General features: G+C 33.9%; 48 protein-coding genes and 1 tRNA gene (1 of these 49 running past the window's edge). 23 read left to right on the plus strand and 26 right to left on the minus strand.

The window, feature by feature from the left end; genetic code table 11:
- The 7 genes from CL818_RS08310 to CL818_RS08340 form a co-directional block, all read left to right on the plus strand.
- A protein-coding gene (locus CL818_RS08310) for a homogentisate 1,2-dioxygenase (protein ID WP_013186286.1) crosses the window boundary here: on the plus strand, positions 1–121 show its final stretch. 1,040 nt of this gene lie to the left of the window's left edge; the window shows 121 of its 1,161 coding nt (coding positions 1,041–1,161); the start codon falls outside the window, past its left edge; the stop codon is at positions 119–121.
- A gap of 20 nt (positions 122–141) precedes the next feature.
- Positions 142–1,278 (plus strand): 4-hydroxyphenylpyruvate dioxygenase, encoded by a 1,137-nt coding sequence (hppD, locus tag CL818_RS08315; protein ID WP_041240868.1) that lies wholly within the window; start codon positions 142–144, stop codon positions 1,276–1,278.
- A gap of 289 nt (positions 1,279–1,567) precedes the next feature.
- Entirely contained in the window at positions 1,568–2,338 is a 771-nt protein-coding gene (locus tag CL818_RS08320) for a DUF3108 domain-containing protein (protein WP_041241090.1), read from the plus strand.
- Between the two features lie 5 nt (positions 2,339–2,343).
- Complete coding sequence (locus CL818_RS08325) at positions 2,344–3,315, plus strand: tryptophan 2,3-dioxygenase family protein (RefSeq protein ID WP_219359844.1); 972 nt, start codon at positions 2,344–2,346, stop codon at positions 3,313–3,315.
- The gene (locus CL818_RS08330) at positions 3,312–4,565 is read left to right on the plus strand and encodes a peptidoglycan DD-metalloendopeptidase family protein (RefSeq protein WP_219359843.1); all 1,254 of its coding nucleotides are present in this window, start codon (positions 3,312–3,314) and stop codon (positions 4,563–4,565) included. The genes CL818_RS08325 and CL818_RS08330 overlap by 4 nt, the downstream gene beginning before the upstream one ends.
- Positions 4,566–4,578: 13 nt before the next feature.
- Entirely contained in the window at positions 4,579–5,022 is a 444-nt protein-coding gene (locus tag CL818_RS08335; RefSeq protein ID WP_013186291.1) for a hypothetical protein, read from the plus strand.
- A gap of 11 nt (positions 5,023–5,033) precedes the next feature.
- Positions 5,034–6,407, plus strand: a complete 1,374-nt coding sequence (locus CL818_RS08340; RefSeq protein WP_272972939.1) for a TlpA family protein disulfide reductase — start codon at positions 5,034–5,036, stop codon at positions 6,405–6,407.
- A 75-nt stretch (positions 6,408–6,482) separates the two neighbouring features.
- Here the strand turns inward: CL818_RS08340 and CL818_RS08345 are convergent, their stop codons facing one another.
- Positions 6,483–7,562: an endonuclease/exonuclease/phosphatase family protein gene (locus CL818_RS08345; protein WP_013186293.1), complete on the minus strand. Its 1,080-nt coding sequence runs from the start codon at positions 7,560–7,562 to the stop codon at positions 6,483–6,485.
- A gap of 120 nt (positions 7,563–7,682) precedes the next feature.
- Between CL818_RS08345 and CL818_RS08350 the strand changes: the two genes are divergently transcribed.
- Positions 7,683–10,589, plus strand: coding sequence for a carboxypeptidase-like regulatory domain-containing protein (locus CL818_RS08350; RefSeq protein WP_174258540.1), 2,907 nt, complete (start codon positions 7,683–7,685; stop codon positions 10,587–10,589).
- A 34-nt stretch (positions 10,590–10,623) separates the two neighbouring features.
- On the plus strand, positions 10,624–12,051 hold the full coding sequence (locus CL818_RS08355; protein WP_148232768.1) for a DUF5689 domain-containing protein: 1,428 nt from the start codon (positions 10,624–10,626) through the stop codon (positions 12,049–12,051).
- Positions 12,052–12,097: 46 nt separating this feature from the next.
- On the opposite strand, the gene CL818_RS08360 is transcribed toward CL818_RS08355, so the two are convergent.
- From CL818_RS08360 to mutY, 6 genes are all read right to left on the minus strand, one after another.
- Positions 12,098–12,982 (minus strand): DMT family transporter, encoded by an 885-nt coding sequence (locus tag CL818_RS08360; RefSeq protein ID WP_272972938.1) that lies wholly within the window; start codon positions 12,980–12,982, stop codon positions 12,098–12,100.
- Between the two features lie 70 nt (positions 12,983–13,052).
- On the minus strand, positions 13,053–13,208 hold the full coding sequence (locus CL818_RS08365; protein WP_013186297.1) for a YqaE/Pmp3 family membrane protein: 156 nt from the start codon (positions 13,206–13,208) through the stop codon (positions 13,053–13,055).
- An 86-nt stretch (positions 13,209–13,294) separates the two neighbouring features.
- Positions 13,295–13,855, minus strand: coding sequence for a gliding motility lipoprotein GldD (gene gldD / locus CL818_RS08370; RefSeq protein ID WP_219359842.1), 561 nt, complete (start codon positions 13,853–13,855; stop codon positions 13,295–13,297).
- On the minus strand, positions 13,852–15,186 hold the full coding sequence (locus CL818_RS08375; RefSeq protein WP_272972937.1) for a gliding motility-associated protein GldE: 1,335 nt from the start codon (positions 15,184–15,186) through the stop codon (positions 13,852–13,854). The genes gldD and CL818_RS08375 overlap by 4 nt, the downstream gene beginning before the upstream one ends.
- Positions 15,187–15,212: 26 nt before the next feature.
- The gene (locus tag CL818_RS08380) at positions 15,213–15,698 is read right to left on the minus strand and encodes a single-stranded DNA-binding protein (RefSeq protein ID WP_013186300.1); all 486 of its coding nucleotides are present in this window, start codon (positions 15,696–15,698) and stop codon (positions 15,213–15,215) included.
- Between the two features lie 72 nt (positions 15,699–15,770).
- Positions 15,771–16,826, minus strand: a complete 1,056-nt coding sequence (gene mutY / locus CL818_RS08385) for an A/G-specific adenine glycosylase (protein WP_286972661.1) — start codon at positions 16,824–16,826, stop codon at positions 15,771–15,773.
- Positions 16,827–16,902: 76 nt separating this feature from the next.
- Between mutY and CL818_RS08390 the strand changes: the two genes are divergently transcribed.
- The 3 genes from CL818_RS08390 (at position 16,903) to CL818_RS08400 (ending at position 19,684) form a co-directional block, all read left to right on the plus strand.
- A complete protein-coding gene (locus CL818_RS08390; RefSeq protein WP_474375491.1) occupies positions 16,903–17,244 on the plus strand; it encodes an HU family DNA-binding protein in 342 nt (113 codons plus the stop codon).
- A 307-nt stretch (positions 17,245–17,551) separates the two neighbouring features.
- Complete coding sequence (locus CL818_RS08395) at positions 17,552–19,102, plus strand: Rne/Rng family ribonuclease (RefSeq protein ID WP_286972662.1); 1,551 nt, start codon at positions 17,552–17,554, stop codon at positions 19,100–19,102.
- Positions 19,103–19,204: 102 nt separating this feature from the next.
- The gene (locus CL818_RS08400; RefSeq protein ID WP_013186304.1) at positions 19,205–19,684 is read left to right on the plus strand and encodes a regulatory protein RecX; all 480 of its coding nucleotides are present in this window, start codon (positions 19,205–19,207) and stop codon (positions 19,682–19,684) included.
- On the opposite strand, the gene CL818_RS08405 is transcribed toward CL818_RS08400, so the two are convergent.
- The 5 genes from CL818_RS08405 to CL818_RS08425 form a co-directional block, all read right to left on the minus strand.
- Positions 19,681–20,565 carry a cupin-like domain-containing protein gene (locus CL818_RS08405; RefSeq protein WP_219359839.1) on the minus strand — a complete coding sequence of 295 codons (885 nt, stop codon included), beginning with the start codon at positions 20,563–20,565 and terminating at the stop codon, positions 19,681–19,683. The two genes, CL818_RS08400 and CL818_RS08405, sit on opposite strands and share 4 nt — an antisense overlap.
- 111 nt (positions 20,566–20,676) lie before the next feature.
- Entirely contained in the window at positions 20,677–21,765 is a 1,089-nt protein-coding gene (bioB, locus tag CL818_RS08410) for a biotin synthase BioB (protein ID WP_272972935.1), read from the minus strand.
- 128 nt (positions 21,766–21,893) lie between these two features.
- The gene (locus tag CL818_RS08415; RefSeq protein ID WP_272972934.1) at positions 21,894–23,957 is read right to left on the minus strand and encodes a M16 family metallopeptidase; all 2,064 of its coding nucleotides are present in this window, start codon (positions 23,955–23,957) and stop codon (positions 21,894–21,896) included.
- Positions 23,958–23,977: 20 nt separating this feature from the next.
- Positions 23,978–25,300, minus strand: coding sequence for a M16 family metallopeptidase (locus CL818_RS08420; RefSeq protein ID WP_272972933.1), 1,323 nt, complete (start codon positions 25,298–25,300; stop codon positions 23,978–23,980).
- 124 nt (positions 25,301–25,424) lie between these two features.
- Positions 25,425–27,341 (minus strand): M16 family metallopeptidase, encoded by a 1,917-nt coding sequence (locus CL818_RS08425; RefSeq protein ID WP_272972932.1) that lies wholly within the window; start codon positions 27,339–27,341, stop codon positions 25,425–25,427.
- A 121-nt stretch (positions 27,342–27,462) separates the two neighbouring features.
- On the opposite strand from CL818_RS08425, the gene CL818_RS08430 reads away from it, so the two are divergent.
- The 7 genes from CL818_RS08430 to CL818_RS08460 all read left to right on the plus strand — a co-directional run bounded on the left by CL818_RS08430 (position 27,463) and on the right by CL818_RS08460 (position 33,584).
- A complete protein-coding gene (locus tag CL818_RS08430; protein WP_272972931.1) occupies positions 27,463–27,939 on the plus strand; it encodes a DUF4199 domain-containing protein in 477 nt (158 codons plus the stop codon).
- A 96-nt stretch (positions 27,940–28,035) separates the two neighbouring features.
- Positions 28,036–28,710, plus strand: coding sequence for a 50S ribosomal protein L21 (rplU, locus tag CL818_RS08435; protein WP_013186311.1), 675 nt, complete (start codon positions 28,036–28,038; stop codon positions 28,708–28,710).
- A 48-nt stretch (positions 28,711–28,758) separates the two neighbouring features.
- Complete coding sequence (gene rpmA, locus CL818_RS08440; protein ID WP_013186312.1) at positions 28,759–29,019, plus strand: 50S ribosomal protein L27; 261 nt, start codon at positions 28,759–28,761, stop codon at positions 29,017–29,019.
- Positions 29,020–29,162: 143 nt separating this feature from the next.
- Positions 29,163–30,605, plus strand: a complete 1,443-nt coding sequence (gene asnS, locus CL818_RS08445; protein ID WP_272972930.1) for an asparagine--tRNA ligase — start codon at positions 29,163–29,165, stop codon at positions 30,603–30,605.
- A gap of 2 nt (positions 30,606–30,607) precedes the next feature.
- Positions 30,608–31,459 (plus strand): RluA family pseudouridine synthase, encoded by an 852-nt coding sequence (locus CL818_RS08450; protein WP_272972929.1) that lies wholly within the window; start codon positions 30,608–30,610, stop codon positions 31,457–31,459.
- A 65-nt stretch (positions 31,460–31,524) separates the two neighbouring features.
- Positions 31,525–32,979, plus strand: a complete 1,455-nt coding sequence (gene rpoN / locus CL818_RS08455; protein ID WP_272972928.1) for an RNA polymerase factor sigma-54 — start codon at positions 31,525–31,527, stop codon at positions 32,977–32,979.
- Positions 32,979–33,584, plus strand: coding sequence for a hypothetical protein (locus CL818_RS08460; protein ID WP_272972927.1), 606 nt, complete (start codon positions 32,979–32,981; stop codon positions 33,582–33,584). The genes rpoN and CL818_RS08460 overlap by 1 nt, the downstream gene beginning before the upstream one ends.
- Here CL818_RS08460 and CL818_RS08465 read toward each other — a convergent pair whose 3' ends face one another.
- The 8 genes from CL818_RS08465 to CL818_RS08500 all read right to left on the minus strand — a co-directional run bounded on the left by CL818_RS08465 (position 33,585) and on the right by CL818_RS08500 (position 38,846).
- The gene (locus tag CL818_RS08465) at positions 33,585–34,313 is read right to left on the minus strand and encodes a porin family protein (RefSeq protein WP_272972926.1); all 729 of its coding nucleotides are present in this window, start codon (positions 34,311–34,313) and stop codon (positions 33,585–33,587) included.
- Positions 34,314–34,405: 92 nt separating this feature from the next.
- On the minus strand, positions 34,406–34,888 hold the full coding sequence (locus CL818_RS08470; protein WP_272972925.1) for an ExbD/TolR family protein: 483 nt from the start codon (positions 34,886–34,888) through the stop codon (positions 34,406–34,408).
- A gap of 20 nt (positions 34,889–34,908) precedes the next feature.
- Positions 34,909–35,523: an ExbD/TolR family protein gene (locus CL818_RS08475; protein WP_013186319.1), complete on the minus strand. Its 615-nt coding sequence runs from the start codon at positions 35,521–35,523 to the stop codon at positions 34,909–34,911.
- A gap of 2 nt (positions 35,524–35,525) precedes the next feature.
- On the minus strand, positions 35,526–35,933 hold the full coding sequence (locus tag CL818_RS08480; RefSeq protein ID WP_041240871.1) for a hypothetical protein: 408 nt from the start codon (positions 35,931–35,933) through the stop codon (positions 35,526–35,528).
- A 25-nt stretch (positions 35,934–35,958) separates the two neighbouring features.
- Positions 35,959–36,738 carry a MotA/TolQ/ExbB proton channel family protein gene (locus CL818_RS08485; RefSeq protein ID WP_041240873.1) on the minus strand — a complete coding sequence of 260 codons (780 nt, stop codon included), beginning with the start codon at positions 36,736–36,738 and terminating at the stop codon, positions 35,959–35,961.
- A gap of 142 nt (positions 36,739–36,880) precedes the next feature.
- Positions 36,881–36,968: transfer RNA gene (locus CL818_RS08490), tRNA-Ser, on the minus strand.
- An 85-nt stretch (positions 36,969–37,053) separates the two neighbouring features.
- Positions 37,054–38,082, minus strand: a complete 1,029-nt coding sequence (locus CL818_RS08495; RefSeq protein WP_013186322.1) for an asparaginase — start codon at positions 38,080–38,082, stop codon at positions 37,054–37,056.
- A complete protein-coding gene (locus tag CL818_RS08500) occupies positions 38,079–38,846 on the minus strand; it encodes a TatD family hydrolase (protein ID WP_272972924.1) in 768 nt (255 codons plus the stop codon). Before CL818_RS08500 ends, CL818_RS08495 begins: the two co-directional genes overlap by 4 nt.
- Before the next feature lie 71 nt (positions 38,847–38,917).
- Between CL818_RS08500 and CL818_RS08505 the strand changes: the two genes are divergently transcribed.
- Entirely contained in the window at positions 38,918–39,352 is a 435-nt protein-coding gene (locus tag CL818_RS08505) for a retropepsin-like aspartic protease (protein WP_272972923.1), read from the plus strand.
- A gap of 7 nt (positions 39,353–39,359) precedes the next feature.
- On the opposite strand, the gene CL818_RS08510 is transcribed toward CL818_RS08505, so the two are convergent.
- The 3 genes from CL818_RS08510 to CL818_RS08520 are packed head-to-tail and all read right to left on the minus strand — an operon-like array spanning position 39,360 to position 40,979.
- The gene (locus tag CL818_RS08510) at positions 39,360–39,863 is read right to left on the minus strand and encodes a YciI family protein (protein ID WP_272972922.1); all 504 of its coding nucleotides are present in this window, start codon (positions 39,861–39,863) and stop codon (positions 39,360–39,362) included.
- Positions 39,856–40,332, minus strand: a complete 477-nt coding sequence (locus tag CL818_RS08515; RefSeq protein ID WP_272972921.1) for a CYTH domain-containing protein — start codon at positions 40,330–40,332, stop codon at positions 39,856–39,858. The genes CL818_RS08510 and CL818_RS08515 overlap by 8 nt, the downstream gene beginning before the upstream one ends.
- Positions 40,332–40,979 (minus strand): NAD(P)H-binding protein, encoded by a 648-nt coding sequence (locus tag CL818_RS08520; protein WP_272972920.1) that lies wholly within the window; start codon positions 40,977–40,979, stop codon positions 40,332–40,334. The genes CL818_RS08515 and CL818_RS08520 overlap by 1 nt, the downstream gene beginning before the upstream one ends.
- 145 nt (positions 40,980–41,124) lie before the next feature.
- Here CL818_RS08520 and dinB point away from each other — a divergent pair, with 145 nt between their 5' ends.
- A complete protein-coding gene (gene dinB / locus CL818_RS08525; protein WP_272972919.1) occupies positions 41,125–42,231 on the plus strand; it encodes a DNA polymerase IV in 1,107 nt (368 codons plus the stop codon).
- On the opposite strand, the gene CL818_RS08530 is transcribed toward dinB, so the two are convergent.
- Positions 42,228–42,818 (minus strand): carboxymuconolactone decarboxylase family protein, encoded by a 591-nt coding sequence (locus tag CL818_RS08530; RefSeq protein ID WP_013186329.1) that lies wholly within the window; start codon positions 42,816–42,818, stop codon positions 42,228–42,230. The genes dinB and CL818_RS08530 overlap by 4 nt on opposite strands.
- Before the next feature lie 39 nt (positions 42,819–42,857).
- Positions 42,858–43,160, minus strand: a complete 303-nt coding sequence (locus tag CL818_RS08535) for a hypothetical protein (RefSeq protein ID WP_013186330.1) — start codon at positions 43,158–43,160, stop codon at positions 42,858–42,860.
- 66 nt (positions 43,161–43,226) lie between these two features.
- Here CL818_RS08535 and recJ point away from each other — a divergent pair, with 66 nt between their 5' ends.
- Together recJ and CL818_RS08545 are read left to right on the plus strand one after the other, a co-directional pair.
- Positions 43,227–44,933, plus strand: a complete 1,707-nt coding sequence (gene recJ / locus CL818_RS08540; RefSeq protein ID WP_272972918.1) for a single-stranded-DNA-specific exonuclease RecJ — start codon at positions 43,227–43,229, stop codon at positions 44,931–44,933.
- A complete protein-coding gene (locus CL818_RS08545) occupies positions 44,933–45,928 on the plus strand; it encodes a DNA adenine methylase (RefSeq protein ID WP_272972917.1) in 996 nt (331 codons plus the stop codon). Before recJ ends, CL818_RS08545 begins: the two co-directional genes overlap by 1 nt.
- Positions 45,929–45,957: 29 nt before the next feature.
- On the opposite strand, the gene CL818_RS08550 is transcribed toward CL818_RS08545, so the two are convergent.
- The coding region (locus CL818_RS08550; RefSeq protein WP_286972677.1) for a UDP-2,3-diacylglucosamine diphosphatase at positions 45,958–46,606 on the minus strand (649 nt) is incomplete at its 5' end.

A 46,606-nucleotide genomic window follows, 5' to 3' on the forward strand; every position in this document is an offset into this window, starting at 1 on the left:
AGGGCAGACAGAAACTGAAGAGCTTGCTGTTATGGTAGATACTTTTAAACCATTAATGGTAACTGAAGAAGGTGCTAAAATAGCAGATAAATCTTACCATCAATCTTGGTTAGAACACTAAAAAATACAAAAGACTTTATAATGATAGATAATAAAACACCAGAACTAGAAAAAGTAATAGAAGGCGCAGAAGATTTTCTACCCTTATTAGGAACAGATTTTGTTGAGCTTTACGTAGGTAATGCAAAACAAGCAGCATATTATTACCAGACTGCTTGGGGTTTTGAGCCAATAGCATATTCTGGACTTGAAACTGGTCGCAAAGACAGCGTTTCTTATGTTTTACAGCAAGGAAAAATAAGACTTGTACTTACATCTTCACTACAACCTGGCGGTACTATTAATGATCATATAAGTGATCACGGCGACGGTGTAAAAGTTGTTGCACTTTGGGTAGACGATGCCACAAAAAGCCACGAAGAAACTACTAAACGTGGAGCACAATCATATATGGAACCTTACACCGTAGAAGATGAATACGGGAAAGTTGTTCTTTCTGGAATACACACTTATGGAGAGACTGTTCACGTATTTGTAGAGCGTAAAAATTACGAAGGTGTCTTTTTACCAGGTTACAAACCTTACAAACCAAACTACAGCACTAATAATGTAGGCCTAAAGTATATAGACCATATGGTTGGTAATGTAGGCTGGAATGAAATGAACAAATGGTGTGAGTTTTACGCAAAAGTAATGGGCTTTGCACAAATGGTTTCGTTTGATGATAAAGATATTTCTACCGATTATACAGCCTTAATGAGTAAGGTAATGAGTAATGGAAACGGTAGGATTAAATTTCCAATTAATGAGCCTGCTGAAGGAAAGAAGAAGTCTCAAATTGAAGAGTATATAGATTTTTACAATGGCGCAGGCGTACAACATATTGCATTAGCAACAGATAATATTATTGAAACTGTTACAAACTTGAGAGATCAAGGTGTAGAGTTCTTATACGTACCAGAAACTTATTATGACACCGTTTTAGATCGTGTTGGTGAAATTGACGAAGATCTTGCACCATTAAAAGATTTAGGAATATTAATAGATAGAGATGATGAAGGCTATTTATTGCAAATCTTCACTAAACCTGTTCTAGACAGACCAACAATGTTTTTTGAAATCATACAGCGAAAAGGAGCACAATCTTTTGGAAAAGGAAACTTTAAAGCGCTGTTTGAAGCGATAGAACGCGAGCAAGATCTTAGAGGAACTTTATAAATTTTTTAAGAAATTTTATGAAAATATGATTTATAGTTTTATATTTGACTGCTAATCATAAATAGATTATGTTAATGGTTAAAAAGTATTTGCTCAATATCTATTAAGTTTATACTTTTGCCGAGCTTTTTTCGGAGTGGTTACTGAAAGGAGTGAATTTCATAATTTAAGATTTAGTTGGTTAATACAATTAAAAACTCCATCGGTAACGGTGGAGTTTTTTTCTTTTTTTACCTTTGGAACAGTAATTGTAAATCATCTTAAAAAGATCACTAAATCTTATAACCACATGAAGACTTTAATAGCATTTACATTACTCCTAACTACAACTGTATCAATTGCTCAGCAAAAAGCTTTCGATACTAATGAGTGGCTTCAATTTAGGATACATTATGGTTGGTTTAATGCTAGTGAGGCAACTTTAGAGGTTAAAGAAGACACCTATAAAGGAACACCTGTTCACCATATTGTAGGCAAGGGAAAATCTACCGGATTATTGCATTTATTTTTTGAAGTAGACGATAATTATGAAACATACGTAGACAAAACCAATGGCCAACCTTATAAATTTATTAGAAAAATAAATGAAGGAGGTCACACTAAGGATATTGAAATTAATTTTGACCACTCCAAAAACACTGCTTTAGTACACAACAAAAAGTACAACACTAAAAAAACATTCACCACAAAAGAAAAGGTGCATGACATGCTTTCTGCATTTTATTATCTTCGCAATAATTTAGACCCTACAACCCTAACATCTGGCGAGGAGCAAACCCTAAATCTATTTTTCGACGAAGAAAATTTTAAGTTTAAACTTAAGTTTTTGGAACGCGAAACTATTAAGACCAAATTTGGAAAAATAAAATGTCTTAAATTTAGGCCCTACGTACAAGCAGGTCGTGTTTTTAAAGAGGAAGAAAGCTTAACATTTTGGGTTAGTGACGACCCTAATATGCTACCTATTAAAATAGAGGCAGACTTAGCTGTAGGTTCTTTAGAAGCAGACTTAAGTGCTTTTAAAGGTTTGAAACATCCGTTCCAGATTGTCGTTAATTAAAACATATGAGTAACATAGACCCTGAAATTGCCAAAAAAATAATTCAATTAGAAAAAAAGTTCAAGAACTCTGGGCAAGACATGGGTTCCTATTTAGATGGTTTGTTGCACGAACGCTATCTTACCTATTGGGATTACATACATTTAGATACACTTCTTAGCCTACAAATACCTAAAACACATTTTCCAGACGAAGAAATATTTATAGGCTATCACCAAATTACTGAACTCTACTTTAAGCTAATCATCCATGAGCAAAAGCAAATCATAGATGACAAAGGCCAAAAGGCAGAGTTTTTTATTGAAAAAATTACACGAATAAATAGATATTTCAGAATTCTAATAGATTCTTTTGATGTTATGATTCGTGGTATGGAACGAGAGCAGTTTCTAAAGTTTAGAATGTCTTTATTACCTGCAAGCGGATTTCAATCTGCACAATTTAGAATGATCGAGGTTTATGCAACTCCACTAAATAACCTAGTACACCCTTCACTTAGAAAAGATTTAGAAACTTCTAAAGATATTGAGAACCTATACGAACAATTGTATTGGAAACGTGGAGCAACAGATTTAAAAACAAAAGAGAAAACTTTAACACTTAAACAATTTGAATACCGTTATACACCTCGTTTTATAAGAATTGCCAACGAAGTAAAAGGTCAAACTATTTTTCATAAATATGAAGAGCTTCCAGAGTCTGAAAAACAAAATAAAAAACTTATTGAAGCGTTAAAAAACTTAGACCTAAACGCAAATGTAAACTGGAATCTTATGCATATGGGTGCTGCCTATAGGTATTTAGACAAAGAAGGTAGCGCCATACAAGCTACAGGAGGCACTAATTGGAAGCAGTTTTTGCCACCTAGCTTTCAAAAGATTGTATTCTTCCCGTCACTCTGGACAGAAGAAGAGCTAGACAACTGGGGACAAGAATGGGTAGAACATTTATTTAACACAGAAAAAATTAAGCATTGAAACACCTCTTATCACTTATCGCATTAATTTTAATTTTAAGCTCTTGCGGAAACGAGCCTAAACCTGAAACAGAACCATTGGCCATTGCTCCAAAACCAATTGTTAAGGAATATGGCTTTAATACAGAAGAGTATGAATTTGTAAGAGATACCGTAAAATCTGGTGACACTTTTGGTACTATATTAGACGCTCATGGCGTTCCTGCCCAAACAGTGTTTAACATTACAAACTCTGTAAAAGAAACATTTAATCCAGCTCGAATAGGTATAGGAAGACCTTATGCTATATTAAAATCTAAAGACACCTCCCAAACAGCACAAGCTTTTATATATGAAAATGACAAGGTAGATTATACCGTTGTTAATTTTTCAGATAGTATTGGCGCGTATAAGGGTCAAAAAAAATTAACGGTAGTAGAAAAAGAAGCTACAGGCATCATAAACAGTTCGCTATCAAAAACTATGGAAGATAGCGGCCTAAGTGTTGTTCTTGCTTACAAAATGGCAGATGTCTATGCTTGGACTATAGATTTCTTAAGATTACAAGAAGGCGATAGATTTAAAGTTATTTATGAAGAAAAGTATATAAATGACACTATATATGCCGAATTAGGAAGCGTTAAAGCTGTTTATTTTGAGCATAGAGGCGAACCGTTTTATGCGTTTAATTTTAAACATGACTCAATTATTGGTCAGCGCGAATATTATGATGAAGAGGCCAATAACCTAAGACGTGCTTTCCTAAAAGCACCTGTGCAGTTTAGTAGGATTTCTTCAAGATTCAATTTAAAAAGGCGAATTAAATATTACGGGTATAAACTAAGGCCTCATAGAGGTACAGATTATGCAGCAAGTGTTGGCACTCCTATTTTAGCTACAGCAGATGGCGTAGTAACCAAATCTGAATATAGAGGCGGAAATGGAAACTATGTAAAATTAAGGCACAACTCTACATATGAAACCCAGTATTTACACATGAAAAAACGTAAAGTTAACGTTGGTCAATATGTAAAACAAGGAGATGTTATAGGTTGGGTAGGTATGACCGGAAATACTGGCGGACCTCATGTTTGTTACCGTTTCTGGAAAAATGGCGTACAAGTAGATCCTTTAAAACAAGACTTACCTAGTGCAGAGCCCTTAGAGGAAGCATTAAGAACAGAATATTTTATGCATATAGACGACTTAAAACGCCGTTTAGATGCATTAGAATTTAAAGAAGAGAACACAAACATCATAGCAAAACTATAACCAACCAGAACTTATGGAAATCATTAAATTTATTCACTCCTATTGGGCGTATCTAGTCGTAATTGTGGTAACTGTTGCCACTATAAATGCAGTAATAGGTTACGTTACAAAACGAGAATTTGTACCACGAGATTTTAGACTCGCATTATTTGCTTTAATTGTAACGCATATTCAGTTTTTAATTGGCTTTGTTTTATTCTTTGTTAGTGATAAAGTAAGGTGGTTTGATAGTGATACAGAGGTTTCAACAATTATGAAAAACTCAGATCTAAGATTGTACAATCTCGAACATCCATTAGTAATGATACTTACTGTTGTTTTTATTACAGTTGGTTATTCTAAACATAAGAAAAAGCTTACCAGCACACCAAAACTTAAGATGTTAGCTATATTCTATACGTTAGCACTTATTCTATTACTTTCTCGAATTCCTTGGAGTTCTTGGTTAACATTTTAATTAATCCATTTATGAAGTATTTCATCTTAAGTTTAGTAGCAATTGTAATTGTATCCTGTGCTACAGAAAATAAACAACATACAATAGTAAGTGGTACACTAACAAACAACTCTAAAGATATCGTTGCCGTTAATGGTCATGGAGAAGCTTACGAACTAAAGGTTGATAAAGAAGGTAATTTTAAGGATACCTTAAACATTTCAGCAAATGGTTACTATTACTTTTTTGCAGGAAGAGAGCGCACAACAATATACCTTGAAAAAGGAAAAACCTTAAATGTAACTGTAAATACAGATGAGTTTGATGAAACTATAAATTATAGCGGAGATCTTGCAAATGAAAATAATTATCTGGCTGCTAAATATCTTTATAATGAAGCCAATAGAGACATGCAATCTCTTTACGCTAAAGAAGAAGCTCAATTTAAGAATGCACTATCAAGCTCCAGCAAAAGTTATGACAGCATCTTAAGTGCAAACAATGTTACAAACACTGCATTTCTTGAGTTAGAAAAAGACGATATAAGATACGCAGAAGCAGGTAATATTTTAAATTATGAAACCTATCATAAATACGCGACTAAAAATGATTCATTTAAAGTTTCTGAAGGGTTTTATAGCTCACTAAAAGATTTAAATTACAAGGATACTCTTGCATATAAAAACTCTGAAGTTTACAGAGGATTAGTGGCTACTCATTTAAACACCATTATTTCTAAAAAACAAGAAGAAGATAGCACAGCAAACTACAGTGTTACTTTTGTTGAAACAGTTAATGATGAATATGCTAATGGTACAATTAAAGACAATGTACTTACCAATTATCTAAGCGGTTATGGCTTAAGACCAGATGAGCATTTAGAGAAAATTTATTCAACGTATATTAGCACAAATCCTACTAAAGAAAACCTAGAAAAGGTTAACAAGCGCTATAATGTTTTAAAGGATATTACTCCTGGTAAAATTTCACCAGAGTTTAGTTTTGAAAATATAGATGGCTCAACTACAAGTTTAAAAGACTTAAGCGGTAATTATGTTTATATAGATGTTTGGGCAACTTGGTGCGGACCTTGTATCGCAGAAATACCATCATTAAAGCAAGTTGAAAAAGACTATCATGGGCAACCAGTTAAGTTTGTTAGTATCTCAATAGATAATGAAAAGGACAAACAAAAATGGAAGGCAATGATTGAAGAAAAGGACTTACAAGGCATACAATTATTTGCAGATAACAATTGGGAATCTAAGTTTGTTCAGGATTATGGTATTCAAGGTATCCCAAGATTTATTTTGATAGATAAGAAAGGTCATATTGTATCTGCAGATGCACCTAGACCTTCTAATCCAGAATTAAGAACAAAGCTTGATACATTGCTAAAATCTTAATCTGTTAATTAATTATATTATTAAAAAAGCCCTTTTGAAATACATCAAAAGGGCTTTTTTATTTGAGTTTATTCTTTAGTTTACTTCTTTAATCAAGTAAACATAAACCGGAAAGTGGTCACTAAATCCGTTTGTAAAACCACCATCGCTCCAACTTCTAAAAGGATATCCTTTGTAACGTCCTCTTGGATTAGCTAAGTAGTTTTTATTATAAATTCCCACTTTGTAAAACCTGTAAGAAGAAAAATCTTCATCTAATAATGGCTTAGACATAATCATTTGGTCAAATAAATTCCAACCATCTCTATAGGCTAAAGTACCAATACCTTGCTTAAACAAATCCATCATAGGATTATAAAGATCTTTAGTTTCTAAATTTTCTTTTTCGTCTTTAGCACCAAGAACTTTAGTCACACTTGTATTTGTAGGGTCATCATTTAAATCTCCCATAGTGATAATCTTAGCATAAGGGTTTACCGCTTGTAAAGAATCAATAATACTCTTGTTTAAAGCTGCAGCCTTTTCTCTTTTGTATCTACTACGTGCCTCACCACCACTTCTCGATGGCCAGTGATTTACAATAAAATTCATTTCATCTCCATCTAATAAACCGGTTACTAATAACTGGTCTCTAGTATATACACGTTTTTCAGGATCATTATTATCGTAAATTAACAACTCATGATTTGTAGCGCTCTGTAGCTTAAATAAGTCTTTTTGGTATAAAAGAGCAACATCAATACCACGTCTGTCTGGAGAATCATAATGAGCTATACCATAATTTTTTTCGACTAATCCTGGCTGATTCACTAGATCTTCTAAAACTTTTCTGTTCTCCATTTCACATAAACCCACTATTGCTGGAGAGTTTTTAGCAACATCTGCACCTATTTCAGAAATTACCTTAGCCATATTAGCTAACTTACTTTGGTAAGCTTGCTCCCTATCGTTTTGCATTTCCATTATAGGACTAGCCTCATCATTCTTTTCTGTATCGTCCTCTGTATCAAATAAGTTCTCTAAATTGTAAAAAGCAACCGTTAAAACATTGTATTTTTTTTCAGTTGAAACTTTGCTTTCAGTAGTTGCAACTTTAGAGCTACCGCAACTAAATGCAAGACAAGCAATTAGGAAGATTGTAATTTTAGTTTTCATAGTTTATATTATATTAATGTAAAGCCTTGTTCAAAATAAGCGTCAAAAGTAAGAATTAAGCAAGAATAATGTACATTTGCCGTCCCTTAATAATAATTTCTTAATCTAAAACATGTATTAATGAGGCACTTACTACGTAAAACCCACATTGTATTTGTATTTATGTTTACACTTAGCCTTACGGCGTTTGCTCAGCAAACTGTTGTACAAGGTAAAGCTGTAGATGGCGTTACAAATGAAAATGTACCAGATGTTACAGTTACAATTGAAAACTCTAACATCGAAACTCAAACTGATGGTTTAGGAGAATTTTCTTTTGATGCTAGCCGAGTAATTGGAGAACAAGTCATTGTTCTTTACAAGCAAGGTTACACAACAAAGCGTTTTCCTATTACTATTAATGAAGGCGAAACCCTTAATTTAGATGTCCTTTCTATGGATATTGATATTAATGAGGAACAACTTCAAATCGGAACCATTTCATTATCTGACAACGAGCTTGATCAAGATAACGAAAACACTGCATTTAACATCTCTGGATTATTACAAGCCTCTAGAGACATATTTTTAAATGCTGCTGCTTATGATTTTAGTGCAACATTTTTTAGACCTCGTGGTTTAGATAACCAGTTTGGTGAAGTTCTTATTAATGGTCTTAATATGAACAAGCAATTTAGCGGTCGTCCACAATGGGGAAATTGGGGTGGCTTAAATGATGTTCAACGTAACCAGGAATTCTCAATGGGCTTATCTGCTAACGAGTATTCTTTTGGTGGTCCTGCAGGAACTACAAATATTATAATGAGAGCTTCTAAGTATCGTGAAGGTGGTCGTGTATCTTATGCAACTGCTAACCGTAGTTATACGGGTCGTGTTATGGGTAGCTATAGCTCTGGTTTACAATCTAACGGTTGGGCTTATACTGTTTTAGCATCTAGACGTTTTGGTGATGAAGGTTACATAGATGGTACTTTTTATGACGCTAACTCTGTGTTCTTAGCTGTTGAAAAGAAAATAAATGACAATCATAGCTTAAACCTTGCTGCTTGGTATACACCAAACAGAAGAGGTCGTTCTACAGCTATTACAGAAGAAGTGCACAACCTTAAAGGTCGTGAGTACAACCCACTTTGGGGTTACCAAGACGGTGAAATAAGAAACACAAGAGTAAGAAACATACAAGAGCCTATTATAATGCTTAACCATTATTGGGATCTTTCTGAAAATACAACCCTTAACACAAACGTAAGCTACCAGTTTGGTGAAATAGCAAACTCACGTGTAGAAAATGGAGGTACTACTTTAGTAACAACACCAGACGGGCAATCTACTTACCTTGGTGGTGCAAGAAACCCAGATCCTTCTTACTACCAAAACTTACCAAGTTACCAATTAAGGTTTCCAAATCCATCACCAGCAGATTTCCAAAATGCTTATTTAGCACAACAGGAATTTATTAACGATGGTCAATTTGATTTCAATGCATTATATGAAGCTAACAGGTTATCTGCTGCAACTGGAGGTAATTCAATTTATGCAATACAAGAAGATGTAATTGATGATACACAAATACAGGCTAACACAATCTTAAGTTCTACACTTACAGACAATATCACTTTAAATGCAGGTCTTAACTACAGAAACTTAAACAGTGCTAACTACGCAAGAATATCAGACCTTTTAGGAGGAACAGGCTATTTAGATATAGATAACTTTACAGAGATTACAGCAAACGAGAATACAAACTCAACAGATGCTGCTCAGAGTGATTTAAACAACCCTAACCGAATTGTTGGCGAAGGAGATCGTTACAAGTACAACTACGAGATAGATGCTAATGTTGTTGGTGGTTTTGCACAAGCACAATTTAAATACAACAAAGTAGACTTTTTCGTATCTACTAAATTATCTCAGACATCTTACCAGAGAAATGGTTTATACCGTAACGGTAACTTTGCAGACACCTCTTTTGGTGAAAGTGAAAAGCTAGATTTCTCTAACTACGGTGCAAAAGCTGGTTTAACCTATAAAATTACAGGTCGTCATTTAATTGATGCTAATGGTGGTTATATTACAAATGCACCTACAATTAGAAGCGCATTTAGTAATGCAAGACAAAACAATAATACTGTTACAGGATTAGAGTCTGAAAAAATTACTTCTGCAGACCTTAGCTACATTTATAGAAGCCCAATGATTAAAGCTAGATTAACTGGTTTTTACACTGGTTTTGAAGACGGTACAGATATTGCATTTTACTTTACAGAAGATGTAAACAACGGTGAAGGTGCATTTGTTCAAGAAGTTTTAACAAACATAGAGCGTCGTAATATAGGTGCAGAACTTGGTATTGAAGCACAAGTAACTCCAACTATTAAACTAAAAGCTGCAGCATCTTTTGGACAGTATACATTTAACAACAACCCAGATGTGTATTATACAAGTGACGACTTTAACAGAGTAAATACAGATGATGATCCATCTAATGACAACCCTAACATTAACAGTGTAGGCGAGTTGAGATTTGGAGATGGTACTGCTAAACTAAAAGATTATCACGTTGCTAGTGGTCCAGAGCAAGCGTACCAAATAGGTTTTGAATACCGTGATCCTAACTTCTGGTGGTTTGGTGTTACAACCAACTATTTTGATAATGCGTATATAGATGTAAGTACTATTACGAGATCTGATGCATTTACAACAGATATAGATGGACAACCATTTAACGATTATGATCCTACAGAAGCAAGAGCTTTATTACAGCAAGAAGACTTTGGAGATTATATCTTAGTTAATGCAGTAGGTGGTAAATCTTGGAAAATAGACGACTACTTTGTAGGCTTCTTTATTACTATAAATAACATTTTTGACGAAGAGTATAAAACTGGAGGTTTTGAGCAATCTAGAACATCTAACTTCAGAAGTTTACAAGAAGATGTTAATAGAGAAAACGGTCGTGTGTTTGGACCACGTTATTTCTACGGAAACGGCACAACTTACTATGCTAACGTCTACGTAAGATTTTAATAATAAACTTTAGAACAACACTATAAATACAATAATGATGAAAACGAATTTTAAATTATTAGCAACATTTCTACTAAGTATAGTAGTTCTTGCATCTTGCGTTCAAGATGACGATTTTGATATTCCTAATACAGCACCACAAGAAGTAAACCTTGATGGTCAAGTAATAGGTATTGGTGCTGTACAAGCAGATTTTGTACAAGCTCAAGACTTTTTCTACAATGAGGATACATTTAATTTCTTCACTTATGATGATGAAAGTGATGATACAGCAACTTATATGGAAGGTTATGTAATCTCTTCTGATGAAGGTGGTAACTTCTTCGAAGAAATAATTCTTCAAGATAAAGCTGAAAATCCAACAGTTGGTATTAAATTATTAATTGATGTAAACCCATTATTTACATCTTATGAGTTTGGTAGAAAAGTGTTTATAAGATTAGATGGTCTTAGTGTTGGTTTAGATAGTGGTGTACTTACATTAGGTGTTCAAGATGGTGACCGTATTGGTAAAATTGCGCCTTCTTTACAAAGCCAAGTTATTGTACGTTCTACAGAAACTGCAGAAATTGTTCCTTTAGTAAAAACAATTAGCGAAATTAAAGCAGACGTAGATGAAGATGACGCATATGCAAACCAATACTTAAACCTTTATTTAAGTGTACCAAGCGTACAGTTTACTCAAGATGATGTAAATAATGGTATAACTTACGCTGGTGAGACTTCAGATGAGTTTGATGGTGAGCGTATTTTGCAAGAATGTAATGAAGCTGGAACAGATGTTACTAACTCTATTATTTTTAGCACAAGTACATTTGCAGACTTTAAAGGCTTAACACTTCCTTCTGGATCTGGATCTATAGATGGTATTTTATCATTAAACTTCTTTGGGGAAGACTACATAATTAATGTAAATTCTCCAGAAACTGTAAACTTAACAGGTGAGCGTTGCGATCCTCCAACACCATTCTTTACTCAAAACTTTGAAGGTGCATCTATCGAAGATCTTGTTGCTAATGAAGGTTGGACAAACCAAAATGTTAGCGGTGGTTCTGTAGATTGGTTCTCTTCTTCTTTTAACGATAACACATATGCTCGTATTTCTGCTTTTAACAGCGGTCAAGCAGAAGCAGATGTATATTTAGTAACACCAGCTATTAACTTAGATGCAACAGAAAATGAAACTTTACGTTTCGATTTAGAAATTGCGTTTGATAATGGTAACATTCTTTCTGTTCTTATCTCTACAGATTTCACTGGAGATGCTTCAACAGCAACTTGGACAGATTTAAATGCTAACATTCCTGACGGACCAGGATCTGGATTTGGAGGCTTCCAATCTATTCCTGCTGTAGATCTTTCAGGTTATGATGGTGATGTTTATATTGCATTCTTCTATGAAGGTACAGACTCAGAAACTACAAGATATCACGTAGACAACATTAGTGTTGCAGGTGAGTAATTCTTAATAGTATATTATTAAAAAGCCCGCAAATTGCGGGCTTTTTTTATACTTTCTTTTTTCCAGAGTTTACTAGAAATACGCCAAATAATATAATTCCCATTCCTACAAACTGCCAAAATCCAAAATCTTCATCATCAAGTACACCCCAAAATAAAGCAACAATAGGTATAAGGTAAGTTACAGATGTAGCAAAAATTGCACTGCTCATTTGTACCAATTTATTAAATAAAACTTTAGCCATACACGTACCAATAATGGCCAGTAAGACTACATAACCTAGTGCATTGTATAGTTTCGGATTTGATGTAACTTCAGAAAAAGGAAAATCTGAGAACATTAGTACTATAAAAGCAGGAATCATAATCCCTATAAAATTACCAACAGTAATTCCTATAGGATGTATATTTTGCATATACTGTTTAATAAGGTTTACATTTATTGAATAGCAAACCGAAGCCACTAATACAAACCCAATAAACCAATAATTTTGATGAGGGTTAACATTAGCACCACTAAATATTAAGACTAAGCAACCTAATAAGCCTATAAATACACCTATTGCTTGTCGCTTAACAAAAGCTACGCCAAATACTAGAACGCCTAATATAAGCGCTAATAGTGGTGTTGTAGAGTTTAAAATAGAAGCAACTGCACTATCTATCTCTGTTTCGGCAAATGCAATTAAAAAAGCCGGTATTAGCGTCCCTAAAAAGCCAGAAAGTATCACCCACTTCCACTCACTTTTCTTAATTGATTTTAAATGTTTAAAACCTATAGCAATAAGCACCATGCCTGCAATTAAAATACGAGTTGCCCCTAATTGCAATGGTGTTAAGCCTAACAATCCTTTTTTTATAAGAATAAAAGAACTGCCCCAAACTAATGAGAGTATTATAAGGTAAACCCATTTTATACGATCTTGATGCATAACCTATATTTAAGTTTGCAAAAGTCGGAATTTAAAAAGGGTTACTATACGATTAATGGGTAATCTGTATTTATTTAGAGTTTACGTAAAATGCGTGAATTACTCCTGGTAACCAACCTAAAGCAGTTAATAGTAAATTAATTAAAAAATCGACACCTAGGCCTTTTTTTAAAGCTACTGCTAATGGTGGTAATAAAATACTTAAAATGATGGTTAGTAAAGACATAATAAATTGTTTTAACCTAAAGATACATAGGTTTATAAAGCCTTTACGCTAAAGAATTATTAATTGTGAAACTGTTAACTAAAGACCTAGTCTTGCCACTCCACAGTTTCCATAAGTTGCTTAATATCATTTTTAAGATATGCAGCAGCAGGATAAATTGAATCGAAATTAGGTGTTGCCCTAAAGTAAATAGCGCCAGTTAAAAAATGATTAATGCTATCTGTAACATAAAATTGCGCTTGGCTAGCAGCATTACCTTCTACCTCATAAAACATACCGTAGGTATTATGAGATGGATTAAGGTATTGATCTCCTTCAATCACATCTGCTTTTTTGGTATGCTGCAATGGTAGCTTTTGGCCATCACGTAATAAAGCGTCAAGATTACCATTTACTTCTTGATAAGTTATAAATAATGTGCCATTAAGTTCTGGATATTCTATATCTACCCAACAAGGATTATTTACGCGAGATGGCTTAACCTTGGCCATTGTGTTTATTTCGAAAGTATAAGCGCAACCAACATCTACTTTTTTATATTCTGCTTTAGAATACTCTAAAGCCAAAAACGCTTTAGGTTTAGGTTGCATTTCTTCTTGGCAGGACCAAAAACATAATAATGATATGATGACGACTAAATACCTCACTCTGGATGAATGCTAAATTTTATTTGTTTTAAACGTTTGTTATCTATTGCTTCAATTGTAAACGTATAATTCTCGAAACTTAGTATCTCACCTTTTTGAGGAAAGCCTCCAGAAATCTCCAAAACAAAACCAGCAAGAGTTTCAGCTTCACCTTTAAAATCTTCAAAACCAGAATTGTTTTCTAGTTTAATGACTTTATAAAAATCTTTTAATGGAGTTTTTCCTTCAAAAATATAATTAAACTCATCTAATTGACTAAATATGAGATTTTCATCATCAAACTCATCACTAATATCGCCCACTATTTCTTCAATAATATCTTCTAACGAGATTAAACCACTAGTACCACCATATTCATCTACCACAATTGCTAAGTGATTTTTTTTGTCTTTAAACTCATTTAGCAAATCATCTAGCTTCTTGTTTTCTGGAACAAAATAGGGTTCTCTTAAAAGTGTAGTCCAATCAAATACTTTTCTATGTAAATAAGGCAATAAATCTTTCACATAAAGTATACCTTGAACGTTATCTATACTTTCTTCAAAAACGGGAATACGACTATATCCTTTTTCAATAACCTCAGGAATAATTTCTTTGTAGCTCTGCTCTACATTTAGGGCAAAAATATCCATTCTCGGTTTCATGACTTGTTTGGTATCTGTATTACCAAAAGAGACAATGCCTTGTAGTATTTTTTGCTCTTCTTTAGTAGTATCTTCCTCACTTGTAAGTTCCAATGCTTGTGATAGCTGATCTACACTTATGTTAGATTTTTGCTTCCCTAAGCGCCTATGTATTCCTAAAGTAATGCCACGCATTGGTAAGCTAATAGGTGAAAATACTTTATCTAAAACCCTTAACGGATAAGCCATTGCAAAAGCAAATTTTACATTGTTCCTATTTGCATAAACCTTAGGCAAAATCTCACCAAAAAGCAATATTAGGAAGGTGACGATTACAACTTCAATAATAAATCTAAAATCTATACTGTAACCAATTATTTGAGTCTCTAAATTTAAATTGCCTAGATAGTATTCTCCTAATGAAGCAAATAATAACACAATAGCAATATTTATAAAGTTATTAGCTACTAAAATTGTTGCTAAAAGCTTCTTGGGTCTATCTAATAAATTTATTACAATTTGTTCTTTGGCAGAGCGTTTAGTTTCGTCTGGCTCAAAATCTGTTGGTGCTAATGAAAATAAAGCTACTTCAGAACCAGATATTAATGCAGAACATAAAAGTAGCACCATTAGCACTATAATGCTAAAAATCTGTGAAAAGTCGAAAGAGACTAATAATAACGGTAAACTCGAGGGATCAGGATCCAAATACTTATAAATTAGTTTAACTTAAATTAAAATGGCAAATCGTCGTCTTCATCTACAGAAGAAGATTGGCTAACTTGAGGTTGACTTGCTTGCTGAGCTGGCTGTGATTGTTGCTGAGTGTTATTAGATTGGTTTTGACTTTGTGATGGTTGTTGTACTGGACCACCTTGTTGGTCTTTTGGCGTTAAGAACGTAAAGTCTGTACATTGTATTTCTGTAGAGTACCTATCCATTCCCTTATCATCTTGCCACTTTCTAGTCTTAATACGACCTTCAATATATACCTTATCTCCTTTTTTAAGGTATTTTTCACAAACCTCTGCACCTTTATTTCTCACTACAATGTTATGCCACTCTGTATTAGAAACGCGCTCACCAGTAGTACGGTTGGTATACTCCTCATTAGTTGCTAAAGGAAAACGGCCAATGCTGCCGCCACCTTCAAAGTAGTGCATCTTAACTTCATCTCCTGTATGCCCTATTAGCATCACCTTATTCAACGTACCAGCCATAATTTAATTTTTTGTAAAAATACAAATATCTACTGATTTTAAGTAGATTGTTAACAAAGTGTTGTGTGTCACTTAAAATGAAAAATCTTCTAAAAATCGCGCTATTAAAACAGGAACGGGATAGTCTTTAAGTTGATGTGTAGGTATACCATCGTTTATAGTACTTACTCTTACAATCCAAAACTTAGTATACAAGTGCTGGTGTGAAAGTTTGTGTACTATTGGAACATCATTAAATAGCGAAACATTGTAGTTTTCATTAATATTATTACTTATTTCTGAAGCCTTAAAAAGAGACAAGAACTCCGTTTCAGAAATGTCTTTTTTAGTTTCGATACACGGAAACTCGTACAATCCTTGCCAAATACCTTTGCCTACTCGTTGTTTTATTTGTGTGTTTTCATTGTCAGACAGTATAACTACATAGTTTAAATATCGTTTTTTAATTGTTGTCTTTTTCAGTTTTACGGGTAAACTTAATACGTTATCATCTTGCACAGCCTTACAACTATCACTAAAAGGACATGTATCACAAAACGGATTCTTAGGTTTGCAATGCCTAGCACCAAACTCCATAATGGCTTGGTTAAATAACGCAGGTTGCTTTTCATCCAGAAGCAACTCTGCCATAGCTTTAAATTCTTTTATACCTTTTGTTGAATTAATAGGAGTTTCTATACCAAAGTATCTTGAAAGCACTCTATAAACGTTACCATCTACAACAGCAACGGGTTCGTTATAACAAATACTAGCTATAGCACTAGCGGTATAATCTCCAACGCCTTTTAGTCTTAAAAGTCCCTTATAATCTTCAGGGAATTTACCATCTCTCTCATTTGCTACATATTTTGCTGTCTCATGTAAATTTCTTGCGCGGGAATAATAGCCTAGGCCTTGCCAATTTTTCAATACCTCTTTTTGAGAAGCTTTAGCCAAATGAAAAACTGTGGGATATGTCTCTGTAAACTTTAAATAATAAGGTAATCCTTGTGCAACTTGGGTTTGTTGCAGCATAATTTCACTCAACCAAATAAAATACGGATCGGTAGTATGCCGCCAAGGCAAGTCTCTTTTGTACTTTAAATACCAATTAATGAGTATTTTGGAAAAATTAAGGTCTTTTTGCATATCTTGGCAAGGTAAAAACTTTATTAGGTTATAATTAAGAGAATTAGGTTTGAAATAATGAGATATTAATGCTTATATTTGCACCCGCAAAAAAAATTATCAAACCCCAATATTAATACATATTATGACAAAAGCAGATATCGTAGCTAAGATTGCAGATCGCATTGGAATGGAAAAAAACGAAGTTCAAGCTACAGTTGAAACCTTTATGGAGGAAGTGAAGACATCTTTAGAAGGTGGTGAGAATGTTTATTTAAGAGGTTTCGGAAGCTTCATCATTAAAGAACGTGCTGAAAAAACTGGAAGAAACATTTCTAAGAATACAACTATTAAAATTCCTGCACATAACATCCCTGCTTTTAAGCCAGCTAAAGTATTTATGGAAGGCGTAAAAGAAAATGTTTCTGTAAAGAAATAAATTTAAAATATTAATTAATCTTAAATAACACAGCGTATGCCAAGTGGTAAGAAAAGAAAAAGACATAAGGTAGCTACTCACAAACGTAAGAAACGTCGTAGAGCTAACCGCCACAAGAAAAAGTAGTCTTATACTACTTTTTCTTGTTTTTACGTTCATTGACATAGATTACAGTTTTACATAAAAAACTAGTAATTGTTAAGAAAGCTATTATACCTAATAGTTACTGTCCTGTGTGACATAAATATAAATAACACCACACAAGTATTGTGCATTTGCACAGTGTGCGTGTATAAATCTAACTAATATGAACAAAGAGTTAATTATTAGAACGAGTTCATCTGGAGTAGATTTTGCCTTATTAAAAGACGGACGATTAATAGAACTTCAACAAGACGAAGATGATAACAAGTTTGCTGTTGGTGATATTTTCACTGCAAAAATACGCAAAACTGTACCTGGCTTAAATGCCGCCTTTGTAAATGTTGGCTATGAAAAAGATGGTTTTTTACACTATCATGACCTTGGCCCACAAGTAGGTTCATTATTAAAATTCGTTAAACAAGTAACAACAGGAAAGCTTAAAGACTTCTCTTTAAAAAACTTTCCTTTGGAAAAAGATATAGATAAAAATGGCACCGTTAACGATGCGTTAAAATCTAATCAATCCATTTTAGTACAAGTTGTAAAAGAACCTATCTCAACTAAAGGCCCAAGAATTAGCAGCGAGCTCTCGCTTGCCGGACGCTATATTGTCTTGGTTCCTTTTTCAAATAGAATTTCTGTTTCTACCAAAATAGGAACTAAAGAAGAAAAAGAACGCCTTAAGAGACTTGTAAAAAGCATTAAGCCGAATAACTTCGGCGTTATAATTCGTACTGTTGCAGAAGGCAAAAAAGTAGCCGACATCCATACAGATCTTCAAAATTTGATGGATCGCTGGACGGCTATGTGCAAAAAAATGTATAGGCCAAACTATCCTACAAAAGTATTAGGCGAAATGAATAAAGCGTCATCCATCCTAAGAGATGTATTTAATGACAGCTTTACGTCTATATGCGTAGATGATGAGACCTTACATACTCAGATAAAAGATTACGTTGGCGAAATAGCGCCAGAAAAAGAGTCTATCGTTAAGTATTACGATAGCAGCAAAGTGCCAATTTTTGAAAAATTCGGTATCGAGCGACAAATTAAAACGTCCTTTGGCAAAACAGTTTCTATGAGTAAAGGTGCTTACCTCATTATAGAATATACTGAAGCCATGCACGTTATCGACGTAAATAGTGGTAACAGAAGCAATAAGAGCAAAAGCCAAGAAGGCACAGCACTTGAGGTAAATATGATTAGCGCAACAGAGGTTGCAAGACAATTACGCCTTAGAGATATGGGAGGCATTATTGTTGTCGACTTTATTGATATGGGAAAAGCTGAAAACAGACGTAAGCTTTTTGACCATCTAAGAGATGAAATGAGTGACGACCGCGCAAAACATAAAATATTACCTCCAAGTAAATTTGGACTCATACAAATAACGCGACAGCGTACAAGACCAGAAACCAACATTAAAACACGCGAGGTAAACCCTAGCAACAACGGAGGCGAAGAAATTGAAGCTCCTATAATTATTGTTGAGAAAATTAAAACGGACTTGCAAAAAGCAATTAAAAAAGGGCATAAAAAAATGAGTATTACTGCTCATCCATTTATTGCCGCTTATTTAACTAGAGGATTTCCTTCTCCACGCGCCAATTGGTTTTTTGACCATAAGCGTTGGGTAAAAGTTTTACCAAGAGATGCTTACACATATCTTGAATATCACTTTCATGATAAAGATGGAAAACTCATGAAGTTATAAAATATTAAAACCCACATCAATTAATTTTGATGTGGGTTTTTTTATACCACACTTTCAATATCATACAATATTAAAAATGCATAATTTGTATCTTGCTTAAACATGAACTCTAAATCCCAAACATCTTACACCGTAAAAGAAGCAGAGCAAGCTTTAAAGCGCTATTGTGCATATAGAGAACGATGCCACAAAGAAGTTGAAGAAAAACTTAAAAAAATGAATATGATTCCTGATGCAAGAGATCATATTATTTATATACTACTACAAGAAAACTATCTTAATGAAGAGCGCTTTGCAAGAAGCTTTGCAAGAGGAAAGTTTAGGATAAAAAAATGGGGAAAGCGTCGAATAATCTCAGAGCTTAAATTTAGGCAAATATCTAAACGAAACATAGAATTTGCATTAACAGAAATTCCTACTGAGGAATATTACACAACATTTAACGAGCTCGCTTTTAAACGCCTAAAACAAATTAAAGAAACACAACCCCAAAAAATTAAAAAGAAGCTGGCAGACTACCTCCTATACCGTGGCTGGGAGTCTAGCTTAGTATTTGAAAAAGTAAATGAGATAGTTAATTAGTGCTTTGTACTTAAGTTATTACGCTTATGCGTTCGTCTTATTGCTTCTCTATTCTTATACTGTATCCAACGTTCTCCAGCTATTTTTCTCATAAGGTTATCAAAGTAACGCATAAATCCTAAGTTGTAAACAGCTTTAGAAAGGTTAGTAACACTTTTAGGAAATGCTCTCAAGCTCATTGAGAATCCTGGTGTTAAATAATGCATATAATGCCAATAACCTTCTGGCATATACAATGTTTCACCATGATTTAATTCACAAACCAATCCTTCAGCCTGTTTTAAAGCTGGCCATTTTGTGAAGTCTGGCTTGCTAAAATCTATATCCTGTCTTGCAACTAACGCATTAGGAACTTTATAAAGATATTTAGTTTCGGACTGCGGAAATAAAATACAACGCTTTTTGCCTTGAAAATGGAAATGAAAAATGTTTGCATAATCTATATCATAATGCATAAACACTTTAGAGTTTTCGCCTCCAAAAAATAAAAAAGGCACACTCTTAACCCATCTTAAACCCATACTAGGATATTTAAAATCCTTTTGCAAAACCGGAACTTGCTTCATTAAATTATAAAGGAAAATGCGGTAATTAGTTGGTTGCTTTTTAAGAAGCTTAATATAATCTTTCATCTTCATTTCTGCGTGAGGCTCATTAAATTTAAGCTTGCTGGAAATAGGCCTATCGTCATATAACGGCACCTTTAAATTTCCTGCAACAGAATCTATATATTCAAAATCCCATTTTTTAAAAGCGGGCCAATCTTCTATTAAACGCTCTATAACAACAGGTTTCTGTGGTTTTAAGTAATGTTCAATAAAATCTTCTTTTGAAATAGATTTTACTCTCGGTATGTCTTCTAAATGAAGGGTATCACTCATAATTTCTGCACATAAATAACGTGCGTCATTTTTAATGAACAAAATTAACGAAATAAAAGGTGCTTATTACACAGCTGTAAAAAACAGTTTTAATTAAGCTATAAGTAAACTTTATACTACTTTAGCCTTACCTTTTGCCTCTTCGTTACGTTCAATTTTATGACCAGGACGAGACCATTTTGGTTTTTCTCCCAATGCTTGGTACTTTGAATCTTGAGACTCCACAGTTTCTGGCTGAGATTTCTTTACAAAAGGCTTTTGAGGATTAAGACCTAATGCTTTAAACATTTCCATGTCTTCATTAACATCTGGATTAGGCGTTGTTAATAGCTTATCTCCTGCAAATATAGAATTGGCACCTGCAAAGAAACACATTGCTTGTCCTTCTCTACTCATTTGTGTTCTTCCAGCAGATAAACGTACTTGCGTTTGTGGCATTACAATACGTGTCGTTGCCACCATACGCACCATATCCCAAATAGGTATTGGCTCTTGATCTTCCAATGGCGTACCATCTACAGCTACTAATGCATTTATAGGTACAGATTCTGGCTGTGGGTTTAACGTTGCTAAAGCTACCAACATTCCTGCACGGTCTTTAGTACTTTCACCCATTCCAATTATACCGCCACTACACACAGTAACATTTGTTTTTCTTACGTTATCTATTGTTTTTAAGCGGTCTTCAAAACCTCTAGTAGAAATTACTTCTTTGTAATATTCTTCAGAAGAATCTAAATTGTGGTTATAGGCATATAAACCAGCTTCTGCCAATCGGTGTGCCTGATTTTCGGTAAGCATTCCTAACGTACAGCAAACTTCCATTTCAAGTTTATTAATGGTACGAACCATTTCTAATACTTGCTCAAACTCTTCGCCGTCTTTTACATTACGCCAAGCTGCTCCCATACATACTCTGGAAGAGCCACTTGCTTTTGCTCTTAATGCTTGTGCTTTTACTTGCTGCACACCCATAAGATCATTTCCTTCTATATCTGTATGATAGCGCGCTGCTTGAGGACAATAGCCACAGTCTTCTGGGCAACCACCTGTTTTAATTGAAAGTAATGTTGATACTTGTACCGTATTAGGGTCGTGGAATTCTCTATGTACAGTTGCTGCTTCATACAGCAAATCCATAAAGGGTTTATTATAAATGTCAAGAATTTCTTCTGTAGTCCAGTTGTGTTTAGTCGTCATAGTACTGTAATTGAAAACCCAAAAATAGTAAATAAGATACTCTTTTGTTTCAATTGTACTTTTTAATGACGCAACAAGGTTGGATTAAAAAGAAATTCTTGCATTTAACTGAATAAATCTATGTTGATTTATTCGAAATCTGAGTCTGCAAACTCTGGATTTACAACTATATTAGATACTTTAAAATCTATAGATTGTGGTCCGAAAGACTGTGAAATAGTCATAGGGAACATAATACCCTCTTTTTCTTGATAGTCTTTATAAAGAGTTGTTACAACCATTGTTTGAGCACCTTGTGATCTTGTTTGGGTAGATTTAACCTTTAGTCCTGATTTTACATCATAATAATCTTCAACATTTTCTGAAGGCATTACAACATAAGCGTCACTACCATCTACCGCTTCTATCCTAACTAACTTTGCTTCACCTAGATTAAGTTCTGGAAAAGGAAGTGCATCTGTTTTACCTTTTGCAATTTGCTCTTCGTCATAAGGTACCTTTTGACCTTGTGCCATAGCATAACCACTTGTTCCATTAAATGCTTGTTTGCTCATTACATTACCCATTACATAAAGTGATTGAGCCATTTTTCCTGCTTTAGACTTCTTAATCTCTAGCTCTAATGGCGTGCCTTGCATTGTAGCTCCAGCTGTCATAGATAATGTATTCACAGCTTCTACCTTAGCTTTTCCTCCAATAGCCTCTAAATAACTATTGTAAACACTTTGAGCTGTTACACCTTCTGGTATTTCCTTATCATAAACAGGTTTATCTACCTTGTTTCCTTCCTTGTCAAAGTAAAAAACAGGTGTTTTCTTACCGTTAAGATTTAAGTTTTCTAAACCTTCTACTACATCTTTACCTTTTCCCGCTACAACAATTCTCATATTATCTACCATTACATATTTATTTGCAGCAGCTTGAACATCTTCCATAGTTACAGCATTAATATTCTTAAGGTAGTTTTTGTAAAAATCTTTTGGAAGATTGTAACGTTCTATGTTTAAAGCAAAATTTGCAATAGTTGCTGGGTTTTCTAATTGTAACACGAAGTTTCCAGCGTATTTATTCTTTGTATTATTAAGGTCTTGTGCAGAAACTGGTTCTGTACGAATACGTCTTAATTCTTTAACCATCTCGACAATTGCAGAGTCTGTCACTTCATTTCTAACACTTGTTGATGCTACAAATCGAGATGCATAAGGATCTGCCCCAATACTAGATCGCGCTCCATACGTATAACCATTAGCTTCACGCAAGTTCATATTTAAATAACTTCCGAAGCTACCACCTAAGATTTGGTTAGCCACCAAAGCGCTAAAATAATCTTCATCATTCATTTGTAAATCTATAGTGTTTTCTAATCTCAATTCACTTTGAACTGCATTAGGCATGTCTATAAAGTTTACCTGTGTGTATTGTGCGTTTACTGGCTTTACTGTGGTTTTAGAAAGCGCTTCAGATTTTTTCCAATCTCCAAAGGCATCTTTAACCAATTTTTTAGCATCTCTAAATTCAATATCACCAACAATTACTAAATATGCCTTAGATGGTACAAAGTAGCGATCGTAGTAAGACTTTACATCTTGAAACGTAATGTTATTAATTGTTTCTTCTGTAGCAAACTCACCATAAGGGTGTTTTTCGCCATATGCTAAGTAAGAACTAACTCTACTTGCTACTGCACCAACAGACTTTTCGTTACTCTTAATACCTTCAATTAACTTTGTTTTTTCTGCTTCAAAATCTGTTTCAGTAATTAGAGGATTTAAGGCTCCATCTGCCATAAGCTCTAATACTCTAGGAAAATATTTTGATAATGAGCTAGCAAAAGCACTTTCTGCTCCTATAGATACATTTGCTCCTAAAAAATCTACTTCTTCAAGATATGCTTCTTTAGCAATAGTTTTAGTACCATTTCCTAATACTGCGCCAGTAAGGCTACCTAGTCCTGCCTTTTCATTTTCTGAATGCGGATCATTATCTAGAATTAAACTTGCTGTTACTCTTGGAAGTTTATTGTTCTCTACCACCAATACTCTAAGTCCATTTTTTAAAGTAAAGCTATCTGGCTGTCCCAAATTAATGGTTGGTGCTGGTCCTGGTTGTGGTTGTTTGCTTCTGTCGATTTGTGCTGTGACACCTAAAGTGACAAAGCAAATCATAAGCATGGAAACTAATTTAGTTTTCATAAAGTTTATATTTTTTAATATTATTTAGACTCTGGTGTTGGTAAGTAATCCAACTCCAAACGCTGATTTTTATTTAAATATTTATTAGCTGCTTCTTTAATCTCTTCTCGAGTTATAGAACGGTAAATTTCTATTTCCTTATTTATAAGATTAATATCTTCATAAAGCATATAGTATCTTGCTAATGAGTTAGCCACACCTTGAATACTAGAGTTTGAACTTACAAAGTTATTCTCAAACTTATTTTGAAGTTTTTGATATTCTCTTTCTGAAATTAATTCATTTTTAAGCTTATTAATTTCCTCGTCCATAGCTGTTGCAAGAGTAGATAGCTCTGTATCTCCTAATGGCAGTGCGCCCATAATATATGTACCGTAATCTTCCTGAGGTCTTGTAAATGCTAACACCTGTAAAGCTGTTTTATCTTGATCTACCATTTTCTTATACATACGAGAACTCTTTCCGTCTGTAAGAATTGAAGAAATCATCTCTAAGATATAAGCATCTCTTTCTTTCATAGATGGTGTTCTGTACACATATAATTTTGCAGGAATTTGAATGTTATCATCATATTCAGTTGCTGTAATAGTTTCTGAAATTGGAGTTTCTTTTATATCTACTCTAGCAACCTCTTCTCCAGAAGGAATTGCTCCAAAATAGTTTTTCACCATAGCTTTAGTTTTAGCTACGTCTATATCTCCTGCAACAACTAATACAGCATTGTTAGGCGCGTAATATTTTTTAAAGAAGTCTTTAAACTCTTGAAGTTCTGCTGCATCTAAATCTTCCATGCTTCCTATTACAGAATTAGCATACGGATGTTTATCAAACACATATTTATTAATACCCGTTGCATAAATAATCTTACCATAAGGCGCATTATCTATACGTGAACGCTTTTCCTCTTTTACAACTTCATTTTGAGTCTCTACCCCAATTTCATTAATTACTGGGTGTAACATACGTTCAGATTCCATCCAAAGCCCTAACTCTAAACTATTGCTAGGAAAAGTTTCATAGTAATATGTTCTGTCTTGAGTTGTGTTGGCATTATTGCTTCCGCCATTTGCAGCTACAATATTAAACCACTCACCACGTGCAATATTTTCTGTGCCCTCAAAAAGTAAATGTTCAAAAAAGTGTGCAAATCCAGTTCTTCCTGGAGCTTCATCTTTTGCACCTACGTGATACATTACGCCAGTGGTTACTACTGGTGCGCTATTATCTTGATGCAGGATAACGTGTAAGCCGTTATCAAGATCAAATTCTGTGAATTCAACCTGTTGTGCCTGGGCAGTAAATACTGCTAAAAATGCACAACCCCAAAAGGTTAGTAATTTCATATTTTGTTTAGTTTAATTAATTAATATGGTTTACAGTTATATATGTAGCCTAATAGTACTACATGTTACATTTTAAATAGAAAAAATATTGAGTGGCCTTAAATTGGTCTAGCCGAATTAAATGTTACTCGAATTCTGAAGGCTTAAAAGTGGGGTTTACTTTAATTTCTGTTACTTCAAAAAAGAGTGTTGCATCTCCAATTTTTTGAGAAATTTCTGAAGGGTATAAAATACCCTCAACATTGCTATAGTTTCGGTAACTCGTAATAATTTTTTCGCCAGAATCTTTATCGAAAACTACACTTTGAGTTTTTAAACCTGTTTTAAAATCATAATATTCTTCAGACACATCACTAAACGCTACTACTAGCACATCTCTCTCATTTAAAGTTTCAATTCTCAGTAGCTTAGAGTATTCTGGCAGCAACTCCAAAAAAGGATGAGATTTATATCTTAAAGCGTTTAATTCTGAACTTCCTATAGATTTTTTTTGACCACCAGACCAAATGTAACTGCTGTCTTCTGTAATTACCAACTTACTCAATGTATTACCTCCAACTAAGACTTGAGACATGTAGTTATTATCTACGCTCTTTTTTATTTCTAAATTTAATCGCGTTTCATTGATAACGGCTTTCGCCTTTATGGTAAGGCTATTTATTTTTATAACCTTTTCTATACCTCCAATTGCATTTAAATAATTTTCAAAAACAGTTTCTATTGTTACACCTTCGGGAAGTTTTCTTTCAAATTTAATATCTTCTACACGCTCTGCTCTTGTATTGTAAAATTTTACAGGGACAGTTTTTCCTTTCAGCTTAATATCTTTAAGACGTTCGTAAAACTTATAACCATCTGCCATAATAACTATACGCATTTGGTTTACTTTAAAATGAAGTACAGATGCCAACCTTACTTTATTTGCATCTACCTCACTAAAATCAACATTTGGATAAGCCTCTTTGAGCTCAGATATTATTTTTTTTAATCTAGAATCATCAATCTGTTGAGTTCTTATAGTTTTAATGATATCTAAAACATCCATGATAACTTCTGGCGTTTGTTTAGAAGCTGTACTAACATTTACTATGGCTCTAGATGCTAATGGCAATATTTCTAAGAAGGCTTGTGTTTCATATGATTCATTACTTAATAACGTGTTAAGTAATTTTAAAGCTACTAAGCTTTCAGGATAATCAACGCTTTCTTTACTTAAATCTGTGGTATTTAAAAATTGAATCCTACTATACTCTATACTATCGTTCTGTATAAAATTAAGCTGAGTATATTGTGGGTTTACGGTTTCTGCTACGGTTGAGTTTAAAGAATTAGACGCGGTCCAATTTGAAAAAGTGTTTAAAAGCAAGTTTTTAAGAAAGTTGATAGATAAATCACCTTTAATATGAAGTGATGCATTTTTAGGAACAGCAAAACGTTGGTAGTGTATTATTACATCTTGTAGTGTAATTGCGTTTAATGTTTTTATTGTTGAAAGCTCTCCATAAGGATGTTCTGGACCATAGGAAAGTGTTTTCCCTACACGGTTAACAATATCTAAAGGATTATCTGTTGTGTTAGAAATGCTCGAAATTAACTGGGATTTTTCAGTTTGTAATTGATTTTCTGAAAATTTTGGAGAAACTAAAACATTTGCAAACCACTCAAAATGATCTGTGAACTTAGATGTCAAACTTGTAAAATTTGACTTGTTGATACCTAAATTTACTTCCACAAGCCCTTCTTTTGTCTCTGCAGAGTAATTATCACCCTTGGCATTTAAAAGATTATCTGTTACAGCATCTATTCCTGCGATTTGAAAATCTGAATGGGGCAAATTATTAATAGACAATTCTACTGAAATTACTTTAGAAGTATTTTTTGAGAGTATAACAGTTAATCCATTCCTTAATACGAAAGTAGAATCATTTATTGTTTTAAAAGACTCGCCTAAATTTTGATCTACAGGCTCTTCTGCCGGCACCTGAGAAAAGACAGGTACGTTTAAAAAAAATGCCAGCAAGAAAACTAGAAAGCGTTTCATTATAAAGAAAGGTTCAAAAGATAATCACTCATACAATACTTAAGGTTGTCAAAATTAACAGCCCATTAAGTGAAAATAACAGAGTTTTTTCTGAAATTTACGTAAATCAACGTTTTTATTTATGAAAAATCTAACCATTCCTATAAAATACGGATTAGCTATTGGCACTGCATTAATAGCATACTTCTTAATTTTGTCATTATTTGGTGCACATACCAACCCTATATATAGTTTATTAAATGGTGTTATAGCCGGTTATGGTATTTATGAAGGCATAAAGCACTATAAGCTACTTAAAGGTGAAAAATTTAAATATCAAAAAGGCTTTGCAGCAGGAATGCTATCTGGTTTTAACGCTACAATTTTATTTAGTGTGTTTATGGGTATTTATGCGTCTCACCTAAACCCAGCATTTTTAGATAATATACAATGGCGTTTAACAGGAGAAACAGGTTTAGGACTCTTTTTATTCGAAGTTATTATCATGGGGTTTGCAACAAGTGTTGTATTAACACTCTCTTTTATGCAACTATTTAAGAAAAGTTGGAATACAAAAGATGGTAAAAGACACACTTACAACAAAGAAGAAAAAAAATAACTATATAAGTTCTTGTTATTTTAGCGATTAGCAGTATATTTGCACCCGCCTTTTAAAGAAGGTGAATTTTTAAATTAATTATTTAATAAGTACGCTATGTATGCAATTGTAGAGATAGCAGGGCATCAATTTAAAGTTGAGAAAGACCAAAAGGTTTATGTTAACCGTTTGTCTGCAGAAGAAGGTGACAGTGTCGAGTTTGACAATGTACTTCTTGTAGGTGATGGAGATAACATTACTTTAGGCGCCCCAGCTATAGACGGCGCGCTAATAGGCGCAAAAGTCGTAAAGCACCTTAAAGGTGACAAAGTAATCGTTTTTAAGAAAAAAAGACGTAAAGGTTACAGAGTAAAAAACGGACACAGACAATACTTGTCTGAAATCGTAATTGAAAGCATTACTGCTTCAGGCGCTAAGAAAAAGGCGACTTCAAGTAAAGCAGAAGCTAAGCCAAAAGCGAAAAAAGAAACAGCTAAAGCAGCACCAAAAGCTACTGCAAAGAAAGCATCTGGAAAAGCAGACGATCTTAAAAAGATTGAAGGCGCAGGTCCTAAAGCAGCAGAAGCGTTAGTGAATGCAGGAGTTGACACTTTTGAAAAATTAGCTAAGGAAACTCCAGAACATATTTCTGAGATTTTATCTGAAGCAAGTTCAAGACTAGCACATTTAGTGACAGACACTTGGCCAAAGCAAGCTCAAATGGCAGCAGATGGTAAGTGGGATGAACTTAAAGAATATCAAGACAAATTAGACGGCGGAATTGAAAAATAACGCTTAAGTATAACCTTATCCTTAATTTAAGGACTAAAATTTAAAACCATGGCTCACAAAAAAGGAGTTGGTAGTTCGAAGAACGGTAGAGAATCAGAATCGAAACGCTTAGGTGTAAAGATTTTTGGTGGTCAAGCTGCCGTTGCAGGAAATATCATCGTAAGACAACGTGGTACTGCACATAATCCAGGTGAAAATGTGTACGCCGGTAAAGATCATACGCTTCACGCAAGAGTTGACGGCGTTGTGAAATTTACAAAGAAAGCAAACAATAAATCTTACGTAAGCGTAGTACCTTTCGAAGCTTAATATTTGCTTTAACAATTTTTAAAAACCCACTAATTTTTATTAGTGGGTTTTTTCTTTTAAAACTATTTTCAAACAAACTCTTAGCACTAATATCTTTATACTTTGTATAGATACATTTATCTTTGTGCCTTAAAGTAAAACCAATGAAGACACTTAAAGTTGCAGACGTTTTAAAAAGCGAGCAATATCATCAAGAAATAGCAGTTAACGGATGGGTAAAAGCATTTAGAAGCAATAGATTCTTAGCTTTAAATGATGGCTCTACAATTAATAACCTACAATGTGTTATAGATTTTGAAAACTTGCCAGAAGACATATTAAAAGAAATTAATATTGGTGCAGCAGTACGCATTAAGGGTATTTTAGAAGAAAGTGAAGGCGCAGGACAACGCGTGGAAATACAAGTAAAAGACATAAAAATAGAAGGTGTAGCAAATCCTGAAGATGTTAAGCTTACAATTTTATCCCCTAAGCGTCATAGCTTAGAAAAACTTAGAGAGCAGGCACACCTAAGAGTAAGAACAAACACTGGTGCAGCAGTAATGAGATTACGCTCAAAACTATCATTTGCTGTACACAAGTATTTTCAAGACAACGGTTTTTACTATGTAAACACGCCTATTATTACAGGAAGCGATGCAGAAGGTGCTGGAGAAATGTTTAAAGTGACTGCAATGGATTTAAAAAATCCTGCTAAAAATGAGGATGGTAGCATAAACTACAAAGAAGATTTCTTCGGAAAAGAAACCAACTTAACGGTTTCCGGTCAATTAGAAGCTGAAACTTTTGCATTGGGCTTAGGACAAGTTTATACATTTGGCCCAACATTTAGAGCAGAAAACTCAAACACTTCTAGACATTTAGCAGAATTTTGGATGATTGAGCCTGAAGTAGCATTTTGTGATCTTGCAGGCAATATGGACTTAGCAGAAGATTTCATAAAATATGTAATTGGTTATGTTTTAGAAAACTGTGATGAAGATCTTGAGTTTTTAGAAAACAGATTGGTTCAAGAAGATAAATCAAAACCTCAAGCAGAACGTGCAGACATGTTATTAAGAGACAAACTAAAGTTTGTTTTAGAAAATAATTTTAAGCGTGTTAGTTACACAGAAGCTATAGATATACTAAAGAGCTCTAAACCAAATAAAAAGAAAAAGTTTAAATATATAATTGAAGAATGGGGCGCAGATTTACAGTCTGAGCACGAACGCTACTTAGTAGAGAAACACTTTAAATGCCCTGTAATCTTATTTGATTATCCAGCTAACATTAAAGCGTTTTATATGCGTTTAAATGAAGATGGAAAAACAGTAAGAGCTATGGACATACTTTTTCCAGGTATTGGAGAAATAGTTGGTGGTTCACAACGTGAAGAGCGTCTGGATGTTCTAAAAGATAAAATGGCTGCTCTAGACATACCTGAAGAAGAGCTTTGGTGGTATTTAGATACAAGAAAATTTGGCACGTGTGTGCATAGTGGTTTTGGATTAGGTTTTGAACGCCTTGTACAATTTGCTACCGGTATGGGTAACATAAGAGATGTAATTCCATTTCCTAGAACACCGCTTAATGCAGAGTTTTAAAATTGCAATTAGTTGAAAAACATACTGTAAAAGAAGTTACGGCTCATATTCGAATTCAAGAATATGGGCCGTTAGTCTTTAATACATTACCTAGCAGAAGCAGTGTAAAAAAGGCTATAAAAAAAGGATTAATATTTATTAATGGTAAACAAGCAGACTCTGCAGATTGGATTGAAGAAGGACAACTTCTAGAAGTTTTTCAATTAAAACCTACAACTAAACATTTTAAGCTTAACCTTGATGTGTTATTTGAAGATGACTATGTAGCCGTTATAAATAAACCAGCAGGTTATCCTACAAGTGGTAATTTCTTTAAAACAATTGCTAGAGCCTTACCCTATAATTTAAAGATTTCCACTAAAAATGATGCTCTTTTAATACCACAACCCATACATAGGTTAGACAATCCTACATCTGGAGTTTTAGTGGTTGCTAAGACCAAATCTTCTCAAATAAATTTAAACAAACAACTAGAGTTAAAGGGCATTCAAAAAACATACATTGCAGTTGTACACAATACTCCAGATAGTAACATGCTTTTTAACGACAATATTGATGGCAAAGAATCTGAAAGTAAATTAGAAATCATTAAAACTTTTAAAGTTAAAGATGATATATATTCTTTAGTTGAGCTATTCCCAAAAACTGGAAGGACGCATCAATTAAGAATACACACTTCTAATGCTGGTTATCCTATTGTAGGTGATCAACTATATGGCATATCTTCAGAAAAAAATAAAAAATTGTTGCTACACGCTAAATCTATTCAATTTAAACATCCAGTTACTGGTAATGAGGTTTTTACAACTTCAGAATTGCCAAAACGTTTTGAAAAATTATTAAACCTATCATAAACTAAGCCATCCTAACGTTTTTATGGCATCATTTTGGTAAATTTACTAGTAAACCAACTCCATACATGCTAAGACAGCAACTTAAATATAAATTATCTCAAAAGCTTTCTCCTCAACAAATACAGTTGATGAAGCTTATACAACTTCCTACACAGGCGTTTGAACAACGTGTAAAGCAGGAATTAGAAGAAAATCCTGCCCTTGATAGTGGCAAGGAAAGAGATGAAAAATATGATGATGATTTTGACAATTCTCAAGATGATTATGAAGAGCGAGAAACAATTGAAACAGATATAAATGTTGATGAATATCTTAGTGATGATGATATTCCTAGCTATAGATTAAATGCTAATAATTATAGTGCAGATGATGAGGAAAAAAGTGTACCCTACGCATCTGGAACATCTTTTGGTCAATTTTTAAAGACACAGTTACAAACCTATAGGTTGAGTGATACTGATAGGCAAATTGCCGAGTTTCTTGTAGGTAGTGTAGATGAAAGCGGTTATATAAGACGCTCCATAGATGATATGGTAGATGATTTGGCATTTACTCAAAATGTATACACAGACAACGAAACTGTATCTAAAATTTTACAGATTGTACATCAATTAGATCCTGCAGGAGTTGGAGCAAGGTCTTTACAAGAGTGCTTATTAATACAGTTAAAAAGAAAAACACCTACTAAAGATATAGATCTTGCTATTCGTTTGATTGAAGATGCTTTTGATCATTTCACTAAAAAACATTACTCCAAACTATTATCTAAGTTTGATATTACAGAAGATGAGCTTAGAGAAGCTATAGATGAAATAGAACATTTAAATCCAAAGCCTGGCGGCGCTTATTCTGGGAATACACGTATTGTAGAACACGTTGTGCCAGATTTCACTATTAAAATTGTAGATGGTGATTTAGAGCTTACACTAAATGGTCGTAATGCACCACAAATGCACGTGTCTCGAGATTATAGCAATATGATGAAAGGCTATAAAGAGGCTAAAGAAAAAACCAAGGCGCAGCGCGATGCTGTGATGTTCATAAAACAAAAGCTAGATGCTGCCAAGTGGTTTATTGAAGCCATTAAACAACGTCAAGAAACTCTATTTGTTACAATGAGCTCTATTATGCATTATCAAAAAGAATACTTCTTAACTGGAGACGAGCGCAATTTAAGACCTATGATTCTTAAGGATATAGCAGATGAAATAGAAATGGATGTTTCTACAGTATCGCGCGTAGCCAATAGTAAATATGTAGATACTCCTTATGGTACAAAACTTATTAAAGAGTTTTTTAGTGAGTCTATGACTAATGACCAAGGCGAAGAGGTTTCTACTAGAGAGATAAAAAAAATATTAGAGATAACTGTAGCAGAAGAGAATAAACGCAAACCATTAACAGATGAAAAGCTTGCAAAAATTTTAAAAGAAAAAGGTTATCCTATTGCAAGACGTACCATTGCTAAATATAGAGAACAACTAGATATTCCTGTTGCAAGGCTAAGAAAAGAAATTTAATGAAGTGGTTTCTTAAACTTGGGTCCTATTTATTTCATCCACTTTGGATGCCCTTTATAGGAAGTTTTTTCTATTTCTATATTACACCTCGGTATATAGATATTTACATTATTAAAGCGCAACTATTAGCCATTGGCATTGTTACAATGCTTATCCCTATCATTTATTTTTTTATGCTTAAAAATATGGGGCTAGCACAATCTATATTTCTAAAAAATATAAAAGAACGCAGATTGCCTTTATTGTTCTTTGTTATCTTGCTTTTGCTCTTAATGAATGTAATAATAAATAGAATAGATGTACCTGAATTATATTACTTTTTTGGAGGTATATTAATCGCTTCAATTACTAATTTCTTATTGGCATTACTTAAGATTAAAGTAAGCTTGCATATGGTTGGTGTTTCTGGCTTAGCTATGTTTACAATTGCCCTAAGTATTCATTACAATATAAACTTGTTAGCCATTATAAGTGCACTTGTAATAATAAATGGTTGGGTAGCATCTTCAAGACTTTATGCAAAGGCCCATACAGTTGTAGAAGTTATTTTAGGAATAGCAATTGGTTTCCTGCCTCAACTATTCTTATTGAAGTTTTGGCTATAGTTAAAGAATATAAAACATTAAGCCTATTTTTAAAGGCACCAAATTAACAGGAGTATTTTCATCTTCTAAAGTGCCATCAAATAAAGGGTTAAGGCTATAGTAAAAACTAAAATTAAATACATTATAACCAAAAGTAAATGTACCAGCAACTCTAAATCTATTCAATTCATCTAACTGTGTTTGATTAACTGCATTATTAGGTTGCTCAAACTTCGATTTAAAGTGATATATGTACCCTAATCTTACGCCAGCATAAATTCTCCAAAACTTATAATCTGTTGCTGTAGAAGTTCTCCAACGCAACTCTAAAGGAGCTTCTATTAAATACGTACTAAATCTATTTGTATTAACATCTAAATCACCTCGATCTACAACATTAAATATAGTTTGTTCAGTTTCTTTTTCTCCAATGAAAAGATTTTGGTTATAAGTATTTATAGACCAACCAACACCAATACCAAAACCAAAGTTTCTTCGCTTGTTAATTGGAATATCTCTTATATAGCCTAAGTGTAAACCACCAGAAAAACCATTTTGAGAAAAGCCTTCTGGTTTATCTAAAAGTAAGTTAAAGCCAAATCCCACATAAAATTGATCCTCTAAGTAAAGACTATCAACTGTAGTTTTTTGAATAGAATCGAACCTACTGTCGTAACGTTCTGGAGACTCTTGAGCCCTCAGGCTTACAATAGAAATCGATGTTAAAAGTATGAGTATAATATGTTTCACAATAGCAAAAGTACAATCTATTAAAGTATGGGCATAAAAAAATCCCAATCAAATAAATGATTGGGATTTTTAAGAATTAAACTAAGACAAGTTTATTCATTATTCTTACTAGACTCACCTTTTCTTGTGGTATAGTTTATTTTAAGTGCTTCTGCACGTCTAAGCTTTTGCTTAATGTCTGATACAAGACCCATATTAGTCTCTTTATCAACTTTTAAAGCTGTTGTTAATAGAGGAACTAACTCCTCACGCTTAGATTCTCTCTCAGTATATATAAATTGCTGTATGTCTTTAACATCTGCAAATTTATCATTTAACTGAATACGTGCTTCTTTACCAAATGTAGATTGATAACGCTCACTTGGTTTACCTGCATATATATACATCACCAAATCTTTCTTATCTAACTTTTCTACTTGGTCAGCATAAGGCAACTCATTCTTTACTTTAAGAGTGTTTTGTCTCATAACTGTTGCTACCATAAAGAAGAATAACAACATAAACACGATATCTGGTAAGGAAGCGGTAGAGATAGCTGGTAAATCACCATTTCCTTTCTTTTTAAATTTAGACATAGTTTTAAAATTTTATGTTATTAACCTCGTTTCTTTGGTTCTGCTTCAGAAAGCTTTTCTGGATACATATCCTTAATTTGCTGGATACGTTCTTTAAGCTTTTCTTTATCACCATTGTAGTTTGCATCTTTATAGGCATCTTCCATCTCGATAAAGCTAACGTTAAATAAACGCTGAGCTTCTCGATTACGAAGTTCGTTATAAGCTGCAACCAACTCATTTTGTACTGCAATATAAGTTCCATACTCAGTTAACGCATCATTCTGTAAAGATATTACAGCTTTATTAGGGTTATCTGACGATGCAGGATCTTTTGCACCTCTACAATATGTACAAGCTTCTGGACCTTGTCCTCCACCGTTATCCAAAAAGGTAACAGCAGCTTCACGAAGGTCTTCAAGCTCCATTGGTGAATCCTCCACTAAAAGGTCATTATTACTGTTTACAATAACAATAAAAATGTTCTTTTCTTTAAGTGGTGGTGGATCTTGTTCTTCTGGTTGGATAGGAGGTAATTTACGAGAAATACCACTATCCGTCTCAATTGTTGTTGTTACTAGGAAGAAAATAAGAAGTAAGAAGGCAATATCAGCCATACTTCCTGCATTAACTTCTGGTGCTGATCGTTTTGCCATAATTACTTAAAGATTTTCTTAGCACCAGTCACAATCATTGTGCCAATTGCTATAATTGCTAGGAAATAGAAAGTATACAATCCTGTACCAACCCATTTAGAACCACTAGCAGATAGCATTTCACCGTCTTTCATTGGCGTTTCTACACCATTAGAAATAAGATAAGCTACAACTACTACAGCTAAAAATGCGCCAACAGTAATTAATGTATTTTTTATATTTCCAGAAAATAAGCCTTTTAAAACAAAGATGACTACAAACAATACCGTTAACAAGAATACTGCATAAGCAATATACATTAAGGGTTGCACCAAACTTTGGTTTCCTGTTGAGAATAGCCAAATACCCATAACTAGAGCGACTACACCCAACAACAGGGCTACTAATTTTAATATTTTATGTAAAGCCATAATTAATTTGGTCTTTTAAAAGTTATTACTTTCTCTTTTTGTATGCTACAAGCATATCAATCAATGTGATTGATGCATCTTCCATATCGTTAACGATACTGTCAATTTTTGCAATAATATAATTGTAAAAAATCTGAAGGATAATAGCCACAATAAGACCAAATACAGTTGTTAAAAGTGCTACTTTAATACCACCTGCTACAAGAGAAGGTTGCATATCACCAGCTGCTTCAATTTTATCGAAGGCTTGAATCATACCTATTACCGTACCCATGAAACCAAGCATTGGTGCCAAAGCGATAAATAAAGAGATCCAAGATACATTCTTTTCTAATTGTCCCATTTGCACACCACCGTAAGCTACAACTGCTTTCTCTGCAGCTTCGATACTTTCGTCTGCGCGATCAAGACCTTGGTAGTAGATAGATGCTACTGGACCTTTTGTGTTTCTACATACTTCTTTAGCAGCTTCAACTCCACCGCTATTTAATGCATCTTCTACATCTTGAGCTAATTTCTTAGTGTTAGTTGTAGAAAGATTTAAGAAGATGATTCTTTCAATGGCGATAGCCAAACCTAAAATCAAACATAAAAGTACAATCCCCATAAACTCAGGACCTCCTTCTATAAAACGTTTCTTTAATTCTTGATGGAAGCTAGCAGACTCCTCTACTGCATCGTCAGCTGCGTCTTCTTGCGCGACTACTGCTGTTGTTAACGCTGTTGCGTCTGTTGTTGCGTTTGCATTAATTGTGCTGAAAACCATTAATGACGCAATCGCCAAAATTGAAAATAATCTTTTCATTGTTATTGTCTTAATTTAATTAGTTAAAGGGTTAAAGATAAAAAAATATTAGTTGTTTAAAAACGTAATTGAATATGATTAAATATAATCGGTGTTATTCTCGTTTATTTACCATTAATAGGTGTTAAAATTACAGTTTTAGCAGAGAGGAAGGGATTCGAACCCTCGATACGCTTTTGGCGTATACACACTTTCCAGGCGTGCGCCTTCGACCACTCGGCCACCTCTCTATACAATCTTTGTTTCCTAAATGGTGCGCCAAATAACGAAAAAATAAGCGCACCATAAAGGATTTGGCATAATTTTAAACCAATTTTAGGATATTTCTCCACGTAATGAAGTTTCAAATATAGTCTTAAAGACATTTGGCGCTAAATTCTTACCTAATAAAAACATTAGTTTAGCAACCGCAGACTCTGTAGTCATATCTTCTCCAGAAATAACGCCTATTTTTTTTAATGCAACACTGGTTTCGTATTGTCCCATTGCAACGCTACCACCACTACATTGTGTAACATTAATAATAACGACACCTCTTTTAATGGTTTTTTTAACTAGATCTATAAACCAATTGCTTGAGGTTGCATTACCACTTCCATAGGTTTCGAAAATAATACCTTTAAGATTTTCAATATTTAATATTTGTTCTAATATTTTCTGATTTACACCAGGAAAAAGTTTTATAACAATGATGTTATCGTCTAAATCTGTGTGTAATATAAGTTTTTTTCGACGGTTAGGGATTTTTAAAGCAGTATGGTTAACTTTAAGGTGAACACCACTTTCAACTAATTCTGGGTAGTTTAAGGAAGCAAATGCTTCAAAATGTTCTGCATTAATCTTAGTGGTTCTGTTTCCTCTATATAGTTTATATTCAAAATACAGGCCTACCTCTGCTATTACAGGCTTACCGTTTTTTTGTAATCCTGCAATTTGTATACTCGTAATAAGGTTTTCTTTGGCATCTGTTCTTAAATCTCCAATTGGCAACTGTGATCCTGTAAATATTATTGGTTTTGCCAGATTCTCAAACATAAAACTTAATGCTGATGCAGAATACGACATGGTATCACTACCGTGTAACACAACAAATCCATCGTAATTATCATAATTGTTTTCAATAATTTCTGCCATATCAACCCAATATTTAGGGTTCATGTTCGAGGAATCTATAGGTTCTTCAAAAGTTACCGTATCAATGGTGTGTTCTAAAAGCTTAAGTTCTGGTATGTTTTGTAAAAGCTCATCGAAATTGAATGCTTTAAGAGCTCCAGTCTCGAAGTCCTTGATCATACCTATTGTACCACCAGTGTATATTAATAAAATGTTTGCTCCCTTTTTCATATTCCAAATACGTCTTTTGAGTTCTCTGTAGTTACTTCAGCAATTTCAGCTACAGTTAAATTATATATGTCTGCTAACTTTTCTGCTATATTAATAAGGTAACTACTTTCGTTTCTTTTTCCTCTATAAGGTGTAGGTGCTAAATATGGTGCATCTGTCTCTAATACTATATGTTTTAACGGGATATTTGCTAAATATTTATCTAAACCTCCGTTTTTAAAAGTTACAACACCGCCAATTCCTAATTTCATATTATATCCAATTGCTTGCTGTGCTTGTTCTTGTGTTCCTGTAAAGCAATGAAAAATACCATATAGACTCTCGTCTTTTTCGCTTTCAAGAATTTCAAAAACCTCATCGAAAGCATCTCTGCAATGTATAACGATTGGTAAATTTTTAGATTTAGCAAGTTGTATTTGAGCTCTAAATGCTTCTTGTTGCATACCAAGCGTGCTTTTATCCCAATATAAATCGATTCCTATTTCACCTACAGCAATAAAGTCCCGTTCATCAAATTGTTGTGTTACGTGTGCTAATTCTTCTTTAAAATTTTCCTTTACATGTGTTGGGTGTAAGCCCATCATTAAATGTACATGGCTAGGAAAGTCTTTTTCTAATGAATACATTGCTTTTGTATACGTAGAATCTATCGCTGGTATAAAAAAACGGGTTATGTTATTATCTAAAGCTCGTTGCACCATGGCATTTCTGTCTTCATTAAAAGACTCACTATATAAATGGGTATGCGTATCTGTTAAAATCATACTGCAAAAGTAAGTATTTAAAATCCCTATTTTTGAAATAGGAATTTAGATTTTAACGACATTTGCAGCCTATGACCTTAAGACAGCTTCTTTTAAAAAAAGGGTATAAACGCATAAAGCTTATACGCACGGCAACAAATCACTTAGAATTAAAAGCTACAATTAACTCAACTGAAGGAACATTTATTTTAGATACAGGTGCATCTAGCTCTTGCGTTGGTTTTGAGGCAGTTGAACGCTTTCAACTTTTAGCCGAAGATAGTAATGTTAAAGCTGCTGGTGCTGGAGCAACCGATATGCTCACACAGCTTTCGTCTAAAAATAAAATAGCCATAGGAAAATGGGCATATAAAAAACTTTCCTTGGTTTTATTTGATATGACTCATGTTAACAGCGCTCTATTAGCACACGATGCAGAACCAGTTGATGGCATTATTGGAGCAGATGTTTTAAAAAAAGGAAAAGCAGTTATAGACTATAAAAGTATGTGTCTTTATTTAAGGTAATCACTACTTAACGCAAACCAAAGCCCTTAGCTGCCCACCATGGTTTCACTATAACAGATAATCTTCCTGCTTTTACCATTGGATCACTATTGGCTAAGCTATCTGCTATGTCTTTTGTAGGTACATTATAAATAGTTATGCCTCTCATATCGCCATCGTCTCCAAATGGTCCAGATATATCTGCAAAACCTAAATCGTACATCTTTCCTAAATGCGCCATATGTAACGTTTGCAAACTATCTGCTACTTCTTTGGGTTGTTCCCTTTGCTCTCCTCTGTTTAAAAAAGCAATAAAATACTTTTGCATTACTATTGTATCTCCAGTTTTTTCGTCTTTATAAGGAAATGTTTCAAATCCACGAGCCGTAAGGCTATCTACCAAATAGCTTGTGGTTTGTTCTTTTATTTGCAGGTCCTCTATGATCTCTGTGGTGTTACTTTTTGTTTTGTTTGTATCACAAGAAAAAAGTAAACACATAGTAATTGCAATAAGGAGTAGGTTTTTAATCATTTATCCAAGTATTAAATGGGGTTTTACTTAATTGGGAATTATAATATTTGGTATCTCCTGTAACTTCTTCTCCTAGCCAGTCTGGTTTTAAGAATGTTTCATTTTCTTCAGAAAGTTCTACTTCTGCTATAGTAAGTCCCTTATTATCTCCTTCAAACACATCTATTTCGAAAGTATGTGAGTCAGATTGTACTTCATACCGAGTTTTATCAATCACGCCTCTTTCACATAGCTTTAAAAGATTTTCAGCTTCAGCAACTGTAATTTGCTTTTCCCATTCAAAACGACTCCTATGAGATGCATTTGGCTTCCCTTTAATGGTTAAAAATGCACTCTTATCTTTAATTCTCACACGCACTGTTCTTTCAGGATGTGTATTAAGAAAGCCTTGTTTAATAGTATAACTGTTAGATTTTTCAGTTATAAAATCTGCGGAGGTTACCAGGAATTTTCGTTCTATTTCAATCATTATTTCGCTAACATACGAATTTCATCTGAAGGTATCTTACTTGAGTTGTATCCTGTTTTTGCAACGTGCATCATTGCTTTTGCAATATCCTGAGGATGAATTGATCTAATTTTTTTTGGTAAGATTGGATTAAGTACAGAAAAGAAAGCTTTTGCAATTGTCTCTCCCACTCGAGACTCGTTTCGTTTTCCGCCAATTAACGATGGTTTAAAAATGTATGTTTCATTACTATTGTAAAATTGGACATCTCGTTCCATTTGTCCTTTTACTCTATTATAAAAGACTTTGCTTTTACGATTAGCTCCCATTGCAGATACCACCAAAAGCTTTTCTATATTATTGAGGCCTGAAAGTTTTGCTGCATCTATTGGAATACCATAATCTACTTTCTTGTACATTTTTTTATCTGGGGATTTAGATTTTGTAGTACCAATACAGCAAAAAACATCATTTGCTTTGAATTGGTTGCAGTAATCCTCCAAATTGAATAAATCTATAAGGTGCTCTTCTATTTTAGGATGTGTTTTTTTTATAGGAGATCTTGAGAAAAGAGTAACCTTTTCATAAGATTCATCTTGAAGTATTTCTTCCAACAAATGATGACCTACCAATCCTGTTGCACCTAACACTATGGCTGTTTTAGACATATGCTATTACTTTTATCTTTATTCGTTTCTAAAAAATAGGGGGCAAAATTTGTGAAATGAATAATAGTTTTAAACATTATTTACCCATCACAAATGAACTAAGTGGTAGTTTCTTTTCTCGTAATAAAGATATTAAATTTACCGTATGAGTAAGCATTTTTTTGAAAGAAAAATCATACACGTAGATATGGATGCATTTTACGCCTCCGTAGAGCAGCTCGATAATCCAGATTTAAGAGGAAAACCAATAGCTGTTGGCGGTGGCGGCAAGCGTGGCGTGGTGAGCGCAGCAAGCTACGAAGCAAGAGTGTTTGGTGTGCGCAGTGCAATGAGTGGCGCTCAAGCTCAACGTCTTTGCCCAGAATTAATTTTTGTGAAAACAAATTTTGCTCGTTATAAGGAGTGTTCTCAGCAAATTCGGGAAATTTTTTATGAATATACAGATAAGGTCGAGCCGCTTTCACTAGATGAAGCCTACTTAGATGTAACAGAGAATAAAAAAGGTAATCCAAGTGCTACATTAATAGCAAAAGAAATTCGAGAAAAAATAAAAGCAAAAACTGGTTTAAATGCTTCTGCTGGTATCTCTATAAATAAATTTATTGCTAAGGTTGCAAGTGACATTAATAAACCAAATGGTCAAAAAACCATAAATCCCGAAGAGGTTATACCCTTTTTAGAAACCCTGGACATTAGAAAGTTTTACGGTATAGGTAAAGTAACCGCTGAAAAAATGTACCTCCATGGCATCTTTACAGGTAACGATCTTAAATCTAAATCACTCGAATATCTTGAAGAGCATTTTGGAAAAAGTGGCACATACTATTATCACATCGTAAGAGGTATACACAACAGTGAAGTTAAACCTCATCGCACTCGTAAGTCTTTAGGTGCAGAACGTACCTTTTCTGAAAATATAACATCTGAGCTTTTTATGATGGAACGTCTTGAGCATATTGCTGAAGAGATTGAACGCCGTTTAGAAAAGAGTAATGTGGCTGGCAAGACGGTAACACTAAAAATTAAATATAGCGATTTCACTCTACAAACAAGAAGTAAAACATTGCCGTATTATTTACGAAAAAAAGAAGTTATACTTGAAACTGCAAAAGAACTTCTGTACCAAGATGACATGAAAAATAGCGTAAGGTTGCTCGGCATTTCACTATCTAACCTTAATACAGAAGACCATCCTAAAGCAAAACCATCACTAAAAAAAGAAATAGCAGTACAGCTTAAGTTTGAATTTTAAACGTGTTTCCCTACCTCAAAACCGTGCTTCCCTAAATATTGGTTACCACTTTCAATCGCATCACCTTCAAGCGTTGTTCCCATACTATCATTCCACCTATTAAGATATCCAAAGAGAGAAATAACACCTAACATTTCTACAATTTCACCTTCGTCCCAATGCTCGTGTAATCGTTTTTGGATATCAGCATCTACAGCATTTGGTACTTGGCTAGCAGCCAATGAAAAATCTAAAGCAGCACGTTCTGCGTCGCTAAAAGCACTATGTGTTCTGTATTCCCATATATTATCCAGTTGCTCTTGCTCAGCGCCATAGCGTTCTGCAGCTCTTATAGCATGCGCTTGACAATAACGACAACCAGTAGCATTACTACTTACCCAAGCAATCATACGCTTTAAAGAAGAAGTTACACGACCCTCATTTGCCATTACCGCTTTATTAAGATTAATAAATGCTTTTGAAATAGCAGGTCTGCGTTGCATAGTTAATACTGAGTTTGGACAAAAGCCCAAAGTCTCATTAAAAAACTCTGCAAGCTCAGCAGTTTCCTTATCGTGAGAAGCATCTAATGGTGTAACTAATGGCATATCTTAATTATTTTGAGTTTAGTTTATAATATATTAATGTTATTGGTTTTTTATTTTTATCGTCTTAACGTTTAAGTAAATAGGACCATTTTCTACAGGATAGCCATCTACACGTTTAGCAGTAATCTCAACATATTCACTGTCAAAATCATCTAAAATAATCGTATCGCTGGTTAATGCATATACATCATTTTCATTAGTCAACGTATGAGTTCCATATTGGTAGGTTGTAATACCTTGCACCTTTAAAACACCTTCATAAGTTGATGTTTCTGGTGCCACTTTTGTACTCTTACAACCTAAACAACATAATACTAAGAGTATTACATATACATATTTCATATCTTCAATTTTCTGAAAAGTTAAGTAATTTTTAAGTACTTTGCCTAACAGATTTTCCTCTCTTTTATGCGTTGGACGTTAAAACCAAAACCAGATTATACAAAAGTAACAGCTCTGTCTGCAGCCTTATCGGTTCCAGAAAATATAGCCGCATTGTTAGTACAACGTGGTATTACAAATTATGACGAGGCTAAATCTTTCTTTAGACCATCTCTAAGTGAGCTCCATAACCCATTCTTATTGAAGGATATGAATGTTGCGGTTACACGTATTGAAAAAGCTATTAAAGAGTCTGAAAATATTTTAGTTTACGGCGATTATGATGTAGATGGCACAACAAGTGTTGCATTAATGAGCTCTTTTCTTAAAACAAAAACACCTAATGTTGCTACATACATTCCAGATAGGTATGATGAAGGTTATGGAGTATCATATAAAGGGATAGACTTTGCAGCAGATAATGACATTACATTAATTATAGCTTTAGATTGTGGTATAAAAGCGATTGACAAAGTTGCCTATGCAAAAGAAAAGGGAGTAGATTTTATTATTTGTGATCACCACAGGCCAGGCAAACAGATTCCAGATGCTATAGCAGTGTTAGATCCTAAAAGAGACGATTGTAATTATCCTTATAAAGAACTTTGTGGTTGCGGTGTTGGCTTTAAGCTCATACAAGCTATTAATGAACAATCTGGCGGAACAATAAATGACCTTTTAGGTTATTTAGACTTGGTAGCTACAGCCATTGGAGCAGATATTGTACCAATGACTGGAGAAAATAGAATTTTAGCCTACCATGGGTTGCACATTATAAATACAGCACCTAGAATGGGGTTTTATGCCATTATAAAACAGGTTAAAAAAGAAACTTTAACAATTACAGATGTTGTTTTTATTATAGCGCCGCGTATTAATGCTGCAGGAAGAATGAAACATGGAAATCATGCCGTTACCCTTCTAACCGAAACAGACATTAACCTAGCTGCAAAGTACGCTCAGGAAATAGAGACCTTTAATAAAGACAGGCGTGAGGCAGATAAAAGTATTACAGAGGAAGCACTACTTCAAATAAATGATAATTCAGAAAAAGATTGTAAAACCACAGTTGTTTATCATGAAAGTTGGCATAAAGGTGTTATTGGTATAGTAGCATCTAGACTAACTGAAACTTATTACAGGCCTACGCTAGTATTCACTAAAAGTGGAGAAAAGCTTGCTGCCAGTGCACGCAGTGTTAAAGGATTTGATGTTTATAATGCCTTAGAAGCCTGCTCTAAACATATAGAACAATTTGGTGGCCATAAATATGCAGCAGGCTTAACCTTACTAGAAAAAGATTACGAAAACTTTAAAGCTGAATTTGAAAAAGTAGTCTCTGAAACTATTGATGAGCGTCTCTTAACTCCAGAAATTAATATAGACTCAGAACTAGATTTAGCAGATATTACCCCTAAATTTTTTAGAATACTTAAACAGTTTGCTCCATTTGGGCCAGGAAATATGCATCCAACATTTATGACCAAAAATGTACGCGATACAGGTTATGGAAAATGTGTTGGACAAGATAATGCTCATTTAAAACTTGCAGTGCAACCTAACAATGTGCCAAAAAGCGATAAACGTGGCATTGGTGCCATTGGTTTTAACCTAGGCAATAAATGTGAGCTTACAACAGATAGAAAAACTTTTGATATTGTTTACAGTATTGATGAAAATGAATGGAATGGTAACGTAAGTTTGCAATTAAAACTTAAAGACCTAAACGCCTAATGAACTACATTGGCTCTAAACAAAGCTTACTTCCTTTTTTAGAAAAAACAATTTTAAATGTCTGCGGAAATGACATTTCAGAATTTGTGTTTTGCGACTTGTTTGCAGGAACAGGAACTGTGGGACATTATTTTAAGCCGAAAGTAAAACAAGTCATTTCAAACGATTTGGAGTTTTATAGTTTCGTGTTAAATCGCAACTATATTGGCAATTCAAGAGCTATTGATAGCTTTAAACTTTTAGAACAATTAAGAGGTGTTAAAGGTGTTGAAGGCTTTATTTATCAAAATTATGCTGAAGGCGGAACAGCAAACCGACTCTATTTTTCAGCTGAAAACGGGAAAAAGATTGATGCCATTCGCCAACAAATTGAAGCTTGGAAAACTGCTGAAAAAATTTCAGATGATGTCTATTTTTTCCTCTTGGCAAGTCTTTTAGAAAGCGCCGATAAGGTTGCTAATACCGCATCGGTTTATGGTGCATATTTAAAGAAACTAAAAACTTCAGCTCAAAAAAAGCTAGAACTAAAGCCAGCTGAATTTGCTGAAACCAATCAAGATAATTTGGTGTTTCAAAAAGATGCTAATCAGTTAATAAATGACATAAGTGGTGATATTTTATATCTGGATCCACCTTACAATGCTAGGCAGTATGGTGCCAACTATCATTTATTGAATACGATAGCAAACTATAAACCATTTACACCAAAAGGAAAAACTGGTTTGCCAAAGTATAATAAAAGTAATTATTCCAGTAAACCCAAAGTTGCAGAAGCTTTTGAGGAACTCATAAAAAATGCAGATTTTAAACACATCTTCTTAAGTTATAACAACGAAGGCTTACTACCGCCAGAACAGCTTCGTGAGATTTTAGAGCGCTATGGTAGGTATGGTTTAGCAACTACAAAATACAATCGCTTTAAAGCAGATAAGACAGAGAATAGAAACCACAAAGCAAATAGTGTTGTGGAGTATTTACATGTCTTGACAAAATAAATATCCTATAACATTATCTAATAAGCGTCTTACTCTTTAAATGTGTTTAAGCACATAGTTTCCCCATCAAACTTCCCATAAGTATAATATGAAATCCAATCACCAAGGTTGATGTATTTTGAGTTATTACCGACTTTAATTTCCATAGGTAAATGACGATGTCCAAAAACAAAGTAATCGTAATGTTTCTGCTCCAGTTTGCGCTTTGCATATTGCACCAACCACTCATTCTCTTCGCCTAAAAATTTAGCATCTTCATCACCACTAATCAACTTGTTTTTTACTGAAAGGTGTTTGGCTATAGGAATACCAATATCTGGATGCAACCAACGGTAACACCATTGAAAGAATTTGTTGGTAAACACTTTTTTCATACGCTTATAACCTTTGTCGCCAGGACCAAGACCATCGCCATGACCTATTAAAAAGGTTTTATTATTAAACGTAAATTCTTTAGGATGATGAAAAACAGGTATGTTTAATTCTTTTTGAAAGTAATCGCGCATCCATAAATCATGATTTCCTACAAAGAAATAAATAGGGATACCTGCATCTCTAATTTCGGCTAGCTTTCCTAAAACACGTACAAATCCCTTAGGCACGGCATGTTTATACTCAAACCAAAAATCGAATAAATCTCCTAATAGGAAAATAGCTTCGGCATCTTTCTTAACCTCA

Origin of the sequence: Croceibacter sp. (assembly GCF_002716225.1) — a bacterium.
GTDB lineage: Bacteria > Bacteroidota > Bacteroidia > Flavobacteriales > Flavobacteriaceae > Croceibacter > Croceibacter atlanticus.

What these genes read in the sequence shown, in the direction of transcription:
- CL818_RS08425 (WP_272972932.1), bottom strand. Translation starts at nt 27,341, where the DNA reads ATGAAACGCTTTCTAGTTTTCTTGCTGGCATTTTTTTTAAACGTACCT.
- asnS (WP_272972930.1), top strand. Translation starts at nt 29,163, where the DNA reads ATGAAGACACTTAAAGTTGCAGACGTTTTAAAAAGCGAGCAATATCAT.
- CL818_RS08365 (WP_013186297.1), bottom strand. Translation starts at nt 13,208, where the DNA reads ATGTCTTTACTAACCATCATTTTAAGTATTTTATTACCACCATTAGCA.
- rplU (WP_013186311.1), top strand. Translation starts at nt 28,036, where the DNA reads ATGTATGCAATTGTAGAGATAGCAGGGCATCAATTTAAAGTTGAGAAA.
- CL818_RS08500 (WP_272972924.1), bottom strand. Translation starts at nt 38,846, where the DNA reads ATGATTTTAACAGATACGCATACCCATTTATATAGTGAGTCTTTTAAT.
- CL818_RS08320 (WP_041241090.1), top strand. Translation starts at nt 1,568, where the DNA reads ATGAAGACTTTAATAGCATTTACATTACTCCTAACTACAACTGTATCA.
- recJ (WP_272972918.1), top strand. Translation starts at nt 43,227, where the DNA reads ATGCGTTGGACGTTAAAACCAAAACCAGATTATACAAAAGTAACAGCT.
- CL818_RS08545 (WP_272972917.1), top strand. Translation starts at nt 44,933, where the DNA reads ATGAACTACATTGGCTCTAAACAAAGCTTACTTCCTTTTTTAGAAAAA.
- CL818_RS08530 (WP_013186329.1), bottom strand. Translation starts at nt 42,818, where the DNA reads ATGCCATTAGTTACACCATTAGATGCTTCTCACGATAAGGAAACTGCT.
- CL818_RS08345 (WP_013186293.1), bottom strand. Translation starts at nt 7,562, where the DNA reads ATGAAAACTAAAATTACAATCTTCCTAATTGCTTGTCTTGCATTTAGT.
- CL818_RS08470 (WP_272972925.1), bottom strand. Translation starts at nt 34,888, where the DNA reads ATGTCTAAATTTAAAAAGAAAGGAAATGGTGATTTACCAGCTATCTCT.
- CL818_RS08515 (WP_272972921.1), bottom strand. Translation starts at nt 40,332, where the DNA reads ATGATTGAAATAGAACGAAAATTCCTGGTAACCTCCGCAGATTTTATA.
- CL818_RS08395 (WP_286972662.1), top strand. Translation starts at nt 17,552, where the DNA reads ATGAACAAAGAGTTAATTATTAGAACGAGTTCATCTGGAGTAGATTTT.
- CL818_RS08420 (WP_272972933.1), bottom strand. Translation starts at nt 25,300, where the DNA reads ATGAAATTACTAACCTTTTGGGGTTGTGCATTTTTAGCAGTATTTACT.
- CL818_RS08415 (WP_272972934.1), bottom strand. Translation starts at nt 23,957, where the DNA reads ATGAAAACTAAATTAGTTTCCATGCTTATGATTTGCTTTGTCACTTTA.
- CL818_RS08430 (WP_272972931.1), top strand. Translation starts at nt 27,463, where the DNA reads ATGAAAAATCTAACCATTCCTATAAAATACGGATTAGCTATTGGCACT.
- CL818_RS08335 (WP_013186291.1), top strand. Translation starts at nt 4,579, where the DNA reads ATGGAAATCATTAAATTTATTCACTCCTATTGGGCGTATCTAGTCGTA.
- CL818_RS08340 (WP_272972939.1), top strand. Translation starts at nt 5,034, where the DNA reads ATGAAGTATTTCATCTTAAGTTTAGTAGCAATTGTAATTGTATCCTGT.
- CL818_RS08380 (WP_013186300.1), bottom strand. Translation starts at nt 15,698, where the DNA reads ATGGCTGGTACGTTGAATAAGGTGATGCTAATAGGGCATACAGGAGAT.
- CL818_RS08480 (WP_041240871.1), bottom strand. Translation starts at nt 35,933, where the DNA reads ATGGCTTTACATAAAATATTAAAATTAGTAGCCCTGTTGTTGGGTGTA.
- CL818_RS08485 (WP_041240873.1), bottom strand. Translation starts at nt 36,738, where the DNA reads ATGAAAAGATTATTTTCAATTTTGGCGATTGCGTCATTAATGGTTTTC.
- CL818_RS08495 (WP_013186322.1), bottom strand. Translation starts at nt 38,082, where the DNA reads ATGAAAAAGGGAGCAAACATTTTATTAATATACACTGGTGGTACAATA.
- dinB (WP_272972919.1), top strand. Translation starts at nt 41,125, where the DNA reads ATGAGTAAGCATTTTTTTGAAAGAAAAATCATACACGTAGATATGGAT.
- CL818_RS08520 (WP_272972920.1), bottom strand. Translation starts at nt 40,979, where the DNA reads ATGTCTAAAACAGCCATAGTGTTAGGTGCAACAGGATTGGTAGGTCAT.
- CL818_RS08510 (WP_272972922.1), bottom strand. Translation starts at nt 39,863, where the DNA reads ATGATTAAAAACCTACTCCTTATTGCAATTACTATGTGTTTACTTTTT.
- CL818_RS08505 (WP_272972923.1), top strand. Translation starts at nt 38,918, where the DNA reads ATGACCTTAAGACAGCTTCTTTTAAAAAAAGGGTATAAACGCATAAAG.
- bioB (WP_272972935.1), bottom strand. Translation starts at nt 21,765, where the DNA reads ATGACGACTAAACACAACTGGACTACAGAAGAAATTCTTGACATTTAT.
- rpmA (WP_013186312.1), top strand. Translation starts at nt 28,759, where the DNA reads ATGGCTCACAAAAAAGGAGTTGGTAGTTCGAAGAACGGTAGAGAATCA.
- CL818_RS08325 (WP_219359844.1), top strand. Translation starts at nt 2,344, where the DNA reads ATGAGTAACATAGACCCTGAAATTGCCAAAAAAATAATTCAATTAGAA.
- CL818_RS08355 (WP_148232768.1), top strand. Translation starts at nt 10,624, where the DNA reads ATGATGAAAACGAATTTTAAATTATTAGCAACATTTCTACTAAGTATA.
- hppD (WP_041240868.1), top strand. Translation starts at nt 142, where the DNA reads ATGATAGATAATAAAACACCAGAACTAGAAAAAGTAATAGAAGGCGCA.
- CL818_RS08350 (WP_174258540.1), top strand. Translation starts at nt 7,683, where the DNA reads ATGAGGCACTTACTACGTAAAACCCACATTGTATTTGTATTTATGTTT.
- CL818_RS08535 (WP_013186330.1), bottom strand. Translation starts at nt 43,160, where the DNA reads ATGAAATATGTATATGTAATACTCTTAGTATTATGTTGTTTAGGTTGT.
- rpoN (WP_272972928.1), top strand. Translation starts at nt 31,525, where the DNA reads ATGCTAAGACAGCAACTTAAATATAAATTATCTCAAAAGCTTTCTCCT.
- CL818_RS08405 (WP_219359839.1), bottom strand. Translation starts at nt 20,565, where the DNA reads ATGAGTGATACCCTTCATTTAGAAGACATACCGAGAGTAAAATCTATT.
- CL818_RS08460 (WP_272972927.1), top strand. Translation starts at nt 32,979, where the DNA reads ATGAAGTGGTTTCTTAAACTTGGGTCCTATTTATTTCATCCACTTTGG.
- CL818_RS08475 (WP_013186319.1), bottom strand. Translation starts at nt 35,523, where the DNA reads ATGGCAAAACGATCAGCACCAGAAGTTAATGCAGGAAGTATGGCTGAT.
- mutY (WP_286972661.1), bottom strand. Translation starts at nt 16,826, where the DNA reads ATGCAAAAAGACCTTAATTTTTCCAAAATACTCATTAATTGGTATTTA.
- CL818_RS08360 (WP_272972938.1), bottom strand. Translation starts at nt 12,982, where the DNA reads ATGCATCAAGATCGTATAAAATGGGTTTACCTTATAATACTCTCATTA.
- CL818_RS08400 (WP_013186304.1), top strand. Translation starts at nt 19,205, where the DNA reads ATGAACTCTAAATCCCAAACATCTTACACCGTAAAAGAAGCAGAGCAA.